Origin of the sequence: Pedobacter ginsenosidimutans (assembly GCF_001442625.1) — a bacterium.
In the GTDB taxonomy this organism is placed as follows: domain Bacteria; phylum Bacteroidota; class Bacteroidia; order Sphingobacteriales; family Sphingobacteriaceae; genus Pedobacter; species Pedobacter ginsenosidimutans.
On sequence record NZ_LMZQ01000018.1, the window covers coordinates 1 to 57,671 of the forward strand.

Consider the following 57,671-nt stretch of genomic DNA (forward strand, 5'->3'; position numbering starts at 1 on the left):
GAATTCAACTCAGGCGATCTCTTTTGAACAGGATCTTGTCGCTAAAAATCTGATCACCCCACCAAATTCAGCCAGCCCGTTCGGACAGCCCGTAGCTAATGTAACCGACCTGATTTTCAAGCTCAGGGCCGGAACAATAACCCAGGCTGCCTATGATGCCGCTCTTAGCCGATATAGTTCGATAGATAGCCGGGATCAGATATCTCAATACTTGATAAGGCCATCAAACAACCAGCAGTATGATTTATCGGTAAGCGGCGGCGGAAAAAGCAGTGACTATTATTATTCCGCCTCTTATAGCAAAGAAAATCCTCAAACAGTAGGTGTTGATGGACAGCGTTTAACGATAACTTTGAACAACAATTTCAAAATTTTCAAAGTGGCCACCTTATCAACGAATGTAAGAGGTTCCTTCTTTAAATTCAATAATAATGGTCAATCGCTCAACACGTTATTTGGTCCCTCATCATCAACTTTTATGCCTTATGACAGGTTGTTAGACGATCAGGGAAATCGGATAGGTTTCGGTAGGCAATACTACTCGGGATGGACCAATTCGCTGCAGAGCCGGGGGTATCGCAACTGGCTTTACAATCCTTTGGATGAGATCGATAATGCGGACAATACCCAAAAAGATAACAATTATACGATCAACCTCAACCTGAACGTACCGATTTTTAAAGGTTTATCAGCGAATGTTTTTTATGGCAACGAAAGAAGCTTTAGTCAAACCCGGAGTTATTTTAATGAAAGATCCTATTATTACCGAAACTTTATCAATACTTATACACCGCTACCTTCAAACGGTAATGCCCAAAATTCTATTGGTTTACCGATAGGCAGTGGGATTTTGAGTAATATAAACACCTCCGGCAACAACTACAGCCTTCGTGGCCAGCTCAATTTTGATCATATTTTTGCTGGTTTACATCAATTGACTGCTATTGCAGGATCAGAAATTCGCCAGACCAAGATAGGTCAAGGGTCTAATACGCTGTATGGTTATAATACCGGTACAGGACTCTCCAGACCTGTGGATTTTTTTACACCATATCAAACGATACAAGGCTTTGCCAGTAGTTTGGGCAGTGCGCCAACCCAACAGGATAAAACACGAAGATATTTATCGTACTATGCCAATGCTGCCTATACCTATGCCGGTAAGTATACCGTTTCCGGAAGTGCGCGCTATGATGACTACAACAATTTTGGTGTCGATCGCAAGTTCAGGGCAACACCACTATGGTCAACGGGATTTAAATGGGATGTAAAAAAAGAACGCTTTTTAGCCAAAGCCGGATTTTTAAGCTCCCTGAGTATAAGGGCAACCTATGGGGTGAATGGTAACATATCTACCAATATCTATCCCTTCACCTATATCGGGTTAGGTAGCGCAGATTTGACCACTGGTCAGCCTTATGCGTTTCTGGTCGCACCTGCTAATCCGGAATTGAGATGGGAAAAAACATACGTGGCCAATCTGGGTATTGATCTTGGTCTCTTCAACAGCCGCTTATTTGCAACTGCAGATATTTACTCGAAACGGGGAAAGGACTTATTTTATGAGTTTCCGATCAACGGGACATACGGCGTTACCACACTTAATCGAAACTCAACCAATTTATCCGGAAATGGCATTGATTTGAGTGTCAGAGGTACTATTGTTCGCAAAGGCGACTTTGAATGGAACAGCGGAATCAATTTTGCGTATAACACCAATAAAATCACCGATGCAAGATTTGGAATCACCTCATCCTTCTATTCTAATCCTGCATTTGGCGCCAATCTAAATGATTATCCAACGGATAAGATATTTGTATACAAAAATGCTGGACTAGATCAAAATGGGCTTACTCAGGTGTACAATGAAAATGGTGCGAAAATAGCGGCAAACCAGAATATTACATCGATAAATGCATTGCATTACGCGGGAAGAAGAACTGCACCTTATTTTGGAAACTTTAATACATCTGTTAAATTTAAGGATATCACACTAATGGCGGTTGCCTCTTACCAATTCGGTAGTGTGTTTCTCAGACCAACTGTCAGTTCCTACCCTTCGGCAAGAACAGGTGTAAGGTATGATTTGCATGAGGATGTGGCAAAACGTTGGGTAAAGGCCGGAGATGAGGCATTCACCAACGTACCCAGTCCGGTAGGCAATTTCGCTGCCCAGAGTTTATTGCGTTACCAACAATCAGATATCAATGTATTAAAGGGCGATTATATACGACTTCGCGAGCTATCGGCGTCATATCAGTTGCCGATTGAAAAAATAACGTCTTTTGTCAGAACAGCAAATTTCACATTTGCTGTGAGAAATTTAGGGCTTTTATGGAGAGCAAACAAAGAGGGCATCGACCCGGATTTTATTGCTGGTCTTAGTTCTACAACCCTGGGCCTTCCATCTGCAGTTTCTTATAATTTTTCTTTAAATGTTAACTTCTAATCCTTGGCAATCATGAAACTAAAAAATATAATTATATGCTTTTCTCTCATTGCAACGGCAATGACTGGCTGTAAAAAGTATGTAGACATCAAAACGCAGGGAAACCTTGTACCCAATCAAACGATCAATTACCGCTACTTGCTTAACAATACTGCTGCATTTGAGAATATACAGAATCTATCCGACTTTGCCTCATCTGATATTGATATTAATGATGCCGCACAACAGACGGCATTAACCGGATCACAATTTTATTCTTATCTGACAGGAAGTTATAACTGGAGACCCGTTATTTTTCCATTTGGATCTACTTACGAGCAGGACCAGAGTTGGAATACGCTTTACGCTATAATACTAAACTGCAATACCATAATCAATGAGCTTCCGGCAAGTGATGGGACTCAAGAGGAGAAAAAGGCATTGGAAGCAGAAGCTTTGGTCCATCGGGCAGATGCATACCTAAACTTAATCAACACTTATGCCAAGCCGTATGTTAGATCGTCTGCAGGTTCTGATCTTGGCGTGCCGCTGATTTTGGTGCAAACGGTCAGTCAATCTTTGAAGAGGGCCAGCATTGAAACGGTGTACAATCAAATCATTAACGATCTTTTGCAGGCGCTACCAGCTTTACCAGCTACACAAGCCTATAACACGCTACCAACCAAAGCATCTGCTCACGGAGAATTGGCCAGGGCATACTTAATGATGGCAGATTACCCAAATGCTTTAAAATACGCAGAAGAGGCATTAAAAATTAGGAGTACCTTAATCGATTTATCGGCTATAACTGCCGTTAACACCTCAAACTATCCAAGAAGAATTGCAAATCCAGAAATCATGCTATCAAAACTTCCCATTGGAGGATCATTGACATTTGCACCTTCAGTATTAAAATTGAGCGACGAATACCTAGCGGTATTGGGTACCAAAGATCAGCGTTATACACTTTTTACCGTTCCAGCAGCAACAGTTTCCGCTACCTATACAGGAAGATTTTTTTATAAGGAAAGCGTAACCGGTGAGACCAGAAACGAGGGCGTTTCAGTACCTGAGATGTTGCTTATCCGTGCTGAATGTTTTGTACGTACGGGGAATATTTCTGAAGCGATGAATTCGTTGAACACCTTAAGGATCAAAAGATTCAAACCTGCCGATTATGTGCCTGCTACAGCCAATAACAATACTGATGCCCTGATAAAAGTGATTGATGAGCGTAGAAGAGAGTTTTTTGGAACCATGCTAAGGTGGTGGGATATGAGGAGGCTGAACAATGAAACAACTTTCCAAAAAACGTATACCAGAAACTTTGGAGGTGTGATTTATACATTGGCGCCAAACAGTAACCAATATACATTTCCAATCGCGGAATATCTTCGTAACCTCAATCCAGAACTCGAGCCAAACCCCTAACCCACGTATACCACAACACGGATAATATCCAGAATTAATCAATAAAAAATGATACACAAAACCCTAACCTTTTTACTCTTTATTGCCCTCTCTATCAATGGATTTTGTCAGCGCACCGATAATTTCAGGTCGCTGCCTGAAAAGCCCTATAACGGAAAAGCCCTGACTGTTTTCTATAATCCATCAGGCACACCGCTACAGAATAAGGAATCTGTTAACGCGGTGGTATATAAATATACCGATTATAAGTGGGAAGCGGCCGACGTTAAATTTGTCAAGGCTGGAAAGGAATGGAAATCAGATTTACAGGTTCCGATCAATACTGGAATACTTGCCTTTAAATTCGTTTCAGGAGATTCCATCGACAACAACAAGAATTTTGGCTATTTTATTATGCTCAATGATAAGGATAGACCAGGGAAAATGGCCCCTGGAGGATATATTGGATGGGGATTTGCAAGATCACCGAACTATGGTAAAAATATTCCCGGATACATCAACTTTAAAGGAATCAGTGATACCGCGACATATCATTGGCTAAACCAGGAGATTTTGAATAACCAAAAATCGAAATCACTATTGGCCAGGGATTATGCTATAGCCCTTTCCTCTTACATGGGAGAGCATGCTGCTCCTAAATTGGTTTTAGCCACTAAGTACCTTACCCGTACGGATGCTAATGAGTCGGAACTGCTCGATGCAAGATATATCAGTGCTATCCTTATTCGGGATAAAAATCTAACAGATTCTATCAATATGGTAATCAGCCAAAAGTTTCCAAATGGGAGTATAGCACGGCTTGCAGCATTCAAAAAATTGTCCTCAATCAGAGATATTGACTCACTGTTGGTCGCCTCTGAGGATTTTCTTTCAAAATTCCCTGAAGCAAATACAAATGCAAAGTTTAATCTGGAAAATAGAATCAATTATGGTGTTATATATCAGAACCTGATGGTTTTTGGAAGGTTGAAGAAAAGGCCAACTGATTACGTGGGTAAGTATATCGATTCCTTGCCATATAATATGCTTACCTCAGTTTATTATAAGCTTATAGGCATTCCTTATCACAGAAAAGAAGGGGATCTGAAAAAAATTGCTGAAGACTCTGATCTTTTTGTAAAAAGATTCGAATACTTCAAAGCCAACCAGCCGGCATCGATGGCCTATCTTTCTCCATCAGAGTGGAAAAGTGAATACCAGAAAACGTTTGTTGCCACCGTCTCTTCAGATCACATTGGGCTCTTGAATTATCAGAAAAGATACCAGCAGGCACTTCAATATGCAAAAGAGGCACAGGCCATTTTAGACTACAACAATGCAGAGATAAATAACCAACAGGCATTAAGTTTAAAGATGTTAGGTCTGAACAAGGATCTGCAGGTGCTTTTGAAAAAAAGTATGTTCAAGAATCAGAGTTCTACAGAAATGATTGCGATGATTAGAGAGGCGTTCGTTAAAGAACGTGGTTCAGAGAAAGGTTTTCAGGAATATTTGGAAAACATGAAAAACCCGGCCGACAAAGAAAAGGAGCTAAAAGATATCATGGAAAGCATGATCAAGAAAGAAATGCCAACCTGGAGTATGAAAGACCTTAATGGCAAGACTGTTAATTCGAACGATCTCAAAGGGAAAACCGTAATCCTCGACTTTTGGGCCACATGGTGTGTTCCTTGCAAAGCTTCCTTTCCGGGAATGAAACTAGCTGTAGAGAAATATAAAAATGATCCGGATGTTGTATTTTATTTTGTAGATACAGAAGAAAGAGGTGATACTTATAAAACAGAAAATGCGAAATACATCAAAGATAACAATTATCCCTTCAACGTGCTATTTGATAATCGATTGGAAGGCATGAAGACCAATTCGGAAGTGTTTAATAAGATTTGTAAAGCATTTACCATCTCTGGCATACCCCAAAAGCTGATCATAGACAAAAATGGGTACGTGCGGTTCATTTCCGTAGGTTTCAGGGGAAGTGCTACAGGTTTGGCTGATGAGATGACGGCGTTGATTGAAATGACTAAAAAAGCAGAATAACAAAAAAATGAATAAGATCAGATTGCTCATTGCCGCATTGGCAGTATTTACGCAAACATCCTTTGCACAGAATTTTATAGATAAGGAAATCACATTCAAATCACCGGATGATAGCATCTCCTATGCAGGTACCTTGTCAATCCCTGGGGGAAATAAAAAAAGCCCGGCCGTCGTTATCATTTCCGGAACGGGAAGGCAGGATCGTGATGGCCTGATGGCGGGTCACAAGATCTTTAAGGAAATCGCCGATAGCCTTGCGAATCATGGATACGCCGTTCTTCGGTTGGATGACAGAGGTGTAGGTAAAACGACAGGAGTATATGAACATGCAACTACTGCCGATTTCGCAACTGACGCTTTATTGGCCGTAAAATACTTAAGATCTGTACCTCAGGTAGACGCCGGTAAAATCGGTCTCATCGGGCATAGTGAAGGTGGGGCGATCATGTCGATCGCTGCTTCCAAAAGTAAGGATATTAAGTTTTTGATCAGCCTCTCAGGCCTGGCAATGAATGGGTACGATGCCCTGATTTCGCAAAATGAGAGTATAGTCAACAATTCTACCTTGCCCGATTATGATAAGGCCAGATCCAACGACATTAATGAACGTATGTTTAAAACGGCATTGAAATATGCAGATTCGGCTAATATGGAGGCAAAATTGAATGAAACCTACAACACATGGAAAGTAAAGGATGATGCCTACTTCAGGACTCTGAATATTAAATTCGATCATTTCCGTTTTCCGGTCTACAGTTTCGTAAATTATGCGATAGGACCTTGGTACAGGTATTTTATCAAGTACGATGCAGCTAAAACGATGGCGAATATTAAAGTCCCTGTGTTAGCGATAAACGGGGATAAGGATAACTATGTGGTTCCCGAGGCAAATCTTCAAAACTGGAGGAACTATATTGCGGCTGGCGGCAATAAAAACGTAGAAACACATTTGCTGAAAAATGTCAATCACTTGTTATTGCCGTGTATCACCTGTAATCAAGCCGAGATCCCAAATATCAAAAGCGGTGTTTCGCCCGAAGCTTTTCACATCATCTTTTCATGGCTAAAAAAAACAATTAAATAATGAAGAAATCTATTCTAATAACAGCACTGTTTTCTTTACTGTTCATCAGTGCCCAAAGTCAGATATTAAAACCAATAAAATGGTCTTATGCAGCAAAAAAAACAGGTGCCAACACGGCAACAATTTTTATTAAAGCAACAATCGACCAAGGATGGCATTTATATTCCCAGTTTGTAAAAGATGGAGGACCAGTAAAAACCACATTTAGTTTTAAGCCTTCAAAGGAATACTCACTTGTGGGCAAGACGCTGGAGCCAAAAGCTATAATAAAATATGAGGATACTTTCAAAATGGATGTAAAATATTTTGAACACAGTGTGATCTTTCAACAAAAAATTAAAACTAACGGAAAAACAGCGATGGTGAAAGGAACTGTCGAATCGATGGTGTGCAACGACAAGCAGTGTCTCCCCCCTGAAGAAGTTAGTTTCAATGTGGCGGTCAAATAGATTGAGCGCTTCAACAGGATATTCAAAACCTGTAATATTCTCAAGCAGTCGCAGTTGAATGACTTATTCAGCCTCCGGGGGGTGAATAACATTTATAAATAGCGATTATGATTAATTTAATGATAAATCATAATAATATAAGTTAGTTGATGACAGATTAAGGGGAAGAGCTGGATGGCCTTTCCCTTTTTAATACTGTCTGTTTTTGATTTTTGTCTCTTCAAATCAGGATGCTCGGGCCGTTTGATTGACTTTGTATGTTCAACCTGAACAGCTTCTGCCTTGTATTCACTTATTAGCGTTGTGTAACGGGCGGATTTCCGGTCAGATGGCGCTGCAAAATTATTGGGTGTTCCGGCGACCACATTAAATTCGAAAATCAAAAAGCTTGGCCTGGCCAAAAAACACATTTATTGATAATCTTTGAAGCAATGGTGTTTGTGCTTATTCTTTTGAGCATTGCTTACAGAAATGGCGATATCTCCTGAACTTTTCCAAAGATATCGCCATTTTTTCTGACATAACGACTGGTCTAAATATCCAATTCGAAAGATGAGCGGGATGCTCTATCTGCCTGATCTAATAAATCAGCATCGTGTTCAGCAGCGCTTTCATCACTAATGATCGTACTTTGATTCAGGGCATCTTCTTCACTTGTTAATGCATCTTCCTTATCGTCAGAAAGTTCTTCTTTATTTGGGTCTATAATCATGGCTTTTTTATTTAAAGATAACCATTTAAATTAGTTTAAGCCACTCTTTTTTACTTTTTAATGCATTGAAAAATTCATCTCCTGATCATTTATTTTTAATAAAAAAGTATACCTGAATCTTATTATAAATTCACTTTATCTCGTCAATGTTTTATTGTTTATTTTTTTAAGTTTTGTTTTACAGTTCTTTGCGGGTTGGTTTGTTTTTTGGTAAATTAACGCGTCATTCAAAAAGAACAAATGATTATGGATAACGATTATTTAAAACATATCGGAGAAATGACTTCACTTTCCGAAGTGCTTAATGCCCTGGTTAAACAGGGCTATACTTTAGATTTCAATCTGAAAAGTAGTCAGTTGAGTGGCGGAGAAAATCCGATACAGGAATTTCCAGAGCAATTTTTGATTGATAGACATTATCGTTTTGAAGGAGAATCAGATCCAGATGATGAGGCTATTGTTTATGCCATATCCTCTATTGATGGTAAAATAAAAGGAATCTTTGTAAATGGTTATGGAACTTCATCGGAAAGTACTGGTGATGAGTTGATTAAGCAATTAAAAGCCCGAACTGATTAAGAACTGCTCATGAACAAGTTAAAACTATATGGTAAACCAGATTCTCCTGAAATTTACCCCATCAGAGACTTTTTAAAACGAAGTGTTATCGATTTCGAATGGTTTGACATTACGCATGATGATTTGGGCTGGGGCCAGGGAATTACCTCATTTAATAATCCCGATAAGCAACCTGTAATCGAATTTCCTGATGGCAAAGTGATCGTAAATCCAAGCTTAGAGCAGATTGCCTGTAATCTGGGCTGGATTACCGAACCCAAATATGCAGAATATGATCTTTCGATTTACGGTGCTGGCCCGGCGGGACTAAGTGCTGCGGTTTATGCTGCATCAGAAGGGCTGAAAACTATCCTTATTGAACGTGAGGCCATTGGCGGACAGGCAGGTACAAGCTCGCTGATCGAGAACTATCTGGGGTTTCCTGAAGGAATATCCGGGGCAAACCTTGCTGAAAGGGCCAGGCAGCAAGCACTAAAATTTGGTGTCGAGATTTTACTTTTAAAGGAGGGGATCAAAGGTGCTTTTTATGACAATAGAATCCATGTAGATTTTGCAAGCGGCGAAAAGCTGGTCGCAAAGTCAAATATCTGTGCAACCGGAGTGGAGTATGCCAGATTGAATCTCCCTGACGAGGACCGGTTTTTTCATAAAGGGGTTTATTACGGTGCCGGTGCAAGTGAGGCTTTTTTCTGTCAGGATAAAGACCTTTACATTGTTGGCGGAGGAAACTCTGCCGGACAGGCCGCTACCTATTTTTCTGGCTTTGCCAAACGCGTTTTCATGGTGATCCGGAAAGGTAACCTTGCAGATACCCTATCTGAATACCTGATTCAGCGGATAGCATCTATTAAGAATATTAATGTCCTGTATTATGCTGAAGTAGTGGCACTGGAGGGTGATGATTATCTGGAGCGCATCAAAATTGTAAACAGTCAGGATGGAACAGAAGCATGGCACAACACCTCAAAACTATTCATCTGTATAGGGGGAAAACCCAATACCGAATGGGCTGTTGAAACTGCGATTTGTAGGGATAGAAATGGATATCTTTATACAGGTAACGATTTGCTTAGCCTGGATCAATATAAGATGTGCTGGGAACTGGAGCGGCCACCTTATCATCTAGAAACTAGTGTCCCAGGCTCTTTTGCTGCCGGCGATGTTAGGTTTAATTCGGTAAAAAGGGTTGCATCGGCCGTAGGCGAAGGTGCCATGGCAGTAACTCAGGTTCATCAATATTTATCAAAATTGTAATTATGGAAAGTAACAGCATATGCAGTCACATTGAGGCTGTAAAAGAATTAAAAACTGCAAAAGAACGTGTTTGTGAAGCCTGCATAAAACAAGGTACGGATTGGGTGCATCTTCGTACCTGCCAAACTTGTGGCATTACCTTATGCTGTGATTCATCGCCAATGCAACATATGTCGCATCATTGCCGGGCAGAAAAACATCCTGTTATAATCTCATCAGAACCAGGAGAACGATGGATGTACTGCTTTCTGGATAATGAAATGGCTGAATACTGATTTAAATATGATAAAAAGGGTGGCTTTTGGTTTAAAACGTCTGTTTTAATTTTTGAAAAACCTCCCATTTCGATCAATTCGTCCACAAAATGGTTCGAATTACGCACCGCCACTGACCCCTAACGGTAAAAACATTAATTAACTGCTGAAAATAGAGCGTAATTTACTGTTTTTAAATTATTTACAATTTACTTTGTAAGTTTTTTTGGTTCGATGTTGTCGAATTCTAATTTATAAGTTTGCCCAAAAACTTCTTAGTTTCAAATGGAGGATATGGAAAACTACAGCAAACTAAATCAACTCGAGTTTTGTAGCCTTACCAATTAGCATTGCCGTGTTTTTTACATCAAATTTTTCCAGCAAGCTTTTTCGATGTGTATTTACGGTTGGGATGCTAATGAAAAGTTTTTCAGCTATTTCTGCATTGGTTAGTCCTTCTGCGATTAACAATAGCACTTCTTTTTCTCTTCGGGTAATTAAGAGCTGATTGGGCTCAGGTTTCCTCAATGCGCTTAAGACTTCGAAACTATAATATACTTTGCCCTTAAGTACACTACTTATCGCTTCCAACAGCTCTTCTTTTGTCGCATTTTTTAATACATAACCCAAAGCACCATTATCTATCATGTTTTTGATAATGGCCTGCTGATTAAAGGTGCTAAGGCCAAGTATGGCTATGGAAGGATATAATTGTTTAACTTCTTTACATAAGTCTATCCCGCTTTTATCGGGAAGGTTTACATCCATTAGTATCACATCAGGTTCGTGCAGTTTAAGAAAACTAAGGCATGATGCTGCGTTGGTGGCATGTCCCATCCAATCGAGTGTTTTTTCGTTTTGCAGTAAAGAACGAATGCCTTCTATCACCATGTAATGGTCGTCTACTACAAAAATGCCTATTTTCATTTCCTGCTGTTAAATAGTAATTTCTATCATTATTGAAGTGCCTTTGCCAGGAGCAGATTGCAAATCTATTCTACCTTTTAAAAATTCAACACGATTTCGAATATTTAACCAACCCATTCCGGCTGATTGTTTCAACCGTTCAGTATCAAATCCATTTCCATCATCTTCTACCGTAACGACTAATAATTTTTCCTGCTCTGATTGATGAAGTTGCACCAGTACATTTTTGGCATTGGCATGTTTTATCGCATTGTTAAGTAGCTCTTGGATAATGCGATAAATGGTAATTGATGTAGTTTGTGGTATGTCTGCCTGGTGCATCCCTACCGATTGGTAATTTACATGCAGTACGCCATTGCGATCCATTTCCTCGCAATATTCTTTCAGTGCAGTATCCAGTCCATATTTTACTAGTATTTCAGGCATCATGTTGTGTGCAACACGGCGCATTTCTTTAATGGAACTATCTAACATATCAATGCTTCGTTCAAAAGCATGTACATTATCAGGAGTCATTATTAAGTTTTCTTTCATATTATTTAATGAAAATTTTATTCCACTCAGCATCCCACCAAGCCCATCATGCAGATCTTTGGCTAGTCGGGTGCGTTCTTGTTCTTCGCCTTTCAGTACGGCTTCTGTGGCAGTAAGTTGTTTTTCTGTTTCTAATTCATCGATTTTTGCCTGTTGCAATTTTTGCCGATGCTTATAGTTAAGATAGCTTAGTATGGAAATGGCAAGAAAAGCAATGGTTCCAGCGATTAAAAAGTAATTAAGAATATTTTTTTGACGTATTTCTGCTGTTTGTAACTTTATTTGGCTTTCTTTTTTTTCTGTTTCAAATTTTACTTCTTCATTGGCGTGTTTTTGAGCCATCGATTCAGTAAAAATATCTTCTTTAATTTTTGTGGCTTCTCTTTGATATTGAGATGCTAAAGCATAATCATGCTCCGCATACAGCACATTAGAGAGGCTTTGTAATAGTGTTCCTCTTGCTTCTTTATAATCATTGGTCTTGCTGATATCCAGCGCCTTAATAAGTAATTGTTTGGCTCTAGCGTATTGATTTGTTTTAAAATAATAGACAGAAAGATTTTGATAGCAAGACATAATATTGAAGTTGTCCGCTATTTTAGTGGCTGTTGCCAGTCCTTTTTCTGCGTAATATTTTACCTGTTCCAATTTGTTTTGCCTATCCATAATTTCTACCATCCCTTCACAATTCATCGCCACAAAACTTGGAAAGTTGTATTTATCGCAGAGCGATAAGCTCTCTTTATATGCTTCAATTGCTTTTATATCCTGTCCCAGCGCATCGTAGGCATTGCCCAGATTTAGTAAAGTAGAAGTCAACTGTTGGTAATTCTTAATTTTTCTATCGAGGTATTCTGCTTTTTTCCCAAATTCAATGGCTTTTTTATAGTCTTTTATCATCAGATAGTTTGCGGCCATACTGGCATTCAAAGTGGCCCTTGTTCTGGATGAAGTGTCCAGCCGTTCTATAATACGTACGCCTTTCAGGCTATATTCAATCCCTGTTTCATAATCCGATTTGAAATTGTAGCGTTCTCCCAATGTAAAGTAGGCAATGCCCATGCTTAAAGAATCCTTCATTTCCGTGGCAATTTTGAGAATCTGTTTGCCATACCATATCGCCGAATCGTGTTGCGTAAGCGTTGCAAATAGGTACATCATTCTTTTATTGTACTTCAGTTTGCCTGCAGTATAGTTAAGACTATTACTTAGGCGCCCACCTTCTTTGGCATAGGTCATAGCCTTTTTCATATCGTGGTCTTCATATTCCAGGGTAAGGGCAAAGAGTAATTTTACCTTACTTGTATCTTCTTTCGACTTATTTAATAACCTTTTAAGACTATCAATTTTTTGTAGGTCTTGACCAGGGCTATTTAGAAAACAAAATATGATAAAAAGGCTTGTGAGTAGTTTTTTCATCAGAACATAATAGTCTATAAAAGTAATGAAGCTATCTTGGCGTAATGATCTCTGATTAAGACGTTTGCTCGTGATGATTTCATATCCTAATTTACATTTTTCTTCGATGCAAATAAAATAATATGAACTCGTATTTCATATCCTCTTTTTTAATGATTTTTTAAGAATATACCTGTAAAATCATCTTTTTTAATGATTGTCCAGTCTTGTTGTTCAATCTACTTTTACATCATAAAATCTAAAAACCCATGAAAAAAATATTCATCTTATTCTTATTCATTGCAGGTGCAACAGGTAGCAATGCACAAATAAAAAAAATTGATTCAAGTGGGGTGGTTAGACCAGTTATTAACCCTAAGGTTAAAGGACAAATCATTGTATCGACACCGCAGCAAACCAATACTACGCCAACAACAAATGTTTCAATGGTTCCGCCCAAGCAAACGGCAACAGGCATGTTATACACACCTGCATCAACCACAACGCAAACGCCAAATCAGCCCATTACGGCAACGAATCCGACTCCTACACCAACGGCCCTTCCTGATATGGTTATTACAAATATTAGCTTTTCTCCCAATACAAGTAATACATATGCGGTAAATTATAGCTTAAAAAATGTCGGCACTGCCCCTGTAAAAAAAGGTTTATTATCAGTACAAGGCTACATAAATGGAGCCCCCGCGGGAGGTGGCAATTCTACCAGCCTAACAAGCGAAATAAATCAATTGTTAAATCCCGGAGAATCTATGAGTAGCAGAAATACATTTAGTACTAATGGTATTATAGTGGGTAATGCATATACATTTGAACTTTGTGTAAATGGAATGAAATCAAATGTTGGCACTGCTTCCGAAACATGGGTTGGGCAGGAGTTTTCTGAATTGAATTTTACAAATAATGTGATACAATCGTCGTTTACCATTCCACCGCCACCACCAGCTCCGGCAGATATGGAAGTTACTATTACCAAAATAGAAAAGAGTCCGGTGGATACCGCATCATTCGTTAGGATTTATTACACCTTAAAAAATATTGGTGAAACAGCTATTCCATCAACTGCCTCCCTAAGCTTACAAAGCAGAGTTGAAGATACAGATAATGACCCAAATACTTTTCTGGAAACCGCCTGTTGCGGGCAGGCTACTGGGGGAAATACATTGAATACAGGTGAAATTCCATTTGCACCCGGAAACATGAAAGAACTTTTCTATGATGCGAGAGTAGCTGGAGGTGCTAATTTTTCCACTTTGCCCAAAAATGTACTTTACAAGTTCAACATTCAAATAACCGGATATGGTTTTACCGATAGCAACAATTCAAATAATAAAAGCGGCTATAACTATTTACTTCATTAATGTATAACTGCTGGGATTTTGAAGTGATTTTTCAGAAATGATAACGTTAAAAAGATGAAAACTATAAAAAACATTCTCCTGTTTAACCTGCTATTGATGGTAAGTTGTACTGGTTTTGCCCAAAAGCAGGCTTTTGATGTAATAAACTATACGATACCCAACGGTTGGGATAAAACAGAAATGGCAAATGGCATTCAACTGTCCACCAAAAACGATGGTAAAGGAAACTATGCAGCTGCTGTTATTTTAAATTCGGCAGCAACAGCCGCATCGGCACAAGAAAACTTTACTGCCAGTTGGGAGAAACTGGTAAAAGGTACGGTATCTGTTTCTGAAGAACCAACCATGCAAGAACCTGCTACTGAAAAAGGATGGAACGTTTTGTCGGGGCAGGCCAGCTATACCGATGGCACCAATAAAGGATTGGTAACACTGATAACCGCAACGGGAAACGGTAAAATGGCCAACGTGGTAATCATGACCAATACCGATAAATATCAAAACCAAATACTGGATTTTATAAAAAGCCTAAACTTAAATGAAACGGCAACTGTACAAAACAACAAAACAAACTCAGTTTCTCCAACAAATGCTACAATAGGTTCTGGAAACAAAAATCTGTATGCTATTACTGTTCCACCCACCTGGAGTTTAAATGAAGGTGGAAATAGTTTGACGCTAGAAAAAAATACAACTACAGGAAAAAGAATTATTGAGTTGATGGATATGGTAAGATCATCGGGGAGTTTGGAAAAAGATATGGAACATATATTCTTCGAGGTTTTTGATGGTTGGAGTCTATATAACAGTTCTAACAACCAGTTATTCGAAAAAGGAGATCATGAAAAAGGAGTTACCTGCCAGGGTCTGCCTTATTACATGTTGAGCAATAGCATTACTAAACCTGGGGGTGACGTTATAAAGGGTACTGTGCTGTTGATACAGGTAGGAACAAACATAGCAGTTATTAATTCGGCTGATATCATACTAGGCAGCGAGATGGAGATGGGCTTGAATTTTCTTTTATTCACTTTAAAAATAAATGGGGTCGCTGAAAAAAATACGGATTATAAAAAGCAGCTAATTGGTACATGGGTTTCAGGCAGCGGACTTTATGGTAATAGTTTAAATGCTGCTACCAGTTACACCGCAGAAGGAACATTTTATGTGTTGATACAATCTTCTTATACGGTGGATTATGATTATTATAATGACTTAATTAAGAAAAGTCAATTTAAAAGCAAGGGTGTATTTAGCTTAAAAGGAAATTTGCTGGAAAGAAAAACTAGTTCAGGTCTAGTAACAAATTACTTCATTAGATTTTATTCAAGAAAATCTGGAAATAATGAATGGAGAAATTTAATGAGTTTGTATAACGCTAATTATGATAAAAACAGAATAGAAACGCTTGTTCCTTTTCAAAAGCTTTGATTACAATGCCAATTTCGATAAGGGGGAATAGTTGAAGCTAACAAGTGGCTTTTTACCTCCGTATTGGATGCAAGCCCGGCCATTGGCAATCCCAAATCAACCAGCTGCTTATACACCTGGAACGGTAAATGGAGAGATGAAACTGGAAATAAAATAATACCATAAATATATGAAAAAGATACTATTCTACTTTTTGTATTTACTGTTACCATTTATCGCTTTTGCCCAAAAGCCATCTAAAGAACAAATGGAAGCGGACAAAAAGCGATTTGCAGAAGCTATGCAAAAACTCAATGAAAAGACCTCTAAAATGGACCCTAAGGCCAAAAAGGGCTACGACAGTTTGCTCAATCAATATGGTATAGGGCAAAAGATGGACAATGCCATAAAACAGGTAAACAAAAGTCAGCCAACAAAAAGTGGCGGTGTTGCCAACGGTCTTATTCCTGCAAGAAACACCAAAGCCATTGCTGGTACACCTTCCAATGTAAATATGAGTGCATTTATCGGCAATATAGGAAATACTACTTTTGCCGCTGTCTTGCCTGCTGCAAAAAATAAAGCCAGTGATATCTATAAAGACCTGAAAGGGAAAGGAGCAAAAACAGATGAAATGGGCAATGCCGCTGCAGCGTTGTGGATGGGTGGGCGAACGCAAATTGCATTGAGCTTGATGGCACAGGTATGTAAAGACGATGCCAATAATACCGACAATTTAAATAACTATGCAGCGATGTTAACGATGATGGGAGCACCAGAAATGGCGATCCCTATTCTTAATAACCTCAATGGGCGGTTTAAAAAGAACAGTACCATTCTTAATAACCTGGGGCAGGCATGGTTTGCACTAGGGGAGATAGACAAATCAAAAAAATACCTGGACAGCACCTTGCTGATTGCTGCCGTCCATCCACAAGCCAACGAAACTCTTTGTCTGATAGCTGAGCACAAAGGTGATAAAGCAGCAGCGCTTGCCTATGCCAAAGCCGCATTTAAGCAGGGAAACACCGCATCAAGAAAAGACAAATTAAAACAATTAGGCTATACACCTGGAGCAGACGATTATACTGGTTTTCCTCGTACTAACAAAAGCGACGATCTATTGAATCTCGGTAATTTTTCACCAATGGAATTTCCAAAATCTTATGCGGCAATGAAAATGTACGAAACGCAATGGAAACAGTTCAGAGTAGCTATTGATCAGGCAATAAAGCCCTTACAAAAACTTAGCGAAGAGTCAAATAAGCAAACGATCAAGCATTTGGAGGAGCAGCAAAAACAGTTGATCAACGTCATGAACAAAACGTTGGCCAATCCTGGTTCAGTAAACCAAAGTAGTGCCATGCAAACTGTGGGTATACCCATGTTTTCGGAAAAAATGAATGCCAAAGAGAAAATAGTGCTGCAAAGCCTTCAGCTAAAAAAGGATAAGGTACTGCAAAAAATGGCCGATTTTACGAAAGGAGATGGTGCCACTTACAAAAAAGAGTATGAAGCCACTATGAAAAAGATCAACGAAAGATGGAAGAACGTGGGAGAGGGTGGAACAGAAAATAATGAAGTGCTTTGCAACGAATCTATAAAAGCAGTAGATACTTACCTAAGTGCATACAATACAAAATCTGAGGAATTGTACAAAGAATATTTGGTGGCGCAAAAGCAGTTTTTGAATGAAATGGCTTATATATCATTGTACACTACTTATCCCGAATTGATTCCTAGTATCAATGCTGGCCTAAAACAACAATGGTTAAAAGACCTGGCCTTTAAGGCCGAAGTGCTTCAGGTAAGTTACGGCTGTGCAAGTCCGGGTAAAATAAAAGAAGGTAAGCTTACTGAATTTAAAGATCCCAACTGCAATATCAATAGCGAATTTGGTAGTGCGAGGCTCGGCTTTACGATGACGCTTACCTGCAGTGGCTTAACCACCACCGTTAATGCAGGTGTAATTAGCGGCACTTTAAATCAGGACCTGGATCATGCAGGTTTTGGCGATTCTTTTAAGAATTGCACAGTTAGCATTGGACCTAAAGTAAGTGCCGGTGGCAAATTGGGGCCATTACAGGCAAGCGTAAGCGCTGGTGTAGGTGCAGATATTGAAATTGACAGAACAGGTGTAACCGATGTAGTGGTGGTTGCCGGTGCGGAAGCAGCAGCAGGAGTTGGTCCTGCTGGTGCAAGCGCAGGCATGGAAGGAAGAATGAGCCTTAATAGCGGCGCAGGTTCACTAAACGGAACAGGTATCTTTAAATAAATAAACAACAAACCATGAAACAGTTTTTGATCTTTTCAGTAATGGTATTTGGGAGCATTACAGCTTTTTCGCAGGGAATAAAAAAAATAGCTGACCCATTAACACCCTGTGGTTCACGTGCAGATGTTGACGCTATGCCTGGTATTTATACCGACCATAATAATACAATATATGGATTTGCTTTAAAAGGTACAGCTGCCGAAAAAACTACGATGATGAAAAACCTCATCGCATCAGAAAAATTGGAGGAAGCCAGCCGTAAGGATTTTAAGTTGATGGGATGTGCCGCCAGGGTAAGTTTTGCCAGGCATGGCAGCAGCAATTACGGCAAAAATGTTTATGCCAGTTATGGGTACAGCATGGGTGTATATGCTTTTGTCTGCAATGTGTCCCAACACGCCACCAAAATAGTAGATGAATACAGAACGGTTTTCAGGGTTGACTTCAATCCCTCTATAATGCCGGGGGGCGTACATGCTGTAGGTACGGGTGAGTTTAATATGAAAAGTGGAAATCCGATGTACCAAATTCCCATACAAGCAAAAGCGGGTACCAACTTTGAAAAAGACAAAAGCAACAATCCCAGCCATGTATCGCAATATATTTCAGAAGCAACACTGATGGTTGCCCGCTCTGATAACTATAAAGATTATCATAGCGATTTTTTAAAACTCAACAATGGCAATGGCTATGTTGAGCACTGGGAAATGGGCGGAAGGTATGATAATCACGGACCTAATTCGTATCAATTTGTAGATCGTCGTTATTTCCTCACCAAACCGGGAGTGCCTTTACTGATCCCTGTTAGCCGCAAGCAATACCTGCAGGATATGCTGGAATATTTTGAAATTGAAAAAGCCAATTTTGAGTATGACAACGCAGAAAAAATTAAAAATATAGTAAATAATACTTCTGAGTCTGCAAAAAGAACAATGGCCGCTTTGCAAGCAGACAAGCTTGCTTACCCCAGGATATATGAAGCAAAAAAAGCAAAAGTGAATGATCTGCTTATCAAACAAAAACCGGAATGGTTACAAAAGCCGGCAGTGGTAGACCAGGATAGATTGCTAAAAGATGCAAATAAAATCTTGGAAGCTTTGGGTAGGTTTTATGATGTAGAAGGAGAGTATAAAAGTGCCCTGTATGTTTTAAACCCAGCCTATTTTGTTTCCAATAACGGGCAGGCTGCAAAACCTTTGTTGATAGAAGTACAGTTTCGGTATGAAATCACTAAAGATTTTGGCTACTCTTCAAGGTTGTTTAACAATTGGGAAAAGAATTTTGATTTAGCTGCACTGAAAAAAATGCTGGAATAATTTTAAGCACTTGATCTATATACTTATCACTAAATAATTCAAAGATAAATTCTCTTTCATGAAGCGAATATTTATGCTGGCCATCAGCAGTATATTTTTATTGAACACTGCATTTGCACAAACATGTTCCTCATCAGAGGAATTATTGACCGTGCCTGGAACACAGGTTGATGCTGCCCATTGCGAATGGCCGCAACAGAAAGCACATTGGTTCGATCAGTTGCCTACTGCAGCGAATAAAAATGCAGCCACTAATCTTTTAACAAAGATTGAAACGCTGGAGAAGGAAAGCAGAAAAAGTTTTAGTCTTACGGGTTGTGTGTTGAAAACAAGTTTCGCTACGCCTCCCAATGCAAAGATGGTCTATGGAAAAAATACGTTGTTAAGTTATGATCTCAATTTAGGGTGCTATGAATATTTCTGTGCAAAGAATCAATTGCATGTGAATGAAGAATATTCGATAGTGTTTAGGGCTTATGTGAACCGTTTTACGGGTATTGATAAAGCTTATACGTTTGCCGATGATTATCCTTACTATGAAACATACAATAAATACAATGGGAAATTTATTGCATTGTGCGACTTCATCAGAATGGATAATAAGAATGTCAACAATGGAAAAGGCTACTACCAGGATATTCCTGAATCATCTGTAAAGCCTGGCAACAGAAGTACTTTCATCACTCGTACATGGTATTTCACAAAGCCTAATACATTATTGTTTATGCCTGTAACACGTAAAGAATATTTAGAAGCATTATTGGTTTACTATGATAGAGAAGGATTGTTTATAGCAGATAAAATAAAAGAAATTGAAAAAGTATCTGCCGGCATGATGAAGAATCAACAAAAGTATCCACAGCTATATGAGGATGGGAGGAAAAATTTTGTAATTAAAAAAGCATATTACCCCGATTGGCAACAAAGAATAGCTACAAAGAAAATAATCGTTCAAAAAGCATTGAAAGATAATACGGCGCAATGGTTAGCAATGGCTGCGGTGGTAAAACCTAAAATAGAAAATTACAGGTGGAAGAATTTTTATGGCACAGGGCCAAAAGATTATGTTGAGATAGAAGTCTATTATACAGACTCACAAGGCGATGCAGAAGCAACTGGTTCATTTACTTTTAGTGGATTTTGGGATGATAAGGGAGGAGCAACTTTATATAAATACAATCCTGATTATTTTATAGGCGCTGAAAAAAAACCTGCTGATCCATACATGATCCAGTTGTCATACAGGTATATCAATACTAAGCTGGGAAAAGATCTTGTAAATAATTTTACGGAGCATTTTGATCTTGATGCTGTAAGGAATATGTTATAAAAATCATCTTTTTTAACGATTGATTACCCTTGCCACTCAAATTACTTTTAACCTATAAAATTTAAACTATGAAAAAGATATTTATTTTATCGCTATTCATTGTAGGTGCAACGGTAGCAAATGCGCAAATTCGTGATCGCAACGAAAACCAGAATATTTTTATAAGACCCACAAAAGAACTAAGTATAACCTCAACAAGCAAACATGATGAACTTTTAAAACAGCTTACCTCGATAATGCAGCCTGTTGTTGATAAACTTAAGGAACGCATGGAAGCCAATCCCGAAACATACAAAGCTTATCAGGAAAATGTTAAAAGTGTAAGCAGCCTGAAAACAATGGAAGAAAAGCAGGCTAAGGTTGCTCAGATTGCTAAAGCCTATTATTCCTTTATTAAAAAGATTTGGACGGAGGCGAAAATAGACGAGCCATCTTACCAGCAGAAAATTCGGGAAGTGTTTCCAGATGATGTAAAGAGGAGTATCCAGTTTGGCGAGTTTCTTACGTTTCAGTATGAAAAAGCTAAACCAGTAGCGCCATATACTCCAGGAGGATCTACTCCAAACCCAACAAATCCGCCTGTAATAAGTAAACCGGTTGATCCTAATCCTATTATTTGTGTAGATGAGAATACTACGGCCACTCCACTTTTTGATCCACTAAAATCGGGAGTTGGGTCGTGTAACCATTATTTTTACGGATCGAATAATAGTGCATATCCTAATACAATTAAAACCGTAGCTGATGCTCAAGGGCCATGGGGTAGCTATTCAGATGCAGCTATAACAATTGATAGGTTTAGTATCCCTGGTACGTTTCCGTTTGATTCACGAGGCCTTAAGGCATCAAAGGATTACCACTGGAAAGCTTCGGCATATACCATTTCGGTATTGGGGTGTGCCATAACTTATTATTATGAAACACCTTTTTTTGCCTCGGCACTCAAAGACTGGCAAACTGAAATTTGTATTTGTGCGCCTGCCACTTTTATGCTGTTCTCCAATAAAAATGTAGATAAACAATTTGTTAACCAAGGACATAAAGGGACTGGTAATCTGATGGGGTTCGGACTTGGATCTGGAGTAATTGCTGGTGCAAGTGGATTGGCTTTTGCGGGAGGAGAATCAAGCGTGCAAAGCAAAAAATGGGAGCTTTGTGAAACACCATAAATACATGTAATATGAAAAAGATAATTTCTGTTTTAGGCTCATTGCTGTTGATGACAGCAGTTAAAGCACAAACTGTTGCGGTTAAAAAAGAAACCATAAATCCAGGTAGTAAAGCTACCAGTACTTCTACTCCACTAAAAGACCCGAAAGCAGCTGCTACTGATCCCAAAAAGGAGGCAGAGGCTAAGGCAGCGGCCGAAAGAGCGGCAAAAGACGCTAAAATTGCACAGCAGGTTGATCCTAAAACGATTCCTGTAAAAGATCCAAAGGCAACTGCTACTGATCCTAAAAAGGAAGAGGCCGCTAGAGTGGCCGCAGAAAGAGCTGCCAAGGATGCCAAAATTGCTCAGCAAGTTGATCCTAAGACTTTACCTGCAAAAGATCCGAAGGCAGTAGGTTATGATCCTAAAAAAGAAGCTGAAGCTAAAGCAGCAGCGGAAAGAGCGATCAAAGATGTTAAGATATTACACAAAGGCTAATGCTATTCAATAAAAATATTGATCAGTCCCAGTACATTGAAGTTAAGGAAAGCCCGCTTCATGGACGAGGTGTATTTGCCAAAAGTAAAATAAGGAAAGGAAATTTGATAGAACGGGCTCCCATTATTTTCTTATCAAATGAAGAAAAACAAACCTTAAGGTTTACCAAACTTTTCCATTATTACTTTTTGCTTGGCAATGCCGAGAAACAGGCTGCATTTGGTTTTGGCTATGCTTCGTTTTACAATCATTCGCCTGAAGCAAATGCCTTTTACACATTCTCCCGAAAGAAAAATACCCTTAATATCTATGCTTACCAAACAATTGAAGCGGGTAGTGAGGTAACTATTAATTACAATGGTAAGCCAGACGATAAGAGCGAAGTCTATTTTCCCAATCCGGATGAACCATGAAGAAATTGCTGTATTTAAAAACCATAAAGGGAAAAGGAAGGGGAGTTTTTTGCAATACAGACATCGCCAAAGGAGAAACTATAGAAGTTTGTCCGGTGATCATTATCCCTGCTGAAGAATTTGCGGCCTTAAGCGCTACACCTCTTATGGACTATAGCTTTTATTTTATTAAAGAAGAAAATATGCTGGCGCTAACAATGGGTTTCGGCTCCATGTATAACCATAAGCAATATCCCAATGCTGTATATATACTTAACAGGGAAGAAAGACAAATGCTATTTATCGCTCACGAAAATATCAAGGCACATACAGAAATATGTATTAATTATGGCGGTGAGTATGGCATAGATTATCATAAATGGTTTACAGATAGGGGTATCGACCCCATTTGATCAAAAAAATCATCTTTTTTAATGATTGACCAGTATAGCTGCTGTGGTTAATTTTATTAGAAAAAAGAAAATATGAAAAAAGTAATTTTTATCCTTTTCCTTACCCTTGGCGTAGGAGGGATAGCACAGGCACAGGTATTGCGTAAACTCAAAGAAAAAGCAAAAACTGCGACGACAAACTCAGTTGACCGATCAACCGATAAAGCTGTGGATCAGGCTATAAATAAAACGGCCGACAATGTTACCGACAAAGCAATAAACAAAGTCGGTGAAAAACTGAATAACCTATTTAAAAAGAAAAATAAAAAACGCCTTGATACTATCCCGGCTACAGTTCCTGATTCAAATAAAACTGCCATCAAGCCTAAGAACCAGAACAAATAAGTTTACCTCATAAAAACAGGAAATTATGAAAAAGATCTTGACCCTCTTAAGTGCCCTGTTAATCGTAACAGGCCTTAAAGCGCAAAAAACGGCAGGGCAAAAGGAAACAGTAAAACCAAAAGCCGATACATTTGCCAAAAGTAGTATTGATAAACAATCCAATAAAAAGGAGGTGAAAATTACTCGTGCAATCAAATATGCACCGGCTTCAAAAGTTGCTCCTGTATCAACAAAAGCTGTCAAAGTTGCTCCTGTAAATTAGTATACTGCAAATTTATATAAAAAAATATAAGGTTGATTATTCTTCCAGAGCTTTTGAAAAACCTCCTATTTCGATCAATTCGTCCACAAAATGGTTCGAATTACGCACCGCCACTGACCCTCAACAGGAAAAAGATTTTTGTTCTAATTATTTGTTTTTCAGATAAGTTGTGGCAGAAATAATTAAAGTGTCTTATCACAGTAATCGCTTGAAGAACGTAATTCCTACATCAGGATTAATAGAATTCCGGAATATTTAAGCCCATGCCTCAAGTGCTTTAAAGCAGCTGTTAGCTGGTTTTCTACCGTTCGCTTAGAAATATTCAATTTGACGGATATTTCATTGATACTCAGGTTTTCTTTCCTGCTTAAAAGGTATATTTCCCGGCATCTTTTGGGAAGTTCACTAAGTATGAGCGTAATCTTGGTTTCGAATTCTTCCGCTCTGATCTTTTCTTCTCCAGTGTTAGCTGCATAGAGATGGGTTACGGTAAGTGGATGCCCGTCCCGACTGTAGTCTTCTACATAATCAATAGGTATAGCATTTATCTGCTGTTTTTTTCTAATCCCACGATAACTTGCGCTGGTGAGTACATAATTTTTGAAAGAGTTAATGTTTAACTGTGCCCTTTTGTTCCAGATATTCAGGAATATATCATGGGTAATCTCGAGTGCAGACTCTTCATCTCTGACATACCGGTAGCATACTGCATAGACCTTGGACCAATGACGTTCGAATAGGGCATTGAACGCTTTTTCATCATTCAAAAGTATAAGCTGTAATAATTCAGAATCGGTATAGTTGCTCGTTGGCATATGTTTGTTTGAAATAAAGCTATGGTTTAATAATCAAAATAAAAAATGACACCTGCTATTGTAAAGTCGTGTAAAGTTTTATTTGAAATTTTTATTTTTTTTATGTGTGTGCGGCTAAAAATCGGTGTCTATAATATTAAAGAGCCAAATTTAAACCATAGTCGAACCGGTAATGACAGAAGATCAATATCTTTCTCTTTGCGAGAAATATTTCAGGGGAGCCTGTACGCTTCAGGAAGAGCATATGCTTGCCGCCTATCAGGAGGAGCAAGGGCTTTCAGACCTTAGGATCACGAAGGAAGAGGAAGAACGTTTGGGCAAAATTTTACGTGAAAGGGTCAGTAATAGCATCAAAACGGGATCAACAACTGATAATCCGCCTCGGATCAGGATGTTCAAATGGCAGCTGGCCGCCGCAATTGCAGCGGCACTTTTAGTATTTGTTTATTTGGGCACAATCTTTTTTAAAACTGAAAAGCCTAAGGGATCTGTCAATTTAGCCAAAAAGAAGGAAATTAAGGTTAAAGATTTTTTGCCGGGTTCAGTCAACGCAGTACTCACCTTATCAAATGGGGAAAGTATCAAACTTGATAGTTCCAGAAATGGGATCATTGGCAGGAACGGCAATGCCAATATCTCTAAATCAGGAAATGGCCTTGTCATATCAGCTGATGGTAAAAATCTGAATAATATACTAAACAAGATTACTGTGCCCAGAGGTGGTAAGTATGATATTACCCTTTCTGATGGTACCCGGGTATGGCTCAATTCTTCTTCTTCGTTAAGTTTCCCAACAGCATTTATTGGTAAGGAACGGAAGGTTCTGCTCACTGGTGAAGCTTATTTTGAGGTCGCTAAGAATAAAGAAATGCCATTTAAGGTCAATGTTGGAGGTAAACAGGAAGTAGAAGTACTGGGAACACATTTCAATATTACCGCTTTTGCCGAAGAGCAGAACATTACAACGACCCTATTGGAAGGCGCTGTGAAAATCAGTTATAACAAAACTTCAACCCTGATCAAACCAGGTCAGATGGCAGTAAACACCATGCAGCAAAAGCTAAAGGTTCTGCCTGCGGATTTAGAAGAAGTGATGGCCTGGAAAAATGATATGTTCATCTTCAATAATGAAAATATCGTTTCTATTATGAAAAAGATTTCAAGATGGTACGATGTAGATGTTGAATATAAAGGTGATGTATCGGGAGTTAATTTTGATGGGAATTATTCGCGCTCAAAAGGGCTTAAAAGCCTGCTTAGAAATATTGAATTAACAGATAAAGTTCGGTTTGTAACTGAAGAAAGGAGGGTCACCGTTATAGTCAGATAAATACTTTAGCGGATCCAAAAACCGGAAGTGCTTGAGACCACTCCCGGAATTGATTAGTGTAAAACTAATTTGGATCGAAACAATCATTCAAACAACAACTATTTAATCCTAACCAAATGTATAAAATTTTTACTGCACTTCAGTGCGGGGATATCTCTTGCTATACGCAAAAAATCCTTCGAGTTATGAGACTTACAATCATTTTGATAATGGTCGCCTTTTTACACGCCAGTGCCGGGAGTTTTGCCCAGCAGGTAAGCATCAATGTTAAAGACGCCCCGCTACGGGAAGTTCTGAACCAATTGACCAAGCAGACCGGATACAATTTTATCTGCGATGCAAATGTGATCAGTGGTTCTGTCCCGGTTACTGTAAGGTTCAAAAATACACCGCTTCAAAAGGTTTTGGAAGCCTGTTTTTCCAGCCAGACCGTAGAAATGGTATTTGGAGATAATTCAACTATTGTAATCAAGAAAAAGATCCAGGTTATAAAACTCCCGCTTCAGGTTATTGTGGTAAGTGGCATGATTACCGATGCGAAGGGAGTAGGTTTGCCAGGTGTTAGCGTACTGGTAAAGGGGACCAAGACCGGGGTGGTTTCTGATAATGGCGGGGCCTATTCCATTAAAGTGGCTGATCAGAAATCTGTCTTGGTGTTTTCCTTTATCGGGATGGTAAGCCAGGAAATAAATTTAGGTGGCAGAACAACAATTAATGTAACCATGGCCGATACGCCGCAATCGCTCGGTGATGTAGTTGTGGTAGGTTACGGAACACAGTCGCGTACCACTGTTACCTCATCCATTACAAAGGTAGAAGGTAAGAATATAGGGAGCCAGCCGGTCAGTACTCCGGGTGAAGCTTTGGCAGGACTTGCTGCCGGCGTGCAGGTCCAGTCTGATCAGGGTGGTAAACCTGGTGCGGCCCCAACCATCAGGGTACGTGGAGTAAGTTCACTTAGTTCATCAAATGATCCGCTTTATGTTGTAGATGGTTATCCACTGGAGACTGCTGCAAACTTTAACCTGATCAATCCTAGTGATATAGAATCGGTAGAAGTACTAAAAGATGCCGCTTCGGCTGCTATTTATGGTTCAAGGGCGGCAAATGGAGTTGTTATTGTTACAACCAAAAGAGGAAAGGCAGGGAAAACGGTATTTTCGGTCTCCGCCTATTCGGGTATACAAGAAGTAAACAAGTATATCGATGTCTTAGGTAAAGAGCAGTATGTGCAACAGGTAAAAGCCTTAAGCCGGATTAAGAATTTACAGTATCCTGCAATTTTGGATGGTGATATCTCAGCACTCCCTGATGTAGACTGGCAAAAAGAAATTTTTAGAACTGCGCCAATACGCAGCTTCGAATTTAATGCATCCGGTGGTAGCGAAAAAGTTCGTTTTAGTGCTTCGGCAGGCGTGTTTAAACAAAAGGGTGTTTTAATTGGTACTGAGTATACGAGATACAATACCCGTTTAAATCTTGATGCGGATATTGTTAAAAATGTAAAGTTTGGCTTTTCAGTTTCTCCGTCATTTTCAGAGCAGTACAGACAGCCATCTTCCGGCCAGGCCAGTGGCGCGGGAGCAAATCCAAATGATTTTATTATCGGAGTACCGGGATTGCTTGCAGATCTGAATTTGCCCAGCCCGCTTAACCAGGCCTTAACTTTTCAGCCTATTGTGCCAGTATATCGTGCCAATGGTGATTTTGCGCAACCCTACGACAGGGAATTAAACTATAATCTTTCTCCAACAGCTGTGTTCTCTGCGTCCAATTTCTATAATCCCGTAGGCATTCTCAGTCAATCTGTTAACCGGTCGAGAGCTTTTAGGACTTTAAGCAATGCATTTTTAGAATATACACCGATTACGGGTTTAAAAGTTAAAACATACATTGGCGCAACTTTGGAAAACGAGCAGGTTCACGGTTATATTCCGGGTACTATGGCATACAGTTCTGCACCTACAGCATCGGGAGCGAATCCCCAGTTGGCCGGTATTTTTGCTTCAGATAATGTACGCAATAGTTTCGATTGGGTTTGGGAAAATACGGCAACTTATGATAAACAGATCGGGAAGCATCATTTTAACCTATTGGGACTGTTTTCCGCTCAGAAATATGAATCGCAAATCAATTATACCGCGGGTTTACCGGGTACCTTTATCACTACTTCTGTTCAGAGTCCCTTAGCCTCACCAAATACAGTTGGTACCGAGCTTTTTGATGCCAATACTTTTGTTTCATACGCGGGCAGGTTTACTTACGATTACAATAAGAAATACCTGTTCACTGCCGCAGTACGTCAGGATGGTTCATCCCGTTTTGGCTCAAATAATAAATTTGCCGTTTTCCCATCTTTCTCAATGGGCTGGAGGCTTGCTGAAGAACCGTTTTTAAAGGAATCGTTATTGAAAATAGGTATCAACGAGTTTAAATTAAGGGGTGGTTATGGCCGCACGGGGAATGCCAATATCGGTAGTTTTACTTATATAAATTCAATTGCCTTAAACCGTAACTATGCTTCGGGTAATTCCAGGATTTTCGGTACGCAGCAAACTGGCTTTGCCAATCCAGATTTAACCTGGGAGAAAAATGACCAGACCAGTATTGGAACTGACATCGGCCTATTGCAGAATAAAATCGTTTTAACTTTCGATTATTTTGTCCGTAACTCTAACGGAATGTTGCTTAACAAAGCTTTGCCCTTAGCTATTGGTTATACATCGTCATTGCAATCGAGTGTTTACAACTCAACTTACCAGGCCAACTTGGGTAAACTTCAAAATAAAGGTTTTGAGTTTACGGCCAATACCAACTTTAAACTAGGGCCGGTAACCTGGACTGCCAACGCCAATTTTTCTACTTACAAAACAAAAGTATTGGATCTAGGTGGGCCTAGTGCATTGCCCGCGGTAAGGGCTATCAATGGCTGGAACAATGTGTACCAGGTTAAAGTTGGTGATCCTTTGGGTATTATGTATGGCTATGAGATTATCGGTGTCTTCAAAAATGCCGCCGATCTGGCCAATAATGCAAAAGCTACTTCAGGTAATAATATCGGAGATCCAATTATCAAAGATCAGAATGGAGATGGAAAGGTTGATGCCAGTGATGTTACTAAATTAGGACATGGATTACCGGATTTTACCTATGGACTGACCAATAGTTTCCAATATAAAAACTTCGATCTGAGTATTTTAGTTCAGGGTGTGCAAGGGGTGAATATTATTAATGGTAATAACAGGCAAACCATTACAGGTAATCACAACCAGAATTCATTGGCTAAATATTTTAATAATTATTATGATCCCGCATTTCCTAACAGGGACGTGCTTTATGCCAGTCCTATAGCTACAGGAGCATTGCCAGGGCCTGCACTGACCAATTTAGCCGTCGAAAACGGTTCATACTTACGTGTTAGAAATATTACCTTGGGTTACAGGCTTAGCGATAATTTACTGCGTAAACTATCTATCCAGTCTGCAAGGTTATATGTAACTGCTCAAAACCCATTTCTGATAACTAAATATTCTGGTTACAACCCCGAGGCGAATATTATGGGAGGAGATCCTACAACACCTGGCGTAGATCAAGGTACATACCCAACTGCACGCACATTTATTTTAGGTATCAATTTTGGCTTTTAACCGCACTAATAAAAATGATCATGAAAATTAATAAAATCATCATATGCAGTATATCCGTGCTTATCTTAAGCATGGCCATTACTTCCTGCAAAAAATCCTTTGTAGAATTAACACCAAAAGGAATTGTTCCTGTAAATACTTTTTACACCACCGAGATAGATATAAAATCGGCCCTTACGGGGGCTTACAGTAGTCTACGCCCTATTTATAATGAACAATATGGCTTTGGTGAACTTCCTTCAGATAATGCCCAGACTTATGGAGAAAGCGAAGTACTTTATGGTGAACAGGATAAACTAACCTGGACGGCCAATTCTACCAATTTACAAAATGCATGGGGCAGGTTCTACGCAACCATCGCTTATGCCAATATTGTTCTTGACCATGTTGCTGAGCCACCGATGACTACTGCTAACCGTAATGCCTATATTGGGCAGGCAAAGTTTCTTCGTGCTTTAATGTATTTTAATTTGGTTAGGATGTTTGGTGGGGTTCCGTTGGTATTGAATGAGATCACCTCAGAGCAACAGGCCTATACCTACAACAGGGCAGCTGCTGATGCTGTTTATGCCCAGATAGAAAAGGATTTAACAGAAGCTGCTGCATTACTGCCCGCAAATTATACCGGTACTGATATTGGCCGCGCTACAAGTATTGCCGCCAATGGACTGCTGGGTAAAGTTTATATGTTTCAAAGTAAATTTACCCAAGCCGAAAGCATTTTGGCAACAGTGGCTGCAAGTGCAGGTACTTTATTGCCTTACGATCAGATTTTCGGATTGGGAAAAGATAACAACAGAGATATTCTTTTCTCTGTTCAATATCTTGGCGGCGGTTTTGGTGAGGGAAATACTTTTGCAAGAAGCTTTGTGCCGCAACCATCAGGCACAACAATTACCGCTGTAACCGGTAACAGTAACAACAGCGGGACAAAAGATTTATATGATACTTTTGAAGCAGGTGACAATCGCTTAAATACGGCAATTGGCGTATATAGTGCAGGAACTTTAGTATATTATTATGCTAAAAAGTTTGTATATCAGAGCGTTGGTGCCAATAGTGAAGGAGATAATGACTGGCCGGTTTTACGCTACAGCGATATTGTTTTATTATATGCCGAAGCCTTAAATGAAAATGGTAAAACACCACAGGCACTTACGCAACTAAACCTGGTCCGTACACGCTCCAATCTAACTGCTAAATCTGGATTATCACAGGCTGAAGCAAGAACGGCTATCCAGCATGAAAGAAGGGTAGAGCTTTGCTTTGAAGGGGAGAGATGGTTCGATTTGATCAGGTGGGGGATTATGGTCAATGTAATGCAGGCCCATAAAACCAATTATGTATCGGCAAACGGCCTGATTGGAAATGTAGTGCCAACATTAGCATTATATCCTATACCCACCAGAGAAATTCAGCTCAATCCAAATTTAAAACAGAACCCAGGTTATTGAGCTGATCAGTACATCAATCCTCTTATAGATTGAGGTTGTTATTTCATATTACGGGGCTGCAATGAGATCATTGTAGCCTTGTTGTTTTTATTGATGTACTTATTAATAATCATATTATTAATTGTCGTAAGTTGTCAGGATTAGTGGTTGTTTTGGAGGATTATTTGCCGATACAGAACTTTGTAAATATATTTTCCAACAAATCATCGGTAGTTACTGTGCCTGTAATTTCACCAAGATAATGCAGTGCCTGTTTAATATCCATTGCTAAAAAATCTGATGTAACCGGATTGTCTACATTGGCCAAAACCCTTTGCAGCGCATGCTCGGTTTGTTTTAAAGCTTCTACATGGCGGATATTCGTCACCAGGGTTTCGCTGGTATTAATGTGATGCAAGTTAACCTGCTCCAATAAAGTGGTTTTTAATTCATCGATACCTTGTTTCTCTTTAGCGGAAATAAAAACAACATCTAAAGCTTCGAAAGCCTTACGTTGCGCATCTGCAATGAGGTCGGCTTTATTTACTAAAATTAAATAGGGGATGGCCAATTGCGTTAAACCCCGAATCTGCTCTTCAATTTCTGAAATACTTTGAGCAGCATCGGCCATATAAATAATCAGTTTGGCCTGTTTCATTTTCTCTAAGGTACGTTCTACGCCTAAAGCTTCGATAATATCAGCAGTATCGCGGATTCCGGCCGTATCGATAAAACGGAAAACGATGCCGCCTATGGTGAGTTCGTCTTCAATGGTATCGCGTGTGGTTCCGGCAATATCCGAAACAATAGCGCGTTCTTCGTTCAGGAGGGCATTTAATAGGGTAGATTTACCCACATTAGGTTTACCTGCTATAACAATTGGAACTCCATTTTTAATCACATTTCCCATTTCGAAAGAGGAGATTAAACGTTGTAGAACGTAATTGATTTTGTTTACCAGGTTTTTCAACTGCTCGCGGTTGGCAAACTCTACATCCTCTTCAGCAAAATCAAGTTCAAGCTCAATCATCGAAGCGAAATGGATCAATTGTTCCCGTAATCCTTTTAATTCGTTGGCAAAGCCGCCACGCATCTGTTGCATGGCCACATCATGCGAAGCCTTCGAATTTGAGGCAATTAAATCGGCTACTGCTTCTGCCTGACTTAGATCGAAAGCACCGTTTAAAAAGGCACGTAAGGTAAATTCGCCAGGTTTGGCAGCGCGGGCTCCTTTGCTAATTAACAGGTTAATAATCTGTTGGATAATGTAGTTAGAGCCATGACAGGAAATTTCGACCACGTTTTCTTTGGTATACGATTTTGGGGCAACAAACAAACCGGCCACTACTTCATCAACAATATGATCGCCATCTTTAACCAGGCCAAAATGTAAAGTATGTGAGGCCTGCTTTTCTAAATCTTTTCCTGCAAATACGGAATTGGTAAGGGAGATCGCCTCCGGACCCGATAAACGGATTACGCCAATGGCGCCAGAACCTGAGGGAGTAGATAAAGCAATAATGGTATCTTGATTGTTCATGTGCGGTATTAAAGCTGCAAAAATAAGGCTAATCTGTGGGTATATCGTGTAAGGGAAGTAATTTTTTTAAGCATCGGTTAATCGGTTAATTGTTGAAATAGATTCACTGACGCCAAACGCTCAACTCCGAATAAACTATCAGCCCTTCGACTCCGTTCAGATTGACATATAGCGGGGGAAATTGGTTAATTGGCTCCCAACTCCAAGCGCTCAACTCCAAACTGGTTAATCGGTTAATTGACTTCGGACTCCAGACTGCCAACCTCGGACTATAAACTCGTTCCGCTTTTCAATATTAAAGCTTATCTTAAAACATTTTAACACCGATTGTGTTTAAACCTCAAATCAGAATAAGCTTTTTATGACGAACAATTTACCCCTGACCGTTAAACGATCGATAGAATTATTGGGTCTGATGGCCATTGTTGCCGTTATGGTAATCGGAAGAGATATTATCATGCCGATGTTGATGGCTTTTTTTATCAGCATTATGTTACTACCGGTGTATCGCTTTCTAAAAAGAAAAAAAATACCCGAATCGTTAGCCATTATCTTATCTATTTTATTGGTAGCGCTCTTTGTAGCCTTAATTGTTTGGTTTTTTTCGAACCAGATTGGCATTTTGGTTAAAGATTTCCCGCAGATAAAAGCGAACGTAACACAGCATATCAATTCATTAAGCGATTGGATCAGTCGCATTACCCATTACGATGATAAACAGCAAAAAGCCTTCATAAAAACTAAAAGCGACGATCTGATGAACATGGGTACCTCGCTTGCAGGTGGTGCTGCTGTTACCTTAAGTGGCATTTTTGTATTTATCGGTTTGTTGCCCATTTATATTTATCTGATGCTTTTTTATAAAGACATTTTATTGCGCTTTATCTTTATGTGGTTTAAAACGGATGATCATCCAAAAGTGAAAGAAGCCATTTATGAAACCGAATCGATCATTAAAAGTTATCTGATCGGACTGTTAATTCAGATCACCTATATGACCATTTTATTGGGCGGAATATTGATGTTAATCGGTATAAAACATGCTTTATTAATCGGGGTAATCTTTGCCATCTTAAACCTGATCCCTTATGTAGGTGCCTTAATTGGCAACTTAATAGGAGTGCTGCTTACGCTTACTTCATCGCAAGAATTATGGCCGGTAATTACCGTTTTAGGCGTAATTGCATTTGTTCAATTTTTAGATAACAACATACTTATGCCACGTATTGTGGGCTCTAAGGTAAAAATAAATGCCTTATTTGCCATCCTCGGGGTATTTATTGGTGGCAGTATAGCCGGGGTTTCGGGAATGTTCCTCGCATTACCTATTGTGGCTGTACTCAAAATTGTATTCGATCGTACAGAGTCATTCAAACAATGGGGTGTATTACTTGGAGATGAACGTCCGGCTAAAAGCCCTATGACTTTCCCCAACTTTAGGAAGAAAAAACCAGTGGCTACTAAAACTGGAATAGAAAATGGATAGGCTTGTGAAAATGGAGGATAGAAAATGTATTTAGTTCTGCGGCAATCAGTGTAATCTGCGGGAGCAGTTGGTGCATGGTTTTCCCGCAGATTTAAGAAGATAAACACAGACGATATTAATCTCTCTTCTTCGTGAAAAAATGTAAGCTAATCTTAACCTCCAAATTTACGCACTCTATAAATCAGTGATAACATAAAATACCTTCCCAATCGGTTCACTTGCCTATCTACAATTTCGTTATCGAATACATCTCTTGATATCCCTGAGTTCTGATCAAAAAGATCGAATCCTTCTACACGGATTGCAGCCATATCGTTCTTCATAAACTTATATTCCATCGATAAACGAAGTAATGTTGGATTGCGCACCGCACTATTATCAAAACCTGAGTTAATCTGCTTGGTGAAATCGTAGCCCAGTGTAAGGTCTTTAAAGAAATAATTGCGGCCTTCTATACCACACTCAAAACGGTTAGACTGGCGGTCGGTAAACGTATCATTCGAATATTTGGTCAGGTTTTGCGAATAAGAGGTTTCTACCTCAAAGTTGACAATATCTTTCAGGTCCACTCTAAATTCGAGTTCCTGGCGCCAGGCCATATTACGCGCTTCTATTCTGCTATCATCGGTAAAAGTAATGTTGTTGTTCAACTGTCCCGAACCAGAGTAACCAATGGTAAACTTTCGCTCCGGCGAGAGCGGTTTACTAATATTGTAATCGCCTTGTAACGTGTAATATCCGTCTGTGTTAATGTAACTGGTACGCTGATTAACAGTGCCGGGTACACGCTCTTTAGTGGTTACAATCCTATCGTTAGTGCGTTCGTACTTGAAATTAGCCATGATCACTTTTCCTGCACTCCAATCTGCTTGTTTGTAATGGGCATTGATACTGTGGATAAATTCGGGCTTTAGATTAGGATTCCCCGTAACCACGTTCTGTAGGTTGGAATTGTCGGATATAGGTTGCAATTGTAAGAATCCAGGTTGGTTATTTCTTCCCCAATAATTTACATCCAGCGATTGCTGGTTAGAAAATTTATACGAAAACCGACCAGAAGGAATGAGGTTAAAAGTACGGTTAACGGTTTCAATATTATTACTTAAATTTTGTCCCTGAAGTAAGGCTGGCTGTGTGTTTATGCCTAGGGTATAGTTTAGCTTTTCGCCAATATACCTGTAATTTAACCCTATTTTATTGGTGATAAACTGGTAATCGTAAATGTTACTCAGTTTTGGGTTAAACACTTCATTGCCTTCAACTACGTTATAAGTATCTCTTAAATTATTCGTCGATGATCGGTTCCAACTGTAATTTACTTCTAAAAAGGTTTTTTTCCAAAGTGGCTCCATGTATGATGCCCCAATGTTAAGCCCTAAATTCCTATTGTTTTGATTGTTTAACAGGTTTTGCACTGAATCGACTCCTTTACCCTCGAAGTTGAAATACTTGTTATATACATTGCCAAAATTTTCGCCATTGGTATAATTGATGTTACCCCAAGAACTCAGGTTCCGGCCTTTCTTCAGAAATTTATGGTTATAAAATATGTTGGTACGGGCATTCAGGTTATTCGAATTACTTAAATTATTGCTTTCTCTTCGCGTAAACAAGGTATCCTGGGTAATGAGTGAGCTACCCGTATTATTACCACTATTGGTATTGTAAGAAAAGTTTGGAGAAATTTTAAGGTAATTCATCGTATCTATTTTATACTCCAGATTACCGCCAAACCAATGGCTATAGTTATCGCTTTTGCTGTTGTTGCGGGCATCTTCAAGCCTGGTCAGCGGATTTTGTCCTGCATCTTGTAATACACTTTGTGTATAGGTAGAACTGATGGTGTTGTTTTTATTGTTGTTAAAATTATATCCGGCATCTGCAGAGAGTTTGCTGTTAAACTCATTTTTATAATTAAGTCCGGCAACGTTTCTGGTGGTAATGCCATCGCCGCCACCACCACGCATATTGGCATTGGCCGAGGTGGCATCGAATGAAATCTGCTGCTCACCCTTCATGCTATTTCCCCGTATATTGGTATTATAGCGATCGGCATTGCCCAAACCTGCAGAGGCCCTGGCAAAATAGCCTTTCTTTTTATCTTCTTCAATGGTCAGGTTCAGCACCTTTTCCGGCCCACCTGTTTTAATACCTGTAAGTTTGGCCTGATCGCCATAATCGTCGATAAACTGAAGGTTTTTGATAATATCGGCAGGAAGATTTTTAATGGCTGTGGCTACATCTGTGCCAAAGAAATCTTTACCGTTAACACGTATTTTGGTTACAGGCGAACCCTGACTGGTTACATTCCCATCTTTGTCTACCTTAATGCCGGGTAGTTTTTTCAACACTTCATCAACCGCATCACCATCTCTAACCGGAAAGGCCCTGGCGCTAAAACTCACGGTATCTTCGGTTACTTTAACAGGAGGAACACCCGAAATCACTACGCCCTCCAGGGTGTTCGCTGATGGTTTAAGCCTGATGTCAGTGATGTTTAAAATATTACCCTTTTCGATCTGATACTGTTTAATAAAGGTATCGAAGCCGATAAAAGCTGCTGATAAGGTAAACTGTTTAGATTTAATTTTATCCAATGCAAATGTACCATCAGGATTGGCAGAGGTGCCTATACTGTCGGTACCAAATTTAATCCTAACTACCGCACCGGGTAGTGGTAAACCTGCAGTATCTAACACTATACCCTTAACGGCATAATTTTGTGCATTACTGTTTGTAAAAAAACCTGCAAAGAGCAGAAATAGCAAAATCGATTTAGTAAAAGCCCTCATGAATTTATTTGTGTGTGGCATAAAAGTACGGAGCAGCGCGTTAACCCTGTTCAGCGTAATCAACATGTTACTGATTTTGGCTGTTTTAGCTGTAAATGAGGTGTTTCCTTTGCTTTCTTTAGCCGATATATCAGGCTAAATAATAAGCCTTCTCGCGTCCGATAGCTATCGGATGACGATAATTGGAGGTGATTTCTATTAATGAAAGATTTCTAAAAATTGGGCGTCATTTCGACTGGAACGTAGTGGAATGGAGAAATCTTTGAACGATGTTAAAAGATCTCACTTCGATCGAGACGATAGTTGGAGGTGATTTATCCCTCAGCATGACTGCACTTTAGGTTTTGCGTTTCAAAAAGATTTGGAAATGAACGGACAATGATCCTTGGAGGCCTGCCGCCCCGCTCTTTGTTCCAAGTCCTCACCCTCATACTTCGGGTCTGCGGGCTTTGCACGCCGATCGGGTTTAAGAACAATGGTTTGTATCGTAAAGCTAAAAATAAATAAAAAACTAGACACGATTTGCAATTGCAAAATGGCTAAACCAGTTCACAAATCCAGGCCAACAAAAACCTGTAAAGTTAATCTGCGGTGATCTGCAAAATCAGCGGGAAATATTTGGGTAAAGTGAGCTATAAGGCAAAAAATAATCAGTTATATACATGATTCATATTGATTTTTGAGAAATCAATTGTCCTTCAGTACTACATTCCGGCCAAGGGTTTTAAACCGAACAGCATTGTCTTGTTCTACAGTAATGGTAATATGGCCTGTTTTACTCGTGTTTATATCGCTTACCTTGCCAGACTTACCGATATGCGTCCCTTTAACCACAACACAGTAGTCGCCATCTTTTAAATTTGTTGTTTCCATTTTAGTTTTTACAGGTTTGAGTTTACATCTGAACCCCGTAATTTTATTTCAGCATTTAATTGACTTAATTTAATTGCAACGGGTAACCAAGCTAGCATACATCCGGGAATAACAGCAAGGAGTACAAAGTTCTGTCTTTTAATAATCAGGTATAAAAGTGCAGCGAACAACAGCAGCATCACAACAGCACTTCCAATTAACAGGCCACTCAGTTGTTTTTTCTGTTTATTTAATTCGGTTAGGCTAAGTTCGGATAGTTTGTTGTTTTTCATAGCAGATGCGTTAGGGTTATTAGTAAAATTATTAAATTTTTAATATCCTGAACAATGAAAAATGTAAAATGCTGGTTATCCAGTCTCATCTAAGCACAAATTCCATTATCTTGTAAACGTTCTGTTTAATAAATCTAAAACCATTATTTTTGGTTGAATACTGATGTTGTTTTAATGCTAATACCAAATATATCATGATCAAAAGATTAATATCTTTATTGTTGCCATTGATTTCTTTCGTGGGCTTTTCGCAGGAAACTACTAAAACTTATCTTTCCGGAACAGATAAAGACCATACCAAACAATGGGATTTTTATTGTACTGCCGGTCGTAAAAGCGGCATATGGACTAAAATACCTGTACCATCTAACTGGGAATTACAGGGTTTTGGAAGTTACAACTATGGGCACGATAAAGTTAAAGCCAGCGAACAGGGCATTTACCGTTATGAATTTCCGATGGGTAAAATAATAGGGAAAAAAGTGTTCCTGGTTTTTGAAGGCGCTATGACCGATACTAAGGTTAGTATTAACGGAAAGCTGGCCGGAGATCTGCACCAGGGCGGGTTTTATCGGTTTAAATATGATATTACCACACTATTAAAACCCGACCAGAAGAACCTATTGGAAGTTACGGTTGATAAAGTATCGGCAAATGCATCGATTAATAAAGCAGAAAGAACGAGCGATTTTTGGATTTTTGGTGGCATCTTCCGTCCGGTTTACCTCGAAACTGTACCAAACAAATTTATAGAAAGAGTTGCGGTTAATGCTAAGGCCGATGGAACTTTTCAGCTTGATGTTTATGGTCAGAATTTGGACGCAGATGATATTCTTGAAGCCCAGGTGAAAAAATTAACTGGCGAAAATGTGGGAAAAGCATTTGCTGTAAAGGCGAATTTAGAGAATGGTATGCAGACCCTTAAGGCTACATTCTCAAACCCTTTATTATGGAGCAGTGAATTTCCCAATTTATATCAGGTGGTGGTGCGGATCAAAAATAAACAGAAAATTATTCATCAGGTAAAACAAAAGTTCGGTTTTAGAACGCTTGAACTGCGTAATGGCGACGGTTTTTATGTTAATGGTTCGAAAATGATTTTAAAAGGTGTTAACCGCCACAGCTTTTGGCCCGAAAGCGGACGTACCTTAAGCCGTGAGGTGCACTTGATGGATGTGAGGTTAATGAAAGAAATGAACATGAACGCCGTTCGCATGTCGCATTATCCACCCGATGCAGAATTTTTGGATATTTGCGACTCCTTAGGATTGTATGTGATTAATGAATTAACGGGCTGGCAGGCAAAATACGATAACACAATAGGGCACAGGCTCGTAAAAGAACTTGTAATCAGAGATGTAAACCATCCATCTATTATTTTTTGGGCCAATGGCAATGAGGGAGGTTTTAATACCGATCTTGATAATGATTATGCCTTATACGATCCGCAGAAACGTACCGTAATTCACCCATGGGAGAAATTTAACGGAACCGATACCAAACATTACCCAGATTATAATTATATGGTTAAGGCCGCTACTTCAGGACAGGAGGTTTTCTTTCCGACTGAATTTATGCACGCGCTTTATGATGGTGGCGCTGGTGCGGCTTTGGATGATTTCTGGAATCAGATGCTGATTCACCCGCATGGTGCCGGTGGTTTTATTTGGGCTTTGGTGGATGAAAACGTAATCCGCACAGATAAAAACGGTATTTATGATGGTGATGGAAACCATGCCCCTGATGGAATTGTTGGCCCACATCGCGAAAAGGAAGCCAGTTTTTATACCATAAAAGAGATATGGTCTCCGGTTTTTGTCGATCTGCCAAAAATTGATCGGGATTTTAATGGTAAAATCGCGGTCGAGAACCGATTCAATTTTACCGATCTTGATCAATGCACTTTTAAATGGAAATTGCTTAGTTTCCCACAGGCTAACACAGCGGGCACAAAAGCTATTGTAAATACCAGTGGAGCAACGGTTTATAAGCTTAAACCTGGCGCAAAAGGTACGCTTGATCTGGCTTTGCCAAAATCGTGGACACAAAGTGATGCCTTATATTTAACCGCTTATGGAACTGATAAGAAGGAAATATTTACCTGGAGCTGGCCAATAAAAACTGCCCGCTTGATTGCAGAGAAGCGAGAAACTACTCTGTCCAATTCAGTAGTAAAAGCCGAAGAAACTAACCAGTCGCTCCTGATTAAACAGGATGGTATGAGCTACTATTTTGAAAAGGCAACGGGTTATCTGGAGAAAGTTGTTAAAGGGAATACCATTATTTCTTTGTCAAAAGGCCCTGTGTTGGCTGGTGTAAATACCGAATTGAAAAATTTCAGCCATAAAGCAGAAGGAGCAAAGTATATCGTTGAATCTGATTATCAGGGTGCTGGTAATTTGCATGCGAAGTGGACATTTGAAACCGGAAAGCTGGTAAAACTCGAATATCAATTTAACCAACAGGGCGATGCTGATTTTATGGGTATTACCTTTAATTATCCCGAGGATAAAATTACCGGAATAAAATACCTTGGCCGTGGCCCGTACCGGGTTTGGAAAAACAGGTTAAAAGGGCAGCAGTTTGGAGTTTGGCATAAGGATTACAATAATTCGATTACCGGCGAAACCTGGGGTTACCCTGAGTTTAAAGGTTATCATGCCGAAGTGAACTGGGTAACTGTAGAAAATAAAGAAGCCTCATTTACGGTTTATATACCCGATCAGGATACTTATCTGCAAATGTTCAGGCCTGCCCGTGAAGCTGCGGCATTAAGCAACAATAATGTAGAGCCCGCTTTTCCAGAAGGGAATATCGGTTTCTTAAAAGGGATAAGTGCCATCGGGACCAAGTTTCAGTCGGCTTTATTATTGGGACCTCAAAGCCAGAAAAACAAGACAGATGGAAAAACTTTTAAGGGGACACTATTATTTGATTTTGGAAAATAAGCGTTTTGATCCCTAGGTTAAAACAGGACAGCAGAATCCTATTTAATCCGTATTTTTAACGATATGAAGATTGTATTTTTTTCTGCGAAGCCTTACGACCGCGAATTTTTTGAAAGCTGTAATAAACATTATGATTTTGAATTAGAATTTTGGGAAACTCATCTGGGACCTCATATTGCCGACGCGATAAAAGTAGGTACTGATGCCGTTTGTGTATTTGTGAACGATAAACTAACAGCTGATGTAATAGCCATACTGGCGCAAAAAGGGGTGAAAGTTATTGCTTTGCGTTGTGCTGGCTTTAACAATGTAGAGCTGGATGCTGCCAAACAATACGGAATTCGCGTTTGCCGCGTTCCGGCATATTCGCCACAGGCTGTTGCAGAACATGCAGTAGCCATGTTGCTTACGCTAAACCGTAAAACCCATAAGGCCTATAACCGCGTGCGTGAACAGAATTTTTCGCTTTCAGGTTTAATGGGTTTCAATCTTTTTGGCAAAACAGTAGGGGTAATCGGCACAGGAAAAATTGGCGCTGCTTTCTGTAAAATTATGCTTGGTTTTGGCTGTACTGTACTGGCTTCAGATCCTTTTGTGAGTAAATCATTACAAAGTGCGGGAGTAAAATATTTGCCTTTTCATGAAGTAATAAAAGAAGCCGATATTATTTCGCTGCATTGCCCGCTTACACCAGAAAACCATTATTTGATTGGATCAAATAGCTTATCGACGATGAAAAAAGGTGTTACGCTGATCAATACAAGTAGAGGCGGATTGATTAATACACGTGAAGTGATTGAAGCACTAAAAACAGGTCAGCTTGCGGCACTGGGAATTGATGTGTATGAGCAGGAAGAACAACTCTTTTTTAAAGATCTTTCCGGAAGTATTATTGGTGATGATGATATTCAGCGACTAATTAGTTTTCCGAATGTTTTGGTTACCGGGCATCAGGCTTTTTTTACACAAGAAGCCCTGGCAGAAATTGCAGCGTCTACCCTAAAAACGGTTAAAATGTTGTTGGAAGATAATGTTGAAGAGATAGTTTCGGATGCAATATTGGTGTAACAAGGTAGAGGAACAAACGCAAGGAGTTTTTGAGAAGCTGATCTCATCAAAATCTCCATGCGCGCATTGTTGCTATTTAATAATATGAAGTATTAAGGTTGCTGTTCTGCTTTTCTGCGGCCTCGATAGGGGCATAGTTAGAAAGAATAAGTGCCTCCCCTTTTTTAATGCATACATCATGCTCAAAATGTACAGATGGACTTCCGTCAGCAGTTCTGATCGTCCAGCCGTCTTCATCTAGAAACACATCTTTTTTGCCCATATTTATCATAGGTTCTATGGCCAGCACCAGGTTTTCTCTTAAGAGTAAACCGTTACCTTTTCGACCATAATTCGGCACCTGTGGATCTTCGTGCATATCTTTACCCAAGCCATGGCCTACCAGATCTCTTACTACGCCGTAACCCTGCTTTTCGTTATGACTTTGGATTGCTGCACCAATATCGCCAATGCGTTTGCCCACAACAGCTTCTTTAATTCCAAGAAAAAGCGATTCTTTAGTTGTTTTTACCAGGTTTAGTACCGCTGGCGATACTTCGCCGATGATAAAGGTATAAGCATGATCGCCGTGAAAACCGTTTTTTATGGTACCCACATCTACTGAGATAATATCGCCATCTTTCAGCTCATCTTTAGTCGGAAAGCCATGTACAACCACATCGTTTACCGAGGTAATAATATGAAATGGAAAACCATTATAGTTGTAAAATGAAGGTACGGCGCCATTATCGAGTATAAATTCGTTGGCTATTCTATCAATTTCAAGAGTTGTAATGCCTGGCTTTAATATTTTAGCTACTTCTGCAAGGGTATCGCTCACCAGTAGGGCACTGATCTGCATCAGTTCTACTTCTTCGTTGGTTTTATATAAAATCATTGCCGCAAATTTAGCAAAAGAAGCGGAAAGGAAAAAAGACGAAGAGTTGAATAATAAAGGACTGAATATTAGTAGCTAAATTAAGAGCACAAGCGGTAATCGGGTATTAAAACTTTATTTCTGATTCTACTCAGCGTTTCTAAACGCATGCCAAGGTAGCTGGCCAGATAGCGCTGCGGTATTCTGTTGATGTCCAGGTCGCTTTCCTGAAGTTTACGGTACCTGCTCATTGCTTTTGGTATCCTGGCCAGGATTGATCTTTCTGATGCAGCATAATAATGAAGCGCCAACAGCTTTCTGCCGATTAGGTTGGCCTCCGGATAGTTTGTATACATCGAATCGATCAGGGTATAAGGAATACAGATGAGTTGACATTCTTCCAGTGCCTGAAGATACTCTATAGAATGACTGGGCTGCTGATCGGGGTGACGTATGGCACCTATTAATTCATTTCCGAAGCTAAACCAGGTGCTGATATCATTTTTACCATCACGTATGAAGCCACGAACGAGTCCGTGTACCAAAAAATATAGCGAAGCATTACTGTCTATTGGTGAAAGTATATGTTTATTTTTTTTAACGTGGATAAGCTTACACGATTTTTCGTGTTCGGCCTTAAAGGCTGCAGATAAAGGATGAAATTGCTCAATATAATCGAAAAGCGGGCGTAAAAACGATGTTGAATAAGGCATGGTTAAGGCTGTTTAGATTTTTGAGAAAAGATTTAGAGCATACTCATTTGAAGTACCACAATCATATGATGATCAGGAACCAAAGGTATCTGGTATTTCAATATTTGGAGAAATACCGCACAGTTACGGACTCTAACGATACGATCGTTAGAGTAAAAAAGGGGGAAATAACAGGTTAGCGGATTAATTCCTTTGCAAAATAGGTGGTTGGCATTAAGCCCGTTTCTTTTTTGAATGCATTGTAAAACGTAGCCAGGCTTTTAAAACCAGCTTCAGAAGCAATGGCTTCAATAGTTATTTTATCCGATTTGAGCGGATACTGTTTTAAAAAATGACCAACGCGGTAGCTGTTTATCCAGTCGCGGAAATTTTTGCCGATGTGTTTGTTAATTACGAAAGAGCAATGGTGGATCGGGAGGCTAAGTTTTGCTGCCAGATCGATAATCTGAAAATCGTGCACCAGGTAAAGTTGTTCCGCTTCCATTATTTCTTTCATGGCAAGGGCATAATCAGACAGCTGTGCATCTAAAAGATTATTTTTTTTGACAGCGGCAAGCGTACGTTTTGGATTTTCTTCTGATAAAGGAACTAATGAGGAATCAGTTTCAGTTTTCTTGATTGCAGGTTTTTTAGTCCAATCAACAGCCACTAACAGGTAGCCATAAAAAATATAAGGTTTGTGAAGGGCATATAATAAAATGACCAATAGGGCCAAACAATTAAGCACAATAAAGGAGGCATTAACATATGGGATGTGTAAGCTTCTTAAAATAATGGGCACCAAACTAAACAACTGGAAAAAGGTCGCAATCCGGAGAAAAAAGATGATCCATTTTCTGCCTTCACCTTCGAGTATCTGTTGTGGTTTGTTTTTTAAACGGAGTACTGCAATCCAGGTAAGGCACAAATAACCAAATACCAGTATTGGCCTAAATAAGTAATGGAAATATGGAGGAAAAAGGCCGCTTTTTGCTTTTAGTGAGAAGTAACCGCTTTCAGCTAATTGGCTTCCTATCAAATCCCAATTGAGTGTTGCAGAAAAATGCCAGGGGATAACGTGGATAATAGCCAACAAAGCTGGTGCAAAATGAAGCCATTCTATTTTTTGTAAACTTTTACGATCTTGAAGAAAGCCTGTTATGTAGAGGTAAAAGCAGGCTGGGGCAGCATAATAAAACGGTGTAAAAGTTTGATGAAAAAATGCTAAAGCATTAGGTTGGTCCGATTTAAAGAGCAGTGAAGTTAAAATCTGCCCAAATCTGGCAAAAAATATAACTGAAAGCAGAATGTTAAGCAGTTTATTCCCTTTTTTTGCGAAAAAAAGATGCATAGAGAATAAAAGTAAGAATAGACAACTAGTACTAACGAGAAGGTTTAAAGATTGCATATTTCCAACCAAGATAAAACATAATTGTTAAACTAAATTCCCCTTATTGTAAAATATTTTTTTATTCAATACCTCATGCGCAAAATATTGAAAATGAGGTGGTTTTGGTTTTAAAATAAGGCTATTGTAGCTGCTATTGCCTTTATGTTTTATTGGCTTTTTATGCCCTCTGCAATAATGATTTGGCATAAATGTTTGTTTAATTTATAAAAAGCAATAGTTTTGCGGCCCGTTTATTGTGAGCGGAAAGGAATATATTTAATTAATGGATGTTTACCATCCCTATAAAAGAAAAATTATGGACAAATTTAAAAAAGTGCAAGATCTAATCTCTTCTGTTGAAGCAGACGTAACTAAATTTTATGATGGTGGTAATGCTGCAGCAGGTACACGTGTACGTAAAGCAATGCAAGACCTAAAAGTTTTAGCTCAAGAGATTAGAGCTGAAGTAACCGATAAAAAAAATAGCGCTAAATAATTTGTTTTCGCTTTTAAAAAAGAAAGCCCATGTTTTACGTGGGCTTTCTTTTTATGTACTAGTCTTGGCCTTTGCTCTTTATCTATCTCTAAAAGTTATTTACTCCGTTTACTCGTAATAAGTTTATCAGTAAAGAAATCACGGAAATCATTGTAGTAAAGGTCGCCAACAGTAAAGCTGGTGTGGTTCGAGAGGGTTACTCTTGTTCCCTCTACATGTAAAATATGATTGATGGAAATAATATAGCCCCTATGCAGCTGTATGAAGCCTTTTTTAAGGTTCAGTTGTTCTTTAACATCTTTCAAACTTAAATAAGCAATAATTATTTTCTCTTTTGTATGTATTTTGATATAGTTGTGGAAACTTTCAAAAGCAATTATATCTGCATAGTGCACTAAAACCGCTTTGTGATCTTCTGATTTATTTTTTACCAAAAAATAAGTTTCCTGCCCTGTATTTTCTATTTCTTCCTCAAAAACACGGTTTACCGTTAAGGCAAATTTAGCATAGCCGTAAGGTTTAAGTAAATATGCATCTGCTTCTGCTTCGAATGCTTCAAAGGCATATTCCTCATGAGAAGTAGTAAATATCAGCTTCCTGGTTTTGGAGCGGATTGCTTTAGAAAGTTCGATGCCCGAAATCTGTGGCATTTGAATATCCATAAATATCACATCTACCTGGTCAATCTTTTTAAGTTCGTTCAGGGCCACCATTGGATCGGTGTAACTCGCCAGAAGCTTCATATTCGGGGTATCCGCAATATATTTTTCAAGCCCTGAAATCGAATTTTGTTGGTCATCAATGGCTATACACTTAATCATTTGTTAATCTTCTTTGTATACATAACGAAATTACACCTTTTCATACCGAAAATAGAACGCTTTATCCTGTTTCGCCGTAAATTTTCTTTCTGTTGGCTAATTTAAGGTAAAAAAATGCGTTATGATGTATACAGGAGTGATTAAATGGTATAATCCGATACGAGGTTTCGGATTTATTGCACCCGATGGTGGAAAGGAAATGGTTTATGCAGATAACCAGAAATTGATAGGGATTTACCGTCGTTCCTTAGTTGTGGGAACCAAAGTCCGCTTTGATTTAGAACAAGGGCAGGTAGGATGCCAGGCTACTAATATTGTAGTTCTAAATATGGGCTTTGACTAGCATTTGCACCTATCCATAACGAAAACAGACCGATCTGTGTAACCTAGCGCTGAGGATAAGGACAGAATACGATCTTAGTCTGCAATTAATGAAAATTTTAGAAATTTTAGTTTAGACGGCGTTTGTTTGGGAGCAATAAACATTAAATTTTTTTATTTAACATCTACCTATTAACTTTTCATATCTAGATTATCTCTCTTTCCTATCTAAATTAGCGCTCTTTTTTAGATAGGATTTATTTTTTTTCGGATAACGTTTTTGCTTAAATTCGTCATACTCTTTAGGGTACAGATACATTTAAAGCAGTTGTTTATGAATTTCAAAACCTTGGTTCTTTTGTTGAGTACAGTTTCTACGGCACTTATTGGTGGTCTTTTTTACGCGTACTCCTGTTCGGTTATTCCGGGCCTGGCACGTCTTTCTGATGCTTCCTTTTTACAAGCCATGCAATCAATTAACCGGGCTATTTTAAATCCGTTATTTTTTATTTCTTTTATGGGTACGCTAGTTATATTACCCATAAGTGTTTGGTTTTTTAGAGAACAGCCCATGGTGTTTTACCTGCTTTTGGCGGCAACCTTATTATACTTCGGAGGTGTTTTTCTGGTTACCATAATCGGGAATGTACCCCTAAATAACCTTTTGGATGGGGCAGATCTTGGTAAACTTGGCGCAACAGAACTAACTACATTGCGCCAAAAATTCGAGCCAGACTGGAATTTATTCCATCGGATCAGAACCATCGCCTCATTTATCTGTATTGTACTGCTCGCGTATGCAGCAATATTAAGCCGAAATGTTTAAATGGGGAAACTGTTAGGGAACGGAGTGAACAACAGTTTAGACTCCTAAGCTATTAACGGTCTCGATAGCCGATATATAAAATTTAACGTTTTAATAAATTTATTTATTCTGATCGTGTTGCTAGCTGTTATGCATTCCTCAATTTTAGCATGTAACCGGTATTTTTGTTGTTTTATAAAATGGCCAGCATTTTTTTTGCCCGGTTGAAGGATATCGGCCAGGCATCGGCACTATTGCTCGCAGCTATTCCATAATATTCTTTTGCCTTGTTCTGATCACCCTGAACAAGGTTAACATAAGCGCTTAACTCAAAAATAAAGTTCTTCAACTTGGTGTCAATTCCTTTTTCGGTGCTTAAATAATCGAAGATTTCACCCGCAGCTTTTAATCGTTTGTCATTAAAGCCTTCTATTTTAAAACCACCCGGCATTGCAAACCAATATTCCCATATCCCACCATTGGCATGCTGATTATAACTATCTTTAATCAATTGTATGCCTACCTCCAGTAGTACGCTATTAATTGTACTGTCTTTTTTTACTGCAACTTTATTTACATCAAGATAATGGTTAAGGGTAGGTTGTAGTCCGTTTTTGTTGATCTCATCCAAAATCATTTCTTTACGGTACATGGCCCGATCGCTCATTGAAAACTGCTCATATGCAAAGCTTGTAGGGAAATGATCGCTTATTTTTTCTAACCTGTACCCTCTGGCCAGTTCTTTCTTTAAATCGATTATGTAGGGATGTTCGAAATCGTGAAAGTGGTATATCGTAATGATTCCGTGTTTAAGATCGTAGATGTTGCTATAAATGGTAGATAGCTTCCCTTCCTGTCGGGTATGGTTTAAGATGTCGCGTAAAAAAGGCACATTTATGGTTTTTGCATTTTTCAGGGCTTCATCCGAGATATCATATCTTCTGCATGAATAGTTTTTGGTTTTTAGGTTACTAATATCAAAATTTGTATTGATTTGGTAATGGCCAGATTTGATTAGTTTGGTCCCGGCATTGATGATCACCGAATTCCCTAGTGCATCGGCAATTAATACTTGCGAACTGATGGCGTAATCGTATTTTTCTAGAAAAACCAAGGCTTCTTTTACTGTTTTACATTTGCCAAGGATTTCGAAAAAAAGGTCGCCATTATAAATGTTTTTAGGATGGTATTTAGCAGGATCGATATTCTGAGCGGTAAAATCGTAAAACAGGTCATACTCATTCATAGCAGCTTGTGCCTGTAGATCAGGAAGACCGAAACACACTGAACCATATCTCTCAGCAGTTCTGGGATTAAACCAGATCCTTGCAAACCCCATATAATCATCCTCATTGGCTGCAGCATATACCTCACCCTTTATTGCACATGAGATCACTGTACAGGCATAAATGTTTTGAGACAATATGGAACTAACCATAAGTGCAAATAATAGTATTCTCTTCATTTTTATAGTTTATTTTCCGTAGTTGCCAAGTCTATGCCATTAAGGAGAGTATTGCTTTAAACTCATCTCGGATGCTTCTTTTATAAATTCGAAAAAAAAATGTCCGTAATTGAACGGTTATCGTTCGAAAACGGACAAGACTAAATCAAATATTGGTTGAGGGCTTAGCTAATTCTATCTTCCATTCTGCATCATCTTAAAGAACGCATATTAGTTGTCGTTATTTAGAATTGATATAAATAATATTGTTATATTTGTTCTATCCCATGATTAATATTAACCTAGACTGGAAATGATTGTAAAGGCAAGAATAGAGCATCAGAAAGATTTTCTGTTCATGGAAGAAATTCCAGATAAATATGTTCCCGATCACCGATTATCCGAAAAATCAATAACCATTAAAGATGCTCCGGTAGGCATTAAAAATTATCAGCTCTCTACCAATGGCCTTTTTTTGGTGCATTCTGAAATGAAATTTGATGGACCTGCAAGGATTCTTACCGAGGTAGAAGGAGAGGCCATTACCTGTCAGTTTATTTTTAGCAATAAAAACGGTTCGGGCACTGCTGGTAAACAATCGGCTAAATACGGCCGGAGCAGGCATAATATCCGCTACATCCCTTCGGCAAAAGAAGCTTACGATGTGAAGCCCGATGTAGAGTTTATATATTTTTTAATCGTACTTTCTAAAGATTATTACCTGCGCTTGGTTGATCTTTACTCCCCATTACATGAGCAATTTGTACAGGAGATGGAAAAAGGAATTTCGACCTCTTTTGCCGAACACGATCTTTTTATGACGCCAGAAATGCGTAGATCGATCGAAGCGATTATCACCTGCAGGCAGGATGGGGAATTGAAACGCCTGTTTACCGATGCCCGGATTACCGAACTGATTATGTACCAGCTGGAGCAATTTAGTCAGCATATACAAGGCGGTAGAGAGTCGCTACTTGATCGCGATATCCCAAAACTTGAAGAAGCCAGGGAGATTCTGGAACGCGATTATATCGATCCACCAACCCATAAGCAGCTTTCTAAAATGATCTTGCTTAATGAGTTTAAATTGAGAACAGGTTTTAAAAAATATTTTGGCAGTACCATTTACGATTTTGTAACCCGTTTAAGAATGGAAGAGGCCAAAAGATTGATTTTAGAAGAAGGTAAAAATATGTACGAGGTAGGCGTAAACGTTGGTTTTAAACATCAAGCCAGTTTTACCAATGCTTTCAAAAAATACTACGGCATTTTGCCTAGTGATGTGCGGCTCTGATCTTATAAAGGATTAGTCTCGATCCTGCACTTTGTGCTTCGGCTACGCCGGCAGCTTCCATTAGTTTTAAATTACTGTAAACGCAACCAATACTTATGGGCGTTTTATCTTCCTTTAGCATCAGCCAAAGCGATTCGGGGTGGATAAAATCACTTACTTCCAATAGCTTCAGCGCTATCCATAATCTTTTTTCGGAAAAGGATAGGCGTTTTAATCTACAGTAATCGTTTATTGTTTTTAAGAGTTCTTCTTTAAATACATCAGCATAGGGCGAACCTGATAGCTGGCTAACGCTGTGCGCAGCATTTAGTAGTTTTTGGATTCTTTGCATAGGTCATTGGTTTAAATTTTTACCGATTGAAGTGTGGTCAGCCCGTCGGTTTCAGCTGTTTTTAAAGTATAAATTTCTTTAGTGCATACTGGATTTTGAGGTGTATATAAATTAGTGTTAAATTTTGCCGCATCGAGCTTAATTTCCTTTGGTACAATAACCGTTTTCAGACTGCTTTGGTCTGTATAGGCCTGTGCATGGATGCCAAATGCGGTATACATATGCTGAGGGGTAAGCACCTGTACAGGCGTTCCATCCCACCATTTTCTACCATCTTTTAAAATAATAATGCGGCTGGCATACTGTGCGGCCAGGTTAACTTCGTGCAGTACCACTACGATCATGTACCCTTTTTTTGCCATGGCAGCGGCTATGGCCAGGGTTTGGTGCTGAAACTGAAGATCCATATTGTTAGTCGGTTCGTCCAAGAGTAATACCGAATCCTTATTGTCCCATAATTGGGCCAGTACCCGTGCCAGGTGTACACGTTGCTGTTCTCCACCCGAAAGACTTAACATCGATCGGTCTGCAAGGTCAGTTAATCCGCAGATTTTCATCGTTTCTGCAAGTGCAAGCTGATCATTTTTTGCCGATGATAAACTTTTAAAACCATAACGGCCCATCATGACGATCTCTTTCACGCTAAAAGCCATAGTAATGGGATTGTGCTGCTGTAGATAAGCCCTTTTGGTGGCGAGTACTTTTCGGTTATAATGTTTGATATCTGCTCCGTATAACATAATCCGCCCGCTGTCGGGCTTTCGCTCTCCCGAAAGCAGCCGCATTAAGGTAGATTTCCCGGCACCGTTCGACCCTAAAAGCGCAACCATTTCGCCTGGCCTGATACTGAACGAGATATCTTTTAAAAGCGGCCTGTTGTTTAATTTATAGCTGATGGATTCTACTCTGAGCATAAACCGATTATTTAATTAACTAATTTCTTTTTATCTTTAATTAGGATATATAAAAATATGGGTGTGCCCATTAAAGCGGTAACCACACCAATTGGCAATTCGATCGGTTGCACAATCAATCTCGAAACCATATCGGCCAATGTAAGTACCAATGCGCCCATTAATGCCGAAACAGGAAGCACAAAACGATGATCTACTCCGCCCAACAAACGTGTAAGGTGGGGGATGAGTAGGCCAATAAAACCGATAATGCCCGAAACGGCAACGGAAGCACCAACAGCCATAGTAGCCAATACCACTACCAATATTTTGATACGATTGGGGTTTAGGCCGATCAGTTCGACCTGATTTTCGCCAATGGCAAATAAATTTAAACCTTTTGCTAAAAATGGTAACCCGATTACAGGGATAATTACGAAAGGAAATAAACAGCTTACATTTTGCCAGGTTGCCCCGCCCAGGCTGCCCATCATCCAGAAGGTAATGCTCCTGAGTTTTTGTTCATCGGCCAGATAAGTAACCAATCCGGTTAAAGCGCCAGCCATTGCATTGATGGCAATACCCGCGAGCAACATGGTCGAAACATTGGCCTGTCCATTGATTTTGGAAAGATTGTACACCAACATAGCAATAATGCCTGCACCAACAAAAGCGCCAAATGCCAAAAGGTAATACCCCAGTAACTGACTTAAACTAGAGAATAATAGTGTTTCGAAAGCAATAATCAATACCGCCATTAACGATGCCCCTGCCGATATACCTACCAAACTGGGTTCGGCCAATGGATTCCTGAATATTCCTTGTATGGCTGCACCAGAAATGCCCAAAGCTGCACCAACCAGTACACCCATTAAAGTTCTGGGCAATCTGATCATCATAATTACTCCTTCGTTTATACCACGATCGGCGCTGCCAAAAATGGTAAAACCCATCGTTTGGGTTAACGTATCAATCACTTCTTTTATAGGGATGCGCATGGCACCTAATCCCAACGAAAAACAAATGGAAAGCAATAAACCTACACTCAGGCAGGTATAAATAACGGTTCTTTTCATTATAAAATACGGTTATTCAGTGCTTTAATGGCTTCGGGTAAACGATTACTGAAATTGATAAGCAAAGGCCCGTTCATTTCTATAATCCTTTTATTTTTTCCGGCATTGGTATAACTTACACCGGGAAGACCTAAAAAGGCTGCTCTTCCGCCTAAACTGCTTAATCCGAAATCGAACATTAAAATCACATCAGGATTGCTCTTAATCAGTGCCTCGGTGGTGTAAGGTTTAAAATCGCTAAACTCCTGAATGGCATTTTTGCCTCCTGCCAGCTTAATCATCGCATCTATACTACTGCCTTTACCGGCCACATTCATGGTGCCAACGCCCCGTGCATAAATAAATAAAACCTTTGGGCTTTTGCTGCCCTTTTTTAGCTGACTTAAAGTGGTATTGATGTTACTTTCTGTTTTTTGTGCCAGTTGTTCTCCGCGTGCCTTATCGCCAATGGCAGCAGCAATATGCCTGATAAATTTTGTTGCGCCCTGAACAGAAAATTCCTGACGGATGGTAACCACCCGGATACCCAATGATTTAAACTGGTAAAGGTTTTCTTTAGAAAAATCTCCTTCAGGTACCAAAATAAGATCTGGACGATAAGCGGTAATGCTTTCGATAGAAAAAGAGCGGTTTCTGCTTACTTTAGGTAATCTGTTGATCTCTTCTGGCGATACACTGGTTACATCGGTAGCCAGAATATTCTTGCCATAACCCAATGCATTTACGGTTTCACTAATGGCACTGCTTAAAGTAATGATGCGCTTCGCCTGTGCAGCAACATATTGTGTAGCACTGAAAAAAGAAATGATAATCAATACAATATAATACTTTTTAATCCTCATGTAGGCGATGGTTATAGGGACAAAAAAAGTGTTTAATTAATCTAAATACAAGTAATTGGACGGGCAAGATATTTACCCTTGGATATAATTTTTAAAACCGATTTAGATTAGTGATTCTGTTATTAATCTGTTTTTCAGTTGTTTATGATTGTTTTTTGAGCTGATAATCAGCAAGATTTAGTTAAAACGAGCAATAAATAATACGCTTTGAACAAAAGAAAATACGGATTGAACAAATTAAAATACGGATTGAACAAACCATTTATGGTGGTTAATATGGATGTTTGCAGTATTCTTATTTAGAATGATTAAAAATAATATTCACAATGAAGTATTTAAAACATAGTCGACCAATAAAGAGAAAAACAGTTTTAGCTGTTGGTTTTTTGTTATTGGTTCTCTCACTTGGTTCTTGCAAAAAATATGAGCTCGATCCAAACGAAGTTTTACAGGATGGTAAGAGTATTGTGGTAACCGATCTGGCTGGCGATACACAGGCCGCCATGGGAAATGGAACACCGGGCAAAGAAGTACGTGCATTTTATACTTTTCTTTTTCGCTTTAAAGATCAGAAACAGATCTGGATCCGTAATGCAGCTGATTCTGCACAATGGCTAAAAACAAAAGACTGGGACCTGGCCTTTACTGGCCCCTACAATAGCGAGGTTTATGTAAATGATAAAGATTATCAGTTTAACCCTGGTTATGGCGGAACGGCTAAAAGTGCGGTTGTAATGCTTGAGCAAAGTTACGATACGCTTAATCAGGCCCCATCTGATCAGGCCTTTAGTGCGAGCGAAGTAACTAAAATCGGCTGGGCCTCGTCGGCGACCTCAAACGGATGGTTTTTCTATAGCCTGAGTTCGCACATTATGCAGGCTATACCCAACCGCACCTACGCCATTAGGTTACCTGATGGTAAATACGCCAAACTACAATTGATCAACGCCTATAAAGGCAATCCGCCAAGTGTTACTGATTTAAACTGGCCTGCGCCCTATTATACTTTTAAATATTACGTACAGCAGGATGGCAGCAAAAATTTACAGACCAAATAATTTAAAGATGAACAATATTACTATAATAAATAAAGCAGTGTTTAAATGGGGTTCAACCTGTTTAGTATTGGGCTTGCTTTTTACCAGTTGCAAAAAAGACGAAGTGATTTCGCCGGAACCTGAAAAGGAAATACCGACAAAAACAGAAGGTGGCACACCATATTATAAGTTACAGCGTATAGAAAACCTTGCTGTAGAAACTGATGATGCCAATCCAACCGTACCACCAACAGCTGTGCTGTTCAGCCTGGAAACAAAAGAAATAGTGCCCTTGCTATATGCCAAAACCAATCGCTGGGATGTTGGTTTTAATGGCCTTTACAATAGTTTTTTAAGTCCTAACAGCGGTCAGTCATCAACAAGTTTAGGATCGGGGAGCACAGGTTTAGGTGCTATTACCATTTTGGAAAAACCATTTGACCAGGTGGTCGATGTTCCGGCAGATGCCGCATTAAGCATCAGCAAATTTATTGGAACCGACAATGAAGGCGATTTTGGAGAAGGCATTGGTTGGTACCTGTACGATTTTGGGGGCACCAAAAGGGGAGATGGCAGTTATGATAAACAACATGTAGCTTATGCCATGCCTGAGAAAAGAACCCTTATCATCCGTACGGCCAAAGGCGATTATGCAAAGATTAAAATGATCAGCTGTTATAAAGATGCTTTTACTGCCGACAAATGGTTCAGAACCACCCCACACATGTATTTCACCTTTGAATACGTCATTGTTCCAAAAGGAAGTACAAAATTCGAGATTAAATAAACCCACGCATAAATCAATATCCATATTAAAATGAAGAATAAATTAACGCAGCTGCTTTGTATTATATTAACAGTTGCTACGCTTGCCGCCTGCAAAAAAACAATCGGACTGGACCCACTTCCGGCAAATAAAATCACCGAATTTAAGGTTGCTGTATCCGACGGAAATATTTTTGGTGCCATTGATGAAACCGATAAAACGATTACGCTATATCTGCCATATTATTACGAGCTGGATGTAATTGAACCTGTAGTCAAACTTTCGGCAGGCGCTAAGTTGAGTGAAACGCTTGCCCCGGTAGAGGTTTTGGATACCAAAAAAACTTATACCGTAATTGCTGCCGATCAAAGTACTTCAACCTACAAACTCATCATTAAACTAAATCAAATTTCGCCCCTGGTATTAACCGAGCTATCAACAGCTACTACAACATCAACAATGGCAGTTGGTGCTTATGATGTGCGGGTTCAGGGTAATTTTAATGTTTCTGATCTTAAAAAGATAAAGGCCTACCTGGTAGATAAAGCTGATAAGGAATATGAGTTAACGCCAAGTCTTTCGCTTGGAGCACCAGGTGTATCGGTAGCCATGATAGCTGGTATTAAGACTTATACTTATGGTTACCTGCAGGTTCCACAAACGTTGGATACCGGCACTTATAAGGTAAGGGTAAAAGTACAGGCCTTAACTGCCGAAACGAAGTATCCGGTAAAGGTAGTTTATGGCAGGCCGGGGATAAACTACGGTCCGGTGACTGTTAAACAGGGTGAAACCTTTAAAATCAATTCCTCGCAAATTATATTCCACGATTTTAAGGAATTCTATATTATGGTAAACGGACAAAAAACGCTTTTGCCTATTGTTTCCTATACCCGTACCGAGGCTGTAATCCGCGTGCCTGATACCGTTCCGCCAGGGGTATATACGCCAACAGCATCTTTTGGTACATGGCCTTTATCAACCCTAAACTGGTCTGTTACCGTAACTGCAAAATAATACTCATTTACTATTCAATCATGAAAAACGATTCGGGAAGATTATTCCCATTTATATAACAAAAATCATAAATCTAAAAAAAATGAAAATGAAATTTTTAAAACTTACGTTCGCAATTGCAACTTTAGCCATATTAGGAACCGCTTGTAAAAAAGAAGCCGTTCAACCAGACAATAAACTTGCCTTACAAAATGCTACTGCAGTTATTGCTGTAGATTCTACAGAGGCGGGTGTGGTAACCAATTCATCAACTTCACCTACTTCGTGGACTGCGGTTGGTTACGACTTATTGAACAATGTTGTCGCAAGCTCTGGAAACCAGGTTAATTTTGACAGCAACTTTAACGGAAACATTACCATTGCAGGAACAAATAGCCTTGGTTATTACGATTCTCCTTCAGTAACGAACGTTACTGGCATTACTTTAACCGCTGTTTCTTCGGTTACATTGGGGGCAATTAGCACTTTGGGTAGCAATACCGCAACGGTAGTGGGATGGTATAATTACGACCGCGTTAACCGTACCATTACTCCTGTGGCTCAAAGATATGCTGTTGTAGGTAACGGCTCAACAATTGCTGGTTCAACCAGACTTTATGTGGTTCAGCTTGATGGCGTAACTACATCTGGTACTTACAATACTACTGTAAACTTCCATATCAAGAGATTAAAATAAGGATTAGCTCAATCAAGGGAAGTCCTTAATTAAAAAGATTAAAAAAGGGACGAAAACACGACTTATCGTCCCTAAAAATCATAAATAAACCCAAATAAGGGAATAATCCCGAATCGTTTTAAAAATATCAGCCTTGGCTAAGGCCATATTTGCGGGCTCTAAAAATGCAAATCTAATAATTATTGATTATGAATACAATATATAAACGTTTCTCTACCAGCTCATACTACCTTTTGCTTTTTTGTTTACTAAGCATATTTAGTGCCTGCAAAAAAGAATATGAAGATTTTCCTTATGCCGACATTGTAAGTTTTACGGTAAAAGATGCTAATGGTGAATCAATTAAGGCTGTAATTGATGAAAAGAACCTCACTATATACTGGCCATCAGGGCAGGCTGTGCCAGATAATATTATACCCACCATTGTGGTATCAGAAAGGGCAAATGTTAGTCCTGCTTCAGGCCAAAGTGTGGCTTTTAAAGAAACAACCAGGTTTGTGGTAACGGCACAGAATGGTACAACCAAAGAGTACCTAATTAAAAAGGTGATCAATCAACCGTTACTCAAAATAAATATTTCATCGGGGGTTTTGGTTTATAACACTAAAAACTTTGTAAACAGAGGTAGCAATATTAATGTTACCGGTGATAATATTATTGCCAATAAGGAACAAACCAAAGCTTTTTTGGTAAATACCGCTAACAATACGGAAAAAGAAGTTGCGATTGCAACAATAACACCAATTGCACTTAGCGTAACAGTTGATAATACTGTACCAGATGGTATTTATCAATTGAAGATCGTATCGGGGCA

General features: G+C 39.2%; 51 protein-coding genes (1 of these 51 running past the window's edge). 34 read left to right on the forward strand and 17 right to left on the reverse strand.

The window, feature by feature from the left end; genetic code table 11:
* From ASU31_RS27745 to ASU31_RS19125, 5 genes are all read left to right on the forward strand, one after another.
* Positions 1–2,449, forward strand: a 2,449-nt coding sequence (locus ASU31_RS27745; protein ID WP_167346207.1) for a TonB-dependent receptor domain-containing protein, incomplete at its 5' end; no start/stop codon positions are given.
* Between the two features lie 12 nt (positions 2,450–2,461).
* On the forward strand, positions 2,462–3,859 hold the full coding sequence (locus tag ASU31_RS19110) for a RagB/SusD family nutrient uptake outer membrane protein (RefSeq protein ID WP_057933882.1): 1,398 nt from the start codon (positions 2,462–2,464) through the stop codon (positions 3,857–3,859).
* 48 nt (positions 3,860–3,907) lie between these two features.
* Entirely contained in the window at positions 3,908–5,896 is a 1,989-nt protein-coding gene (locus ASU31_RS19115; RefSeq protein WP_057933883.1) for a TlpA family protein disulfide reductase, read from the forward strand.
* A 7-nt stretch (positions 5,897–5,903) separates the two neighbouring features.
* Positions 5,904–6,980: an alpha/beta hydrolase family protein gene (locus ASU31_RS19120; protein WP_057933884.1), complete on the forward strand. Its 1,077-nt coding sequence runs from the start codon at positions 5,904–5,906 to the stop codon at positions 6,978–6,980.
* Positions 6,980–7,429, forward strand: a complete 450-nt coding sequence (locus ASU31_RS19125; protein WP_057933885.1) for a protein-disulfide reductase DsbD domain-containing protein — start codon at positions 6,980–6,982, stop codon at positions 7,427–7,429. Before ASU31_RS19120 ends, ASU31_RS19125 begins: the two co-directional genes overlap by 1 nt.
* 532 nt (positions 7,430–7,961) lie before the next feature.
* Here the strand turns inward: ASU31_RS19125 and ASU31_RS19135 are convergent.
* Entirely contained in the window at positions 7,962–8,141 is a 180-nt protein-coding gene (locus ASU31_RS19135) for a hypothetical protein (protein WP_057933887.1), read from the reverse strand.
* Between the two features lie 246 nt (positions 8,142–8,387).
* Here ASU31_RS19135 and ASU31_RS19140 point away from each other — a divergent pair, with 246 nt between their 5' ends.
* The 3 genes from ASU31_RS19140 to ASU31_RS27255 are packed head-to-tail and all read left to right on the forward strand — an operon-like array spanning position 8,388 to position 10,249.
* Positions 8,388–8,720, forward strand: coding sequence for a phosphoribosylpyrophosphate synthetase (locus tag ASU31_RS19140; protein ID WP_245224568.1), 333 nt, complete (start codon positions 8,388–8,390; stop codon positions 8,718–8,720).
* Positions 8,721–8,729: 9 nt separating this feature from the next.
* Positions 8,730–9,974 (forward strand): NAD(P)/FAD-dependent oxidoreductase, encoded by a 1,245-nt coding sequence (locus ASU31_RS19145; RefSeq protein WP_057933888.1) that lies wholly within the window; start codon positions 8,730–8,732, stop codon positions 9,972–9,974.
* Positions 9,975–9,976: 2 nt separating this feature from the next.
* Positions 9,977–10,249, forward strand: a complete 273-nt coding sequence (locus ASU31_RS27255; RefSeq protein WP_083505435.1) for a UBP-type zinc finger domain-containing protein — start codon at positions 9,977–9,979, stop codon at positions 10,247–10,249.
* A gap of 291 nt (positions 10,250–10,540) precedes the next feature.
* On the opposite strand, the gene ASU31_RS19150 is transcribed toward ASU31_RS27255, so the two are convergent.
* On the reverse strand, positions 10,541–11,155 hold the full coding sequence (locus ASU31_RS19150; RefSeq protein WP_057933889.1) for a response regulator: 615 nt from the start codon (positions 11,153–11,155) through the stop codon (positions 10,541–10,543).
* A gap of 9 nt (positions 11,156–11,164) precedes the next feature.
* Positions 11,165–13,108: an ATP-binding protein gene (locus tag ASU31_RS19155; protein WP_057933890.1), complete on the reverse strand. Its 1,944-nt coding sequence runs from the start codon at positions 13,106–13,108 to the stop codon at positions 11,165–11,167.
* 248 nt (positions 13,109–13,356) lie between these two features.
* Here ASU31_RS19155 and ASU31_RS19160 point away from each other — a divergent pair, with 248 nt between their 5' ends.
* The 11 genes from ASU31_RS19160 to ASU31_RS19210 all read left to right on the forward strand — a co-directional run bounded on the left by ASU31_RS19160 (position 13,357) and on the right by ASU31_RS19210 (position 23,896).
* Entirely contained in the window at positions 13,357–14,466 is a 1,110-nt protein-coding gene (locus ASU31_RS19160; protein WP_057933891.1) for a hypothetical protein, read from the forward strand.
* Between the two features lie 54 nt (positions 14,467–14,520).
* On the forward strand, positions 14,521–15,897 hold the full coding sequence (locus tag ASU31_RS19165) for a hypothetical protein (protein WP_057933892.1): 1,377 nt from the start codon (positions 14,521–14,523) through the stop codon (positions 15,895–15,897).
* A gap of 169 nt (positions 15,898–16,066) precedes the next feature.
* Positions 16,067–18,151, forward strand: a complete 2,085-nt coding sequence (locus ASU31_RS19170) for a tetratricopeptide repeat protein (protein ID WP_157258123.1) — start codon at positions 16,067–16,069, stop codon at positions 18,149–18,151.
* A gap of 14 nt (positions 18,152–18,165) precedes the next feature.
* Positions 18,166–19,467, forward strand: a complete 1,302-nt coding sequence (locus tag ASU31_RS19175) for a hypothetical protein (RefSeq protein ID WP_057933894.1) — start codon at positions 18,166–18,168, stop codon at positions 19,465–19,467.
* 58 nt (positions 19,468–19,525) lie between these two features.
* The gene (locus ASU31_RS19180; protein ID WP_157258125.1) at positions 19,526–20,797 is read left to right on the forward strand and encodes a hypothetical protein; all 1,272 of its coding nucleotides are present in this window, start codon (positions 19,526–19,528) and stop codon (positions 20,795–20,797) included.
* Between the two features lie 68 nt (positions 20,798–20,865).
* The gene (locus ASU31_RS19185) at positions 20,866–21,966 is read left to right on the forward strand and encodes a hypothetical protein (RefSeq protein ID WP_057933896.1); all 1,101 of its coding nucleotides are present in this window, start codon (positions 20,866–20,868) and stop codon (positions 21,964–21,966) included.
* 11 nt (positions 21,967–21,977) lie between these two features.
* Positions 21,978–22,445: a hypothetical protein gene (locus ASU31_RS19190; RefSeq protein WP_057933897.1), complete on the forward strand. Its 468-nt coding sequence runs from the start codon at positions 21,978–21,980 to the stop codon at positions 22,443–22,445.
* Entirely contained in the window at positions 22,445–22,858 is a 414-nt protein-coding gene (locus tag ASU31_RS19195; RefSeq protein WP_057933898.1) for an SET domain-containing protein-lysine N-methyltransferase, read from the forward strand. The genes ASU31_RS19190 and ASU31_RS19195 overlap by 1 nt, the downstream gene beginning before the upstream one ends.
* Positions 22,855–23,250: an SET domain-containing protein-lysine N-methyltransferase gene (locus ASU31_RS19200; protein ID WP_057933899.1), complete on the forward strand. Its 396-nt coding sequence runs from the start codon at positions 22,855–22,857 to the stop codon at positions 23,248–23,250. The genes ASU31_RS19195 and ASU31_RS19200 overlap by 4 nt, the downstream gene beginning before the upstream one ends.
* A 72-nt stretch (positions 23,251–23,322) precedes the next feature.
* Complete coding sequence (locus ASU31_RS19205) at positions 23,323–23,634, forward strand: hypothetical protein (protein ID WP_057933900.1); 312 nt, start codon at positions 23,323–23,325, stop codon at positions 23,632–23,634.
* Between the two features lie 25 nt (positions 23,635–23,659).
* Positions 23,660–23,896 carry a hypothetical protein gene (locus tag ASU31_RS19210; protein ID WP_057933901.1) on the forward strand — a complete coding sequence of 79 codons (237 nt, stop codon included), beginning with the start codon at positions 23,660–23,662 and terminating at the stop codon, positions 23,894–23,896.
* Positions 23,897–24,120: 224 nt separating this feature from the next.
* Here ASU31_RS19210 and ASU31_RS19215 read toward each other — a convergent pair whose 3' ends face one another.
* Positions 24,121–24,711, reverse strand: coding sequence for an RNA polymerase sigma factor (locus ASU31_RS19215; protein ID WP_057933902.1), 591 nt, complete (start codon positions 24,709–24,711; stop codon positions 24,121–24,123).
* 172 nt (positions 24,712–24,883) lie between these two features.
* Between ASU31_RS19215 and ASU31_RS19220 the strand changes: the two genes are divergently transcribed.
* The 3 genes from ASU31_RS19220 to ASU31_RS19230 all read left to right on the forward strand — a co-directional run bounded on the left by ASU31_RS19220 (position 24,884) and on the right by ASU31_RS19230 (position 31,142).
* On the forward strand, positions 24,884–26,041 hold the full coding sequence (locus tag ASU31_RS19220; RefSeq protein ID WP_057933903.1) for a FecR family protein: 1,158 nt from the start codon (positions 24,884–24,886) through the stop codon (positions 26,039–26,041).
* A gap of 524 nt (positions 26,042–26,565) precedes the next feature.
* Positions 26,566–29,688 carry a SusC/RagA family TonB-linked outer membrane protein gene (locus tag ASU31_RS19225; RefSeq protein WP_425339037.1) on the forward strand — a complete coding sequence of 1,041 codons (3,123 nt, stop codon included), beginning with the start codon at positions 26,566–26,568 and terminating at the stop codon, positions 29,686–29,688.
* 20 nt (positions 29,689–29,708) lie between these two features.
* On the forward strand, positions 29,709–31,142 hold the full coding sequence (locus tag ASU31_RS19230) for a RagB/SusD family nutrient uptake outer membrane protein (RefSeq protein ID WP_167346209.1): 1,434 nt from the start codon (positions 29,709–29,711) through the stop codon (positions 31,140–31,142).
* A 160-nt stretch (positions 31,143–31,302) separates the two neighbouring features.
* On the opposite strand, the gene mnmE is transcribed toward ASU31_RS19230, so the two are convergent.
* On the reverse strand, positions 31,303–32,661 hold the full coding sequence (mnmE, locus tag ASU31_RS19235; RefSeq protein WP_057933906.1) for a tRNA uridine-5-carboxymethylaminomethyl(34) synthesis GTPase MnmE: 1,359 nt from the start codon (positions 32,659–32,661) through the stop codon (positions 31,303–31,305).
* A gap of 361 nt (positions 32,662–33,022) precedes the next feature.
* Between mnmE and ASU31_RS19240 the strand changes: the two genes are divergently transcribed.
* On the forward strand, positions 33,023–34,147 hold the full coding sequence (locus ASU31_RS19240; RefSeq protein ID WP_057933907.1) for an AI-2E family transporter: 1,125 nt from the start codon (positions 33,023–33,025) through the stop codon (positions 34,145–34,147).
* Between the two features lie 152 nt (positions 34,148–34,299).
* On the opposite strand, the gene ASU31_RS19245 is transcribed toward ASU31_RS19240, so the two are convergent.
* The 3 genes from ASU31_RS19245 to ASU31_RS19255 form a co-directional block, all read right to left on the reverse strand.
* Complete coding sequence (locus ASU31_RS19245) at positions 34,300–37,005, reverse strand: TonB-dependent receptor (RefSeq protein WP_057933908.1); 2,706 nt, start codon at positions 37,003–37,005, stop codon at positions 34,300–34,302.
* A 621-nt stretch (positions 37,006–37,626) separates the two neighbouring features.
* Complete coding sequence (locus ASU31_RS19250) at positions 37,627–37,812, reverse strand: RNA-binding protein (RefSeq protein WP_057933909.1); 186 nt, start codon at positions 37,810–37,812, stop codon at positions 37,627–37,629.
* Between the two features lie 8 nt (positions 37,813–37,820).
* The gene (locus ASU31_RS19255) at positions 37,821–38,084 is read right to left on the reverse strand and encodes a hypothetical protein (RefSeq protein WP_057933910.1); all 264 of its coding nucleotides are present in this window, start codon (positions 38,082–38,084) and stop codon (positions 37,821–37,823) included.
* A 194-nt stretch (positions 38,085–38,278) separates the two neighbouring features.
* On the opposite strand from ASU31_RS19255, the gene ASU31_RS19260 reads away from it, so the two are divergent.
* Together ASU31_RS19260 and ASU31_RS19265 are read left to right on the forward strand one after the other, a co-directional pair.
* A complete protein-coding gene (locus tag ASU31_RS19260; RefSeq protein ID WP_057933911.1) occupies positions 38,279–41,032 on the forward strand; it encodes a glycoside hydrolase family 2 protein in 2,754 nt (917 codons plus the stop codon).
* A 63-nt stretch (positions 41,033–41,095) separates the two neighbouring features.
* A complete protein-coding gene (locus ASU31_RS19265) occupies positions 41,096–42,100 on the forward strand; it encodes a 2-hydroxyacid dehydrogenase (RefSeq protein ID WP_057933912.1) in 1,005 nt (334 codons plus the stop codon).
* A gap of 76 nt (positions 42,101–42,176) precedes the next feature.
* Here ASU31_RS19265 and map read toward each other — a convergent pair whose 3' ends face one another.
* The 3 genes from map to ASU31_RS19285 all read right to left on the reverse strand — a co-directional run bounded on the left by map (position 42,177) and on the right by ASU31_RS19285 (position 44,999).
* A complete protein-coding gene (gene map / locus ASU31_RS19270) occupies positions 42,177–42,977 on the reverse strand; it encodes a type I methionyl aminopeptidase (protein ID WP_057933913.1) in 801 nt (266 codons plus the stop codon).
* 80 nt (positions 42,978–43,057) lie between these two features.
* The gene (locus tag ASU31_RS19275) at positions 43,058–43,669 is read right to left on the reverse strand and encodes a Crp/Fnr family transcriptional regulator (RefSeq protein WP_057933914.1); all 612 of its coding nucleotides are present in this window, start codon (positions 43,667–43,669) and stop codon (positions 43,058–43,060) included.
* Between the two features lie 175 nt (positions 43,670–43,844).
* Positions 43,845–44,999 (reverse strand): AraC family transcriptional regulator, encoded by a 1,155-nt coding sequence (locus ASU31_RS19285; protein WP_057933916.1) that lies wholly within the window; start codon positions 44,997–44,999, stop codon positions 43,845–43,847.
* Between the two features lie 355 nt (positions 45,000–45,354).
* Between ASU31_RS19285 and ASU31_RS19290 the strand changes: the two genes are divergently transcribed.
* A complete protein-coding gene (locus tag ASU31_RS19290) occupies positions 45,355–45,534 on the forward strand; it encodes a histone H1 (protein WP_057933955.1) in 180 nt (59 codons plus the stop codon).
* 95 nt (positions 45,535–45,629) lie between these two features.
* Here ASU31_RS19290 and ASU31_RS19295 read toward each other — a convergent pair whose 3' ends face one another.
* Positions 45,630–46,355, reverse strand: a complete 726-nt coding sequence (locus tag ASU31_RS19295) for a LytR/AlgR family response regulator transcription factor (protein WP_057933917.1) — start codon at positions 46,353–46,355, stop codon at positions 45,630–45,632.
* 121 nt (positions 46,356–46,476) lie between these two features.
* On the opposite strand from ASU31_RS19295, the gene ASU31_RS19300 reads away from it, so the two are divergent.
* Together ASU31_RS19300 and ASU31_RS19305 are read left to right on the forward strand one after the other, a co-directional pair.
* Positions 46,477–46,698, forward strand: a complete 222-nt coding sequence (locus ASU31_RS19300; RefSeq protein WP_209435024.1) for a cold-shock protein — start codon at positions 46,477–46,479, stop codon at positions 46,696–46,698.
* A 312-nt stretch (positions 46,699–47,010) separates the two neighbouring features.
* A complete protein-coding gene (locus ASU31_RS19305; RefSeq protein WP_057933919.1) occupies positions 47,011–47,502 on the forward strand; it encodes an anthrone oxygenase family protein in 492 nt (163 codons plus the stop codon).
* Between the two features lie 172 nt (positions 47,503–47,674).
* On the opposite strand, the gene ASU31_RS19310 is transcribed toward ASU31_RS19305, so the two are convergent.
* A complete protein-coding gene (locus ASU31_RS19310; RefSeq protein WP_157258127.1) occupies positions 47,675–48,946 on the reverse strand; it encodes a C45 family peptidase in 1,272 nt (423 codons plus the stop codon).
* Positions 48,947–49,238: 292 nt separating this feature from the next.
* On the opposite strand from ASU31_RS19310, the gene ASU31_RS19315 reads away from it, so the two are divergent.
* A complete protein-coding gene (locus ASU31_RS19315; protein ID WP_057933921.1) occupies positions 49,239–50,219 on the forward strand; it encodes a helix-turn-helix transcriptional regulator in 981 nt (326 codons plus the stop codon).
* On the opposite strand, the gene ASU31_RS19320 is transcribed toward ASU31_RS19315, so the two are convergent.
* The 4 genes from ASU31_RS19320 to ASU31_RS19335 are packed head-to-tail and all read right to left on the reverse strand — an operon-like array spanning position 50,200 to position 53,361.
* Positions 50,200–50,550, reverse strand: coding sequence for a transcriptional repressor (locus ASU31_RS19320; RefSeq protein WP_057933922.1), 351 nt, complete (start codon positions 50,548–50,550; stop codon positions 50,200–50,202). The genes ASU31_RS19315 and ASU31_RS19320 overlap by 20 nt on opposite strands.
* A gap of 11 nt (positions 50,551–50,561) precedes the next feature.
* The gene (locus ASU31_RS19325; protein WP_083505438.1) at positions 50,562–51,464 is read right to left on the reverse strand and encodes a heme ABC transporter ATP-binding protein; all 903 of its coding nucleotides are present in this window, start codon (positions 51,462–51,464) and stop codon (positions 50,562–50,564) included.
* Between the two features lie 11 nt (positions 51,465–51,475).
* On the reverse strand, positions 51,476–52,519 hold the full coding sequence (locus ASU31_RS19330; RefSeq protein WP_057933923.1) for a FecCD family ABC transporter permease: 1,044 nt from the start codon (positions 52,517–52,519) through the stop codon (positions 51,476–51,478).
* The gene (locus tag ASU31_RS19335) at positions 52,519–53,361 is read right to left on the reverse strand and encodes a heme/hemin ABC transporter substrate-binding protein (protein ID WP_057933924.1); all 843 of its coding nucleotides are present in this window, start codon (positions 53,359–53,361) and stop codon (positions 52,519–52,521) included. The genes ASU31_RS19330 and ASU31_RS19335 overlap by 1 nt, the downstream gene beginning before the upstream one ends.
* Positions 53,362–53,687: 326 nt before the next feature.
* Here ASU31_RS19335 and ASU31_RS19340 point away from each other — a divergent pair, with 326 nt between their 5' ends.
* From ASU31_RS19340 to ASU31_RS19360, 5 genes are all read left to right on the forward strand, one after another.
* The gene (locus ASU31_RS19340) at positions 53,688–54,419 is read left to right on the forward strand and encodes an HmuY family protein (RefSeq protein WP_057933925.1); all 732 of its coding nucleotides are present in this window, start codon (positions 53,688–53,690) and stop codon (positions 54,417–54,419) included.
* A gap of 7 nt (positions 54,420–54,426) precedes the next feature.
* Entirely contained in the window at positions 54,427–55,185 is a 759-nt protein-coding gene (locus tag ASU31_RS19345) for an HmuY family protein (protein WP_157258129.1), read from the forward strand.
* A 30-nt stretch (positions 55,186–55,215) separates the two neighbouring features.
* On the forward strand, positions 55,216–56,181 hold the full coding sequence (locus ASU31_RS19350) for a hypothetical protein (RefSeq protein ID WP_057933927.1): 966 nt from the start codon (positions 55,216–55,218) through the stop codon (positions 56,179–56,181).
* 88 nt (positions 56,182–56,269) lie between these two features.
* Complete coding sequence (locus tag ASU31_RS19355; RefSeq protein WP_157258131.1) at positions 56,270–56,857, forward strand: hypothetical protein; 588 nt, start codon at positions 56,270–56,272, stop codon at positions 56,855–56,857.
* Positions 56,858–57,045: 188 nt separating this feature from the next.
* Positions 57,046–57,671, forward strand: the 5' portion of a protein-coding gene (locus ASU31_RS19360; RefSeq protein ID WP_057933929.1) for a DUF5018 domain-containing protein. The gene runs 352 nt beyond the window's last position; only the first 626 of its 978 coding nucleotides appear in the window; it begins with the start codon at positions 57,046–57,048; its stop codon lies beyond the right edge, outside the window.

Bases quoted from the DNA above. Each gene is read 5' to 3' on its own strand.
- ASU31_RS19110 (WP_057933882.1), top strand. From the start codon at position 2,462: ATGAAACTAAAAAATATAATTATATGCTTTTCTCTCATTGCAACGGCA.
- ASU31_RS19115 (WP_057933883.1), top strand. From the start codon at position 3,908: ATGATACACAAAACCCTAACCTTTTTACTCTTTATTGCCCTCTCTATC.
- ASU31_RS19120 (WP_057933884.1), top strand. From the start codon at position 5,904: ATGAATAAGATCAGATTGCTCATTGCCGCATTGGCAGTATTTACGCAA.
- ASU31_RS19125 (WP_057933885.1), top strand. From the start codon at position 6,980: ATGAAGAAATCTATTCTAATAACAGCACTGTTTTCTTTACTGTTCATC.
- ASU31_RS19135 (WP_057933887.1), bottom strand. From the start codon at position 8,141: ATGATTATAGACCCAAATAAAGAAGAACTTTCTGACGATAAGGAAGAT.
- ASU31_RS19140 (WP_245224568.1), top strand. From the start codon at position 8,388: ATGGATAACGATTATTTAAAACATATCGGAGAAATGACTTCACTTTCC.
- ASU31_RS19145 (WP_057933888.1), top strand. From the start codon at position 8,730: ATGAACAAGTTAAAACTATATGGTAAACCAGATTCTCCTGAAATTTAC.
- ASU31_RS27255 (WP_083505435.1), top strand. From the start codon at position 9,977: ATGGAAAGTAACAGCATATGCAGTCACATTGAGGCTGTAAAAGAATTA.
- ASU31_RS19150 (WP_057933889.1), bottom strand. From the start codon at position 11,155: ATGAAAATAGGCATTTTTGTAGTAGACGACCATTACATGGTGATAGAA.
- ASU31_RS19155 (WP_057933890.1), bottom strand. From the start codon at position 13,108: ATGAAAAAACTACTCACAAGCCTTTTTATCATATTTTGTTTTCTAAAT.
- ASU31_RS19160 (WP_057933891.1), top strand. From the start codon at position 13,357: ATGAAAAAAATATTCATCTTATTCTTATTCATTGCAGGTGCAACAGGT.
- ASU31_RS19165 (WP_057933892.1), top strand. From the start codon at position 14,521: ATGAAAACTATAAAAAACATTCTCCTGTTTAACCTGCTATTGATGGTA.
- ASU31_RS19170 (WP_157258123.1), top strand. From the start codon at position 16,067: ATGAAAAAGATACTATTCTACTTTTTGTATTTACTGTTACCATTTATC.
- ASU31_RS19175 (WP_057933894.1), top strand. From the start codon at position 18,166: ATGAAACAGTTTTTGATCTTTTCAGTAATGGTATTTGGGAGCATTACA.
- ASU31_RS19180 (WP_157258125.1), top strand. From the start codon at position 19,526: ATGAAGCGAATATTTATGCTGGCCATCAGCAGTATATTTTTATTGAAC.
- ASU31_RS19185 (WP_057933896.1), top strand. From the start codon at position 20,866: ATGAAAAAGATATTTATTTTATCGCTATTCATTGTAGGTGCAACGGTA.
- ASU31_RS19190 (WP_057933897.1), top strand. From the start codon at position 21,978: ATGAAAAAGATAATTTCTGTTTTAGGCTCATTGCTGTTGATGACAGCA.
- ASU31_RS19195 (WP_057933898.1), top strand. From the start codon at position 22,445: ATGCTATTCAATAAAAATATTGATCAGTCCCAGTACATTGAAGTTAAG.
- ASU31_RS19200 (WP_057933899.1), top strand. From the start codon at position 22,855: ATGAAGAAATTGCTGTATTTAAAAACCATAAAGGGAAAAGGAAGGGGA.
- ASU31_RS19205 (WP_057933900.1), top strand. From the start codon at position 23,323: ATGAAAAAAGTAATTTTTATCCTTTTCCTTACCCTTGGCGTAGGAGGG.
- ASU31_RS19210 (WP_057933901.1), top strand. From the start codon at position 23,660: ATGAAAAAGATCTTGACCCTCTTAAGTGCCCTGTTAATCGTAACAGGC.
- ASU31_RS19215 (WP_057933902.1), bottom strand. From the start codon at position 24,711: ATGCCAACGAGCAACTATACCGATTCTGAATTATTACAGCTTATACTT.
- ASU31_RS19220 (WP_057933903.1), top strand. From the start codon at position 24,884: ATGACAGAAGATCAATATCTTTCTCTTTGCGAGAAATATTTCAGGGGA.
- ASU31_RS19225 (WP_425339037.1), top strand. From the start codon at position 26,566: ATGATTACCGATGCGAAGGGAGTAGGTTTGCCAGGTGTTAGCGTACTG.
- ASU31_RS19230 (WP_167346209.1), top strand. From the start codon at position 29,709: ATGAAAATTAATAAAATCATCATATGCAGTATATCCGTGCTTATCTTA.
- mnmE (WP_057933906.1), bottom strand. From the start codon at position 32,661: ATGAACAATCAAGATACCATTATTGCTTTATCTACTCCCTCAGGTTCT.
- ASU31_RS19240 (WP_057933907.1), top strand. From the start codon at position 33,023: ATGACGAACAATTTACCCCTGACCGTTAAACGATCGATAGAATTATTG.
- ASU31_RS19245 (WP_057933908.1), bottom strand. From the start codon at position 37,005: ATGTTGATTACGCTGAACAGGGTTAACGCGCTGCTCCGTACTTTTATG.
- ASU31_RS19250 (WP_057933909.1), bottom strand. From the start codon at position 37,812: ATGGAAACAACAAATTTAAAAGATGGCGACTACTGTGTTGTGGTTAAA.
- ASU31_RS19255 (WP_057933910.1), bottom strand. From the start codon at position 38,084: ATGAAAAACAACAAACTATCCGAACTTAGCCTAACCGAATTAAATAAA.
- ASU31_RS19260 (WP_057933911.1), top strand. From the start codon at position 38,279: ATGATCAAAAGATTAATATCTTTATTGTTGCCATTGATTTCTTTCGTG.
- ASU31_RS19265 (WP_057933912.1), top strand. From the start codon at position 41,096: ATGAAGATTGTATTTTTTTCTGCGAAGCCTTACGACCGCGAATTTTTT.
- map (WP_057933913.1), bottom strand. From the start codon at position 42,977: ATGATTTTATATAAAACCAACGAAGAAGTAGAACTGATGCAGATCAGT.
- ASU31_RS19275 (WP_057933914.1), bottom strand. From the start codon at position 43,669: ATGCCTTATTCAACATCGTTTTTACGCCCGCTTTTCGATTATATTGAG.
- ASU31_RS19285 (WP_057933916.1), bottom strand. From the start codon at position 44,999: ATGCATCTTTTTTTCGCAAAAAAAGGGAATAAACTGCTTAACATTCTG.
- ASU31_RS19290 (WP_057933955.1), top strand. From the start codon at position 45,355: ATGGACAAATTTAAAAAAGTGCAAGATCTAATCTCTTCTGTTGAAGCA.
- ASU31_RS19295 (WP_057933917.1), bottom strand. From the start codon at position 46,355: ATGATTAAGTGTATAGCCATTGATGACCAACAAAATTCGATTTCAGGG.
- ASU31_RS19300 (WP_209435024.1), top strand. From the start codon at position 46,477: ATGATGTATACAGGAGTGATTAAATGGTATAATCCGATACGAGGTTTC.
- ASU31_RS19305 (WP_057933919.1), top strand. From the start codon at position 47,011: ATGAATTTCAAAACCTTGGTTCTTTTGTTGAGTACAGTTTCTACGGCA.
- ASU31_RS19310 (WP_157258127.1), bottom strand. From the start codon at position 48,946: ATGAAGAGAATACTATTATTTGCACTTATGGTTAGTTCCATATTGTCT.
- ASU31_RS19315 (WP_057933921.1), top strand. From the start codon at position 49,239: ATGATTGTAAAGGCAAGAATAGAGCATCAGAAAGATTTTCTGTTCATG.
- ASU31_RS19320 (WP_057933922.1), bottom strand. From the start codon at position 50,550: ATGCAAAGAATCCAAAAACTACTAAATGCTGCGCACAGCGTTAGCCAG.
- ASU31_RS19325 (WP_083505438.1), bottom strand. From the start codon at position 51,464: ATGCTCAGAGTAGAATCCATCAGCTATAAATTAAACAACAGGCCGCTT.
- ASU31_RS19330 (WP_057933923.1), bottom strand. From the start codon at position 52,519: ATGAAAAGAACCGTTATTTATACCTGCCTGAGTGTAGGTTTATTGCTT.
- ASU31_RS19335 (WP_057933924.1), bottom strand. From the start codon at position 53,361: ATGAGGATTAAAAAGTATTATATTGTATTGATTATCATTTCTTTTTTC.
- ASU31_RS19340 (WP_057933925.1), top strand. From the start codon at position 53,688: ATGAAGTATTTAAAACATAGTCGACCAATAAAGAGAAAAACAGTTTTA.
- ASU31_RS19345 (WP_157258129.1), top strand. From the start codon at position 54,427: ATGAACAATATTACTATAATAAATAAAGCAGTGTTTAAATGGGGTTCA.
- ASU31_RS19350 (WP_057933927.1), top strand. From the start codon at position 55,216: ATGAAGAATAAATTAACGCAGCTGCTTTGTATTATATTAACAGTTGCT.
- ASU31_RS19355 (WP_157258131.1), top strand. From the start codon at position 56,270: ATGAAATTTTTAAAACTTACGTTCGCAATTGCAACTTTAGCCATATTA.